The organism is Mycobacterium sp. E1386 (genome assembly GCF_001672745.1).
Classification (GTDB): Bacteria; Actinomycetota; Actinomycetes; order Mycobacteriales; family Mycobacteriaceae; genus Mycobacterium.
Genome location: NZ_LZKH01000216.1, coordinates 1 through 47,685, shown reverse-complemented (window position 1 = coordinate 47,685; position 47,685 = coordinate 1). Strand labels below are relative to the sequence as shown.

Here is a 47,685-nt window from a genome sequence, read left to right as displayed (position 1 = left end):
CCAGCCGTTCGGCGACGACGGTGATGGCGCCGCTCGCGTTTTGGACCTGGCCGCGCACCAGCATCGCCGGCGCGGTGTTGGCCAGCTTGCGATGCCGCGCCCACACCGCGGGTGTGCAGAGCACGTTGACCATCCCAGTCTCGTCCTCGAGGTTGAGAAACGTCACTCCCTGGGCGGTGCCGGGCCGCTGCCGGTGGGTCACCGCGCCGGCGATCAGCACGCGGTCGCCGTCGGGCACGTCGAGCAGCTTCCCGGCGGGCACCACGCCCATCGCGTCCAGGTCCGCCCGCAGGAACTGCGTTGGGTAGCTGTCCGGGGAAACGCCGGTGGCCCATACGTCCGCGGCGGCCAGTTCCAGCTCGCTCATCCCAGGCAACGCCGGGACGTGCGACGACGAGCCCACCCCGGGCAGGCGGTCCGGGCGCTGGGTGGCGGCCGCCCCGGCCGCCCACAGCGCCTCGCGCCGGGACATGCCGAAGCAGGCAAAAGCCCCGGCCGTCGCCAGCGCCTCGGTCTGCGGCACGGACAGCTGCAGGCGGGTGGTCAGATCCAGTAGAGAAGCGAACGCGCCGTTGGCTTTTCGCTCCTCTACCAGCCGCTCGGCGAGGTCGTCACCGATGTGGCGCACCGCGCCCAGCCCCAGCCGGACCTGGGTCCCGGCGTTCTCGAGCGTGGCGTGGGCCAGGCTGGCATTGACGTCGGGGCCGTGCACCGTCACGCCGTGCCTGCGCGCGTCGGCCACCAGTGACTGCGGCGAGTAGAAACCCATCGGCTGCGCGCGCAGCAGCGCCGCGCAGAACGCCGCCGGGTGGTGCAGCTTGAACCACGACGAGTAGAACACCAGAGACGCGAAGGACAGCGCGTGGCTTTCCGGGAAACCGAAATTTGCGAAGGCCTCCAGCTTTTCGTAGGTCCGGTCGATGACGTCGTCTGGGGCGCCGTGCAACGCGCGCATGCCGTCGTAGAATCGGCCGCGCAGCCGCCGCATGCGTTCGGTCGAACGCTTGGACCCCATCGCGCGCCGCAGCTGGTCGGCCTCGGCGGCGGAGAAGCTGGCGCAGTCGACCGCCAGCTGCATCAACTGCTCCTGAAACAGCGGTACCCCCAGCGTCTTTCGCAGCGCCGGCTCCATGGACGGGTGGTCGTAGGTGACCGGGTCGAGGCCGTTGCGCCGCCGGATGTAGGGGTGCACCGACCCGCCCTGGATGGGTCCGGGACGGATCAGCGCCACCTCCACCACCAGGTCGTAGAAGATCCGTGGCCGCAGCCGCGGCAGCGTGGCCATCTGCGCCCGGGACTCCACCTGAAACACGCCGACGGAATCGGCGCGGGCCAGCATCTCGTACACCGCCGGCTCGGAGAGGTCGAGTTTGGCCAGGTCTACCTCGATCCCCTTGTGCTCGGCCACCAGGTCGATAGCGTAGTGCAGCGCCGAGAGCATGCCCAGCCCTAGCAGGTCGAACTTCACCAAACCGATTGCCGCACAATCATCTTTGTCCCATTGCAGGACGCTGCGGTTTTCCATGCGCGCCCACTCCACCGGACACACGTCGGCGATCGGGCGGTCGCAGATCACCATGCCGCCGGAATGAATGCCCATGTGCCGCGGCAGGTTCCGGATCTGGTTCGCCAGATCGACCACCTGTTCGGGGATGCCTTCTATATCGGGCGAGTCCGCCAGCCCGTTCCAGTGGCTGATCTGCTTGCTCCACGCGTCCTGCTGCCCCTGCGAGAAGCCCAGGGCGCGGGCCATGTCGCGCACGGCGATTCGGCCCCGGTAGGTGATGACGTTGGCGACCTGGGCGGCGTAGTCGCGGCCGTACTTGCCGTAGACGTACTGGATAACCTTTTCACGCTCGTCCGACTCGATGTCCATGTCGATGTCGGGCGGCCCGTCCCGGGCGGGCGACAGAAACCGCTCGAACAACAGCTCGTTGGCCACCGGATCCACCGCGGTGACTCCCAGGGCATAACAGACCGCGGAATTGGCCGCCGATCCCCTGCCCTGACACAGGATGTTGTTCTCCCGGCAGAACCGGGCGATGTCGTGCACCACCAGGAAATAACCCGGAAATGTCAGCTGCGCAATGACTTTCAGTTCGTGCTCGATCTGGGAGTAGGCGCGCGGCGCGGCATCGGCCGGCCCGTAGCGGTCCCGCGCCCCGGCCATGGTCAGCTGCCGCAGCCAGCTGTCCTCGGTGTGCCCGGCGGGCACGCCGAACGGCGGCAGCTGCGGCGCGATCAACGCCAGCCCGAACGCGCACTGTTCGCCCAGCTCGGCGGCGGCGGTCACCACGTCAGGGCCCCCCAGGGGCACGTGCCCGAACAGCCGGGCCATCTCCTCGCCGGACCTCAGGTGCGAGCCGCCCAGTGGGGCCAGCCACCCGGCGGCGGCGTCCAGGGACTGCCGCGCCCGGATCGCGCCCATCGCCATGGCCAACCGGCGCCGCGACGGCCCCGCGAAATGCGCCCCGGTGGTGGCGACCACGCCGACGCCGAACCGCGGTGCCAACGCGGCCAGCGCCGCGTTGCGTTCGTCGTCGAGCGGGTGGCCGTGGTGGGTCAACTCGATGCTGACCCGGTCCGCGCCGAACCGGTCCACCAGGTCGGCCAGCGCCCGCCCCGCCGCGTCCGGACCTTGCGACAGGGCTTGGCGCACATGGCCTTTGCGGCAGCCGGTCAGGATGTGCCAGTGCCCGCCGGCGGCCTCGGTCAGCGCGTCGAGGTCGTAGCGCGGCTTGCCCTTCTCCCCGCCGGCCAGGTGCGCCGCGGCCAGTTGACGCGACAGCCGCCGGTAGCCTTCCGGGCCGCGGGCCAGCACCAGCAGGTGCGGGCCGGGCGGGTCCGGCGTCTCGGTGCGGGCCCCAGGCCCCAAGGACAGCTCGGCGCCGAACACGGTGCGCAGCTCGAGTTCGGCGGCCGCTTCGGCGAACCGCACCGCCCCGTACAGGCCGTCGTGGTCGGTCAGCGCCAGGGCGCGCAACCCCAGCCGGGCGGCCTCCTCGACCAGCTCCTCCGGCGTGCTGGCCCCGTCGAGGAAGCTGAACGCCGAATGCGCGTGCAGCTCGGCATAGGGGATGGACGAGCGGGCCGCCCGGGCGTCGTCCGGCGGCCGGTACGTTCCGCGCTTGGGCGACAGGGGGGCGTCCTCCCCGGGTACCACCGGAACGCCGGCATGGCGCGGCTTGCCGTCGAGCACCCGCTCCATTTCCGCCCAGCTCGGCGGACCGTTGAACCAGCCCACAACCGCAAGTCTATCGAAAGTTTGTTCGATACAGAACGGCGTGGTTACCGCCCCGTACTCCCCCGCTGACCACCGTGAGAAGGTTGGGTCATGCCAGAGTCCGGGTCGGTCGTCATCGACCCGCGCCGCCATGACGCGGTGCTGTTCGGCGCGCTCGACCCCACCCTGGACGGACAGCTGCGCGGGATCGGGGTCGGCACCGCGGTCTTCACCGAGGACCCGGTGGAAGCGGCCCGCCGGCTGCGGGTGCTGCCCGGCCGGTGCGTGGTCGTCACCGCCGCCGAAGCGGGCGTCGAGGCGGCGCGCGCCGGCGGATTCGCGTTGGTCATCGGTGTCGACCGAGGGCGTGGCGGCGCGCTGCGGGACGCCGGCGCCGACGCGGTCGTCGCCGACCTTCGCGAGGTGACCGTGCGCACCGGTGACCGCCGGATGTCGCAGCTGCCCGACGCCCTGACGGCCGTCGACGACCTGGCCGCACGGCGACCGGCGGTGTTCTTCGACTTCGACGGCACGCTGTCCGAGATCGTCAACGATCCGGATGCCGCCATCCCGGTCCCCGGCGCCACCGAGGCGCTGCGCCGGCTGGCCGAACGGTGCCCGGTCGCGGTGCTGTCCGGCCGCGATCTGGCAGATGTGACGAAACGAGTTGGCGTGCAGGGTATTTGGTATGCCGGCAGCCACGGTTTCGAGCTGACCGCACCCGACGGCACGCACCACCAGAACGACGCCGCCGCGGCGGCCATACCGGTGCTGGAGCATGCGGCCGGCGAGCTGCGGGAGCGACTGGGCTCCATCCCCGGAGTGATGGTGGAGCACAAGCGCTTTGGGGTCGCGGTGCACTACCGCAACGCCGGGCGCGACCGCGTCGGCGAGGTGGCTGCCGCGGTGCGCGCGGCGGGCCGCCGCGACGAGCTGCGGGTGACCACCGGCCGCGAGGTCATCGAGCTGCGGCCGGACCTGGACTGGGACAAGGGGAAAACGCTGCGCTGGGTGCTCGACCACCTGACCGGCGCGGACGCGGGCCCGCTGACGCCGATCTATCTCGGCGACGACATCACCGACGAGGACGCGTTCGACGCGATCCACGACGGTGGGGTGCCCATCCTGGTGCGGCACTACGACGACGGCGACCGCGCCACCGCGGCGGAGTTCGCGCTGGACAGCCCCGCTCGCGCCAGCGAGTTCACCGCCCGCCTGGCGCGCGAGCTGTCCGGCTAGGCCTGCACGTACTCCACCGCGCCGTCGTCGAGCACCACCCGCGTCGCCTCATCCTCGCCGCCCTTGGCGGCAGAAGACGCCTCGGTGCGGAACACCGCCTTGCCCGGCTCGGTGCGCCAGATCAGCGTGGTCAGCGTCTCGCCCGGAAACACCGGCGAGGTGAATCGCGCCGCGATCGAGGTGATGTTGGCCGCGACCCCGCCGCCCAGCTCCGCGAGCAGCGCGCGACCCGTCACCCCGTAACTGCACAGCCCGTGCAGGATCGGCTTGGGGAAGCCGGCCATCTCGCGGGCGAACCACGGGTCGCTGTGCAGCGGGTTGCGGTCACCGGAGAGCCGGTAGATCAGCGCCTGGTCCTCCCGGGTGGGCAGCGCGACCCGGGCGTCGGGCTCGCGGTCCGGGATCTCCGGGGCCACCGGCCGCTGCCCCGGCATGCCACCGAACCCGCCCTCGCCCCGGATCACCAGGGTGGTGAGCGTCTCGGCGATCAGCTTCTCCGAGTCGGGGTCCGTGCCCCGGCCGCGCAACACCAGGATCGCGTTCTTGCCCTCGCCCTTGTCCTGGATGTCGGCGACCTCGGTGACCACCGACAGCTTCCCCGCGGGCGGCAACGGCGCGTGCAGCCGGATTTCCTGCGAGCCGTGTAACAGCATGGCCCAGTTGAACGTTCCGACCTTGCCGGCCGCCCCGAACGCCGGGCAGCAGATCACCGCGTACGTGGGCAGCACCTGCTGGTCGATGCCGTGGCTGTTCTCGGTGGTGAACGACAGGTCGTCGAGACCGGCGCCGACACCGAGCGCGTAGAGCAGGGTGTCCCGGTCGGTCCATTCGAACAGCATCGGTTCGGTCACCGCGCCGACGGCACTCGGGTCAATCGCCATCTGAGTCTCCTTCGCCAGTAATTTCTCCACCTAACCATCGCAAACCCTTCCCACCGATGCGGTCGGCAGGGCAGGCTATCGACATGCCGAAGCGCAGCTTGGTCCGGAACGTCTCGAAGGCGGTCGCGGCGCTCACCGCGGTCCTCATTGTCGGTGCCTGCGGCGGATCGCCCCAGGCGCGCAGCATCACGGTGACGTTCATCCGGCACGCCCAGTCGGAATCCAACGCCAGCGGGATCATCGACACCTCGGTGCCCGGCCCCGGCCTGACGCCCGAGGGTCAGGGGCAGGCCCAACAGATCGCGCACCAAGCGGGCCGCAAGGACTACGACGGCATCTACGCCTCCACCATGGTCAGAACCCAGCAGACCGCCGCGCCGCTGGCCTCCGAGTTGGGCAAGCAAGTCGAGGTGCTGCAGGGCATCCAGGAGATCAACGCCGGCTGGTTCGATGGCAAGCCGATCGCCCAAGAGAACGCGACGTACCTGTTGGCACCGGCCGACTGGCTCAGGGGCGACATGCAAGACAGCATCCCGGGGTCCGTCAGCGGCAAGCAGTTCAACGAGCAGTTCACCGCGGCCATCCAGAAGGTCTACAACAGCGGCCAGCACAATCCGGTGGTGTTCTCGCACAAATTCGCCATCGAGTACTGGACGCTGATGAACACCAAGAACGCCAAGGACACCCTGCTGACCAGCCACCCGCTGCCCAACGTCGGACGCGTGGTGATCACCGGGAACCCGATGACCGGCTGGACCCTGGTCGACTGGGACGGCATCCGGGACTTCCACAGCTGACACCGCATTGATCGTGGCGACCCGCCGCGCCCGGCTAACGCCGCGCTTGCGATCGCCACTGGGTTGATGGTGGCGGTCGCCGCGCCCGGCTAACGCCGCGCTTGCGATCGCCACTGGGTTGACGGGGGCGGTCGCCAGCCGCCACGATGACTCCATGCGTTATGTCGTTACCGGCGGTACCGGGTTTATTGGTCGCCGCGTCGTCGACCGTCTGCTGCAGACCCGGCCCGATGCGCAGGTGTGGGTGGTGGTCCGGCGGCAGTCGCTGGGCCGCTTCGAGCGGCTCGCAGCCGAGTGGGGCGAGCGGGCGAAACCACTGGTGGCGGGGCTGCCGGAGCTGGAGCTGACCGAGGCGATCCTCGCCGAGCTGGGCCGCGTCGATCGCCTGGTGCACTGCGCGGCCATCTACGACATCACCGCGGGCGAGGCCGAGCAGCGGGCCACCAACGTCGAAGGCACCCGCGCCGTCATCCAGCTGGCGCAGCGGCTGGGCGCAACGCTGCACCACGTGTCCTCGATCGCCGTGGCGGGCGACTTTGCCGGCGAATACACCGAGGACGATTTCGACGTCGGCCAGCAACTCCCGACCCCCTACCACCAGACCAAGTTCGAAGCCGAGCGGCTGGTGCGCTCGGCGCCAGGGCTGCGCTACCGGATCTACCGCCCCGCGGTGGTGGTGGGCGACTCGCGGACCGGCGAGATGGACAAGATCGACGGGCCGTACTACTTCTTCGGCGTCCTGGCCAAGCTGGCGCTGTTGCCGTCGTTGACGCCCATCCTGCTGCCCGACACCGGCCGCACCAACATCGTGCCGGTCGACTACGTCGCCGACGCGCTCGTCGCGCTGATGCACGCCGAGGGTTGCGACGGCCGCACATTCCACCTGACCGCCCCGAAAACCGTTGGGCTGCGCGGCATCTACCGGGGCGTCGCCAAGGAGGCCGGGCTCCCGCCGGCACGCGGATCGCTGCCCGGCTCGGTGGCCGCCCCGGTGCTCAAGGTGCGCGGGCGGGCCCGGGTGCTACGCAATATGGCGGCCACCCAGCTGGGGATCCCGGCCGAGGTCTTCGACCTCGTCGACCTGAAGCCCACGTTCGTCAGCGACCAGACCCGGAAAGCATTGCGCGGCAGCGGCATCGACGTGCCCGAGTTCTCCAGTTACGCGCCCAGGCTGTGGCGGTACTGGGCCGAGCACCTCGACCCGGACCGGGCGCGCCGCGACGATCCGAAGGGACCGCTGCGCGGCCGGCACGTCATCATCACCGGCGCCTCCAGCGGCATCGGCCGGGCGGCGGCCATCGCGGTCGCCGAAAAGGGCGCGACGGTGTTCGCCCTGGCCCGCAACGCCGAAGCGCTGGACGAGCTCGTTGCCGAGATCCGTGCGGGCGGCGGTGACGCCCACGCTTTCACTTGTGACGTCACCGATTCCACCTCGGTCGAGCACACCGTCAAGGACATCCTGGGGCGCTTCGACCACGTCGACTACCTGGTCAACAACGCCGGGCGGTCGATCCGCCGCTCGGTGGTCAACTCCACCGACCGGCTCCACGACTACGAGCGGGTGATGGCGGTGAACTACTTCGGCGCGGTGCGGATGGTGCTGGCCCTGCTGCCGCACTGGCGCGAGCGCCGCTTCGGCCACGTGGTCAACGTCTCCAGCGCGGGCGTGCAGGCGCGCAACCCCAAGTACAGCTCGTACCTGCCCACCAAGGCCGCGCTCGATGCCTTCGCCGACGTGGTCGGCTCGGAGACGCTGTCCGACCACATCACCTTCACCAATATCCATATGCCACTGGTTCGTACGCCGATGATCGCGCCGTCGCACCGGCTCAACCCGGTGCCCGCGATCAGCCCGGAGCGCGCGGCCGCCATGGTGGTGCGCGGGCTGGTGGAAAAGCCGGCGCGCATCGACACCCCGCTGGGCACGCTCGCCGAAGTCGGCAATTACTTCGCGCCGCGGACGTCGCGGCGCATCCTGCACCAGCTCTACCTCGGTTACCCCGACTCGGCCGCAGCCCGCGGCCTGACCACCGAACCGCCCGCGGCTCCCCCACGCCGACCGAGGCGCCCGGCGCGAGGCGTCACGCGCGGCATCCGGACACCGCGACCGGTCAAGCGCTTGGTGCGACTGGTCCCCGGGGTTCACTGGTAGGTCGGCGCGTTTCAGGCGCATCCGATTGCGGTATTCCGGCGCGATGACGCGGACTCTGTCCGAGAAGCGGGCCGACGCCGACCCGGTGGCCGCCGCGGCCCGGCAGGTCGCCACGACGGGTGCTGCGGTGTTGTCCTCGTTCGACGTGACCCGAAGCCTGGGCGCGGCCCGCGAAGAGTGGACCCGGTTCGCCCGGCATTGGCAACATCTGGCCCCCGACCCGTACGCGGCGGAGTTGGGCGTGCAGCGGATGCGCCGCTACGGCCAGTACTCGTTTCGCGATGGCGTGCTGCGCCCGATGCCCAGGAGCACGTTCGTGCAGCCGGAGGAATCCAATCCCCTCTACGTCGGCAAGGACCGCGAGTTTGAGCCGCTGACCGACGCGTTCGCCCGGGACCCCTTGCTGCACAAGGTGATCGGCCTGCTGGCCCGGGTGGCTGCGGCCCTGGACGACGTGGATGACTGGAACGTCAAGGTGCATCCGTTCCGCACCCGGTCGTCGACGGATGAGGGCGCGCATCCGACGCCGGAGGGTATGCACCGCGACGGCGTCACGCTGGTCAGCTCGCTGCTGGTCGGGCGGCGCAACGCCATCGGGGGCGAGAGCACGGTGTGCGACCTGGACGGCAGGCAGCTGCTGGCGACGACGCTGGCCGAGCCCGGCACCCTGATGCTGGGCGACGACCGCCGCACCCTGCACGGCGTCTCCCCGATCCGGCCGATCGACGGCTCCGGCCCGGCGCAGCGCGACGTCCTGGTGGTCACGTTCGCCTCGGCGTGGCCGTAAGGGTCGGGTGCTCTGGCAGTCACTTCTGCAGCGTGAACTGGTTGACGTCGATGTATCCGACCCGGAACGCGTCTGCGCAACCGGTCAGGTATTTCATGTACCGCTCGTAGACTTCCTCGGACTGCACCGCGATGGCCTCGTCCTTGTGGGCCTGCAGCGCGGCGGCCCAGATGTCGAGGGTCTTCGCGTAGTGCGGTTGCAGCGACTGCACGCGGGTCACCGTGAACCCGTTGGCGGTGGCGTGCTCTTCCACCATCGGTATCGACGGCAGCCGCCCACCCGGAAAGATCTCGGTGACAATGAATTTGATGAACCGGGCGAAGGTGAACGAAAGCGGCATGCCACGCTCGGCCATCTCCAGCGGGTGCAGCCCGGTGATGGTGTGCAGCAGCATGACCCCGTCGTCGGGCAACAGGTCATGCATCAGGGCGAAGAACGCGTCGTAGCGCTCGTGCCCGAAGTGCTCGAACGCGCCGATGCTGACGACCCGGTCGACCGGCTCGTCGAACTTCTCCCAGCCCTCCAGCAGGATCCGCGCCGACCGGGTGCTCTGCGACTTCGCGATCAGCCCCTCGACGTGATCGGCCTGGTTGCGGCTCAGGGTGAGGCCGACGACGTTGACGTCGTACTTTTCCATCGCGCGCATCATGGTCGCGCCCCAACCGCAACCGACGTCGAGCAACGTCATGCCCGGTTGCAGCCCGAGCTTGCCGAGGGCCAGGTCGATCTTGGCGATCTGCGCTTCTTCCAGCGTCATGTCGTCGCGTTCGAAGTAGGCGCAGCTGTAGGTCTGGGTGGGGTCGAGAAACAGCCGGAAGAACTCGTCCGACAAGTCGTAGTGGGCCTGCACATCGTCGAAGTGCGGCGTTAACTCAGCACCCTCGGGGGGCTCCGACGTCGTTGGCATCGTGCCAGCCTAGTCGCTGGCCTGAGTATCTTGGACACAATGAAGTCGCCCGTATTTGTCGACGTCGACACCGGCGTCGACGACGCGCTGGCGTTGATGTACCTGTTCGCCAGCCCGGACGCCGAGGTGGTCGCAATCGCCTCCACCGGGGGAAACGTTGCGGTGCAGCAGGTTTGCGAGAACAACCTGGGCCTGCTCGAGCTGTGCGGTGTTACCGGCGTGCCGGTCTCCAAGGGCTCCGGCGAGACCCTGACCGGGCCGATGCGCCTGCCGTCAAAAGTCCACGGCCCCAGGGGATTAGGCTATGCCGACCTGCCGCCCACCGATCGCCGCCTCACCGACCACGACTCGGCGACCGCATGGGTGCGCGCCGCGCGCGCCTTTCCCGGTCAACTCATCGGCGTGGCGACCGGCCCGCTGACCAATCTGGCGCTGGCGCTGCGGGCCGAACCGGCGCTGCCGACGCTGCTGCGCCGCCTGGTCACCATGGGCGGTTCCTACGATCACCGGGGCAACACCACCGCGGTGGCCGAATGGAACATCAGCGTGGACCCCGAGGCCGCGGCCGAGGTGCTTGCGGCATGGGACCCCGAAACCGTTGGCCAAGATCGCCTTCCGATCCTTTGCGGCCTGGACCTGACCCGCAAGGTGGCGATGACGCCAGATCACCTCGCCAGGTTGGCGGACGCTGCGGGATCGACGGCGACGCCGATGAGCGCGGACGACGAACCCGGTACCCGGTCGACGGCGTCCAACCCCCTGATCCGGGTGATCGAGGACGCGATGCGGTTTTACCTGGAGGCCTACCACGACATCGGCCACGGATACCAGGCACATCTGCACGATCCGCTGGCCGCCGCCGTGGCGCTGGACCCCGAGCTGGTCACCACGCGGCCCGCGACGGTCGACATCGAGCTGACGGGGACCCTGACCCGCGCCATGACGGTGACCGACTGGTCGGGGCGCCGGGAACCCAACGCGCTGATCGGGGTCGACGTGGACGCGGCGGCCTTCTTCGACCGGTTCATCGAACGGGTTGGGTCGTTTGCGCGCGGGTAAGCCTATAGGCCATGAAGATTCGTGTCATCGAAGTCCTGCGCGCGGGATGGGGCGCCGTGCTGCTGACCGCCCCGTCGCAGGTGCTGGACCACATCCACGGGGTGCAGGTCGACCGCAAGGCGCTCATCGTCACCCGGATCCTGGGCGCGCGTCACGTCGCCCAGTCGCTGCTGTCGGGCATCGACCCCGGCCCGGAGGTGCTGGCCGCCGGAGTCTGGGTCGACACGGTGCACTCGATCACCGCGCTCGGCCTGGCGCTGGTCGATCGGCGCCGGGCGCGCGGCGGGTTGACCGACGCCGCCGTCGCGGCGTCGTGGGCGGGCCTGGGCTGGCGCCACTTGCGGGCCGGCAAGGCCAGGACGGACGGCGTCCGCGGGCGCGATCGGTTGGCCCGCACGGTCGTGGGTGCGCTGCCAGGAGGCGGCGGGCTGATGGCGCGGGCGCAGGCGGTCCGCGCCGGACGGACGTAGGCCGCGGGTCGTCGTTTGACCCCCTGAGCGTGGGGTACTGCCACGGTCATGGCTTTCGCCGACTACCAAACCGAGCTGTACGACCAATCGCTGCACGGAAATCAGCCCCAGTACCCGATCAGATTCGATGAGCTGGAGGAGAAGGCGTCGGCGGCGATGCCGCCGAAAGTCCTCGGGTATGTCGCCGGCGGCGCCGGCGACGAGCACACGCAGCGCGCCAACTGCGAGGCCTTCAAGCGGTGGGGCTTGTATCCGCGGATGGGGATTGCCCCCGAGCAGCGCGACATGTCCATCGAATTGTTCGGGATCAGGTTTCCGTCCCCGATCTTCATGGCACCCATCGGCGTCATCGGGGTATGTGACCCGGACGGCCACGGGGACATGGCCTGCGCACGGGCCTCGGTCCGCACGGGGGTCCCGTTCTTCGTGGGAACGCTCACGTCCGACCCGATGGAAGACATCGCCGCCGAGCTGGGCGATACCCCGGCGTTTTTCCAGCTGTATACGCCGCCGAATCGAAAGATGGCCGCCAGCCTGGTGCACCGCGCCGAGGCGGCCGGCTTCAAGGGCATCGCCGTCACCCTCGACACCTGGGTCACCGGCTGGCGCCCGCGTGATCTGAGCGGCGGGAACTACCCGCAGGTGCCCAGCGGCTGCCTGGCCAACTACACCAGCGATCCGGTTTTTCGCGCCGGCCTGAGCCGGGGCGAGGACGCCACCGAGGCGGCGGTGCGCAAGCTGCCGATCTTCGGGGGGCCGTTCCGATGGGACGACCTGGAGTGGCTGCGGTCGGAGACCAGCCTGCCGCTGATGGTCAAGGGCCTCTGCCACCCAGACGACGTGCGCCACGCCAAAGACATTGGTGTCGAAGGCATTTACTGTTCCAACCACGGCGGGCGGCAGGCCAACGGTGGACTGCCGACGCTGGATTGCCTTCCCGGGGTGCTCGAGGCCGCCGACGGTCTTCCGGTGCTGTTCGACTCGGGCATCCGCAGCGGCGCCGACATCATCAAGGCCCTGGCGATGGGGGCGACCGCGGTGGGCATCGGCCGCCCCTACGCCTACGGCCTGGCGCTCGGCGGCGTGGACGGCGTCGTGCACGTGCTGCGCTCCTTGTTGGCCGAGGCGGACCTGATCATGGCCGTCGACGGGTATCCGTCGCTCAAGGACCTGACGCCGGACGCGTTGCGGCCCACCGGATAAAGCACCGTTACTCGTAGCCGCCCTCGAGGTACCAGCGCCGCTGGCGGTAGCACAGTAGAAACGCCCGCTCGCCCTCCAGCAGGACCTGCGCGCGGGCGGTGCGACCCTTTCCCACGTCGGGATCCCACCACCGCTCGTCGACCGGCCACGGTCCCGCCCACCAGTCCAGCCGCTCGTCCCGGCCGTGCATCCTCAGCCCCGCCGGGTCGGCGGAGAACAGCCCCCGGCTCGTCACCCGAACCGGATTCCCTTGGGCGTCAAGCATTTCCACCGGGTCATCGAGCAGCACCGCCGGTGCCGGCTCGGGCAGCCGACCGGGCCACGGCAGTCCCGGGTCGGCCCGCGGAACCGGTTCGTCACCCAGCGGGGTCAACGTGATGCGTTCGGCCGGCCCGCGCCCGCCGGACAGCACCGGCACCCGCACCGCCTCCGGGCCGAGCAGGCCCTGCACCCGCACCAGTGCCCGGCGGGCCCGCAGCCGGTCCTCCTCGCCCAGGCCGCCCCACAGCGGCAACTGCAGCGCCCCCGCCGACACCACCTCGACGGCCTGCAGCCGCAACAGTGTCACCGCGGCCGTCGGGCGAGGGTTGCGCGCGGTCCGGCTGCTCAACCAGCCGTCCAGTTGCCAGCGCACGCGGTCGGCGGTGGCGTCCTCGGTCAACGGCTCGGCGCACCGCCACACCCGGTGCAGTTCTTCGCCGTTGGCGGTGACGGCGTGAATGGCCAGCCGGGTGCAGCCCACCCCGGCGGCCATCAGCGTCCGGTGCAGAGCGGCGGCCAGCGAGCGCCCAGCGAAGGCCGCGGCATCCACCCGGTCGATCGGCGGGTCGCAGTCCAGCACGGCCTCCAGCTCCTCCGGCGGCTCCCGACCGGACGGCCCCCGCTCGGGTTCGCCGCGGGCCAACCGGTGCGCGGTCACCCCGTCGGCGCCGAACCGGGACGCCACGTCGGTGGCCGACAGCGCGGCGAACTGCCCGACGGTGCGAATTCCCATCCGCCACAACAGGTCCGTCAACTCTTCCCGCCCCGGGCCGCACAGGCTGGGCTCGGTGGCGAGCTGGCGGATCGACAGCACCGACAGAAACTTCGCGTCGCCACCCGGCGGGACGACCCGGCCCGCCCGCGCGGCGAAGACAGCGGTGGACAACTGGTCGGCGATCCCGACCTGGCACTCGGCACCGGTCACGGCCACCGCGTCGATCAGCCGTTCGGCGGCGTCGGCCTCGGAGCCGAAATAGCGGGCCGCCCCGCGCACCGGCAACACCAAGAGCCCGGGCCGCAGCACCTCGGCGCGCGGCACCAGGTCGTCCACCGCCGCGATGACCGACTCGAAGAAGCGGGCGTCGCGGTCCGCGTCGGCCGTGGTGACATGCAACTGCGGGCAGCGGGCCGCCGCCTCCCGGCGCCGCAGCCCCCGCCGCACCCCCGCCGCGCGGGCAGCCGCCGAGCAGGCGATCACCCGATTGGCCAACGTGACCGCCGCCGGGGCGGTCGCGGGCAGACCAGCGGCCGCGGCCGCCGCGACCGCGGGCCAATCCATGCACCAGATGGCCAGCACCCGGGAAGCCACCGGAATTCACCCGGCTCGCGCTCGGGCGGTCACCCGTCGTCCCGCACACACCCCGCTGACCTGCAGCCGCACCCGGCTGATCCGCCCGAATCCCGGGCGGCTTCCCGAAGTGAGCTCGTAGCCGCAGACCCGGGCCTCCAGCCGCGTGGGCGCGCCCTGCCAGTCGCCGTCGGTGACCAACACGGTGCACCCCTTGCTGCGGGCCCGCGCCACCACCGCCCGCGCCCGGGTGTGCGGCACCCGGCGCCCGCCCAGACCGAGAACCACCAGATCCATACCGTCGACGAGCACCGCGGCCACCTCCACCGGATCGGTTCCGGGATCCGGTATCACCGCGACCCGGCTCAGATCCGCCCCCATCTCCGCGGCGGCCAGCAGTCCGATGTCCGGCTGGCCGACGATTGCCACGTTGCCGCCTGCCGCCGTTACCGCGGCCACCATGCCCAGCAGCAGCGACCGGGCGCCCGAGAGTACCGCCACCGTCCCGCGCGGCAGGGGCGCCGGCAGCGACTCCGCCAGCCACGGCGGCAACGCCAGCTGGGACTCCGATTCAGGCAGCAGGTCGTCGGCGCGGGCGGGCGCGGGCCCCGGCGCCTTCCCGGCTATCACGGCCATCCGACGGCGCAACGATTCGAGCTGTTCAGCCCGGTTTTCTTGCCGGCGATCGGGGGCGAAAGCCGCAGTCATGACCGCCTCCTACCACCACTCTCGGACGACTATTTTCGAAAGTATGTTCGACTGATTGAGAGTAAACACCCGCCCTCCGACAACCGTCAAGAAACGGGAGGGGCGGCTTTATGCGATCGATACCGGTGGGGCGGATGGGCGTGATGTGGCGACGCTTAGGCGCCCACCGGTCACTCCCACTCGATGGTGCCGGGGGGTTTGCTGGTGATGTCCAGCACCACGCGGTTGACCTCGCGAACCTCATTGGTGATGCGGGTCGAGATGCGCTCGAGCACCTCGTAGGGCACCCGGGTCCAGTCGGCGGTCATGGCGTCCTCGCTGGACACCGGCCGCAGCACGATGGGGTGCCCGTAGGTCCGGCCGTCGCCCTGCACACCGACCGAGCGAACCTCGCCCAGCAGCACCACCGGGCACTGCCAGATCAGGTTGTCCAGGCCGGCGGCGGTGAGTTCCTCGCGCGCAATGGAGTCGGCGCGGCGCAGCGTATCCAACCGCTGCGCGGTGACCTCGCCGACGATTCGGATGCCCAGGCCGGGCCCCGGAAAGGGCTGGCGCGCAACGATTTCCTCCGGCAGGCCCAGCTCCCGCCCGACGGCGCGCACCTCGTCCTTGAACAGCAGCCGCAGCGGCTCGACGAGCTTGAACTTCAGGTCGTCGGGCAGGCCGCCGACGTTGTGGTGGCTCTTGATGTTGGCGGTCCCGCTGCCCCCGCCCGATTCCACCACGTCCGGGTACAGCGTGCCCTGCACCAGGAAATCAACCTCAGACCCGGTGTCGCTCAAGATATCCCGTACCGCGCCCTCGAAGGCGCGGATGAACTGGCGACCGATGATCTTGCGCTTGCCCTCGGGGTTGGTCACCCCCGACAGCGCCTGCAGGAAGGTGTCGGCCGCGTCGACGGTGACCAGGTTGGCGCCGGTGGCGGCGACGAAATCACGCTGCACCTGTGCGCGTTCGCCGGCGCGCAACAGCCCGTGGTCCACGAAGACGCACGTCAGCCGGTCGCCGATGGCGCGTTGCACCAGTGCGGCGGCCACCGCCGAGTCCACGCCGCCGGAGAGTCCGCAGATCGCGTGGCCGTCACCGATCTGTTCGCGCACCTGCTCCACCAGCGCGGTGGCGATGTTGGCCGGTGTCCACTCCGCGCCGAGCCCGGCGAAGTCGTGCAGGAAGCGGCTGAGCACCTGCTGGCCGTGCGGGGTGTGCATGACCTCGGGGTGATATTGCACCCCGGCCAGGCGGCGCGCCCGGTTCTCGAACGCCGCCACCGCCGCGCCCGCGCTGCTGGCGACCACGTCGAATCCGTCCGGTGCGGCGGTGACCGCGTCACCGTGGCTCATCCAGACCGGCTGGGAATTCGGCAAGCCCGAATGAAGTTCGCCGCCAACCACTTTCAGCTCGGTGCGGCCGTACTCGCTGGTGCCGGTGTGGGCGACTGTCCCGCCCAGGGCCTGCGCCATGGCCTGGAATCCGTAGCAGATGCCGAACACGGGCACGCCGAGGTCGAACACCGCGGGGTCGAGCTGCGGGGCGCCCGGCTCGTAAACGCTGGACGGTCCCCCGGAGAGCACCAGCGCCGCGGGCTGGCGGGCCTTGATCTCGTCGATCGATGCGGTGTGCGGGATGACCTCGGAGAAGACCCGCGCCTCCCGGACGCGCCGGGCGATCAGCTGCGCATATTGTGCGCCGAAATCGACGACCAGCACGGGCCGCGGCGAGGGTGTTTCCACGGCAGCCAGCTTAGTCACATCAGGTGGGTCGGCTGCATGATGCCGAACCGGGTGCCCGCGTAGCGCTTCAGGGCCGCCGGGCTGAAGTACACGTGCTGACCGGCGGTGTGCAGATCCCGGAAGCAGCGTTGCAGCGGATGACTCGCATGCACCGCGCCCGCACCGGTCAAGCCGAACGTCGTGTCGACCGCCAGACGCGCCGCACGCATCGCCTGCTGGGCGGCGAGCTGGAAGCCTGCGCGCTGCTGCACCGACGGCGGATCACCGGCGCACGCGGTGTCCCACAGGGCGCCGGCCTCGTCGAGCACAAAGGCGCGCGCGGACCTCAAACCGGCTTCGGCGCGGGCGAACTCGACTTGGGCGGCGGGGTCCTGCGCGAGCGGCTCGAACGTGCCGGCGCGCGTCTTCGCCGGCGCGAGGTCGGCGAATTCGTCGAGTGCGCGCCGCGCGATCCCGAGTGGGACACCGACGAGGCCTACTCCGACGAGCGTGAAGAACGGTAGCCGCCACAGCGGTCCGTCGTGGCGGGCCAACTGGAAGAAGGGGCTGATCGTGTGCTCTTCGGCGATGTGAAGATCTCGGCCGACCACGTCGTTGCTGCCGGTGGCGCGCAGCCCCAGGACGTCCCAGTTTTCGACGATCTCCGCCTGAGCGCGCGGGAAGAACGCGAGGCGCCAGTCCGGGCCCTGCTCGGCGATCATGCGCGGGGTGTCACCGTCGAAGACGAACATTCCGCCCAGCATCCATTCGACGTGGCGACAACCGCTGGCGAACGGCCATCGGCCGTCGACGCCGAACCTCCCATCGCCCTGCGGGACGGCGCGCCCGGTGGGTGCGAACACCGTCGCCGCGAGGAAGTCGGCGTCCGGACCGAACAGAGCTGCGGCGACGGCGGGTTCGAGCCACGCGGTGAACGCGGGCGCGCCGGCACCGATGGCCGCGACCCAGCCCGTCGAACCGTCGGCGTGCGCCAGTCCCTCGATCATCTCGATGAAATCGGTTGGGGTCACTTCGAATCCGCCGAGCGAACGCGGTTGCAGGGCACGGAAGACACCGGCGGCGCGCATCCGCTCGACCAGATCGATCGGCAAGGTGCCGAGCGCCTCGGCCTCGTCGGCGCGCAGTCTGATCTCGGGTGCCAGCGCACCCGCGACATCCGTGGGATGGGCACCTGCCGACAGGGCGGGGCGTGTCGCGGTCGTCATGCCGCGCTCCCTTCTTCTGATACAGTTCACTGTAATAGATACAGGAGAATGTATTCAACTAATGGGATCTGTCAAGGCTCAACCTCCGCGCCGCTACGACTCGACCCGTCGCCGCGAGCAGGCTCGGCGCAACCGGCACGCGGTGCTGGCGGCCGCGCGGCAGCGGTTCCTGGCCCAGGGGTACGCGACGACGACCATCGGCGAGATCGCCCGTGACGCGGGCGTGTCAGTCGAGACGGTGTACAAGGCCTTCTCGACGAAAGCGGGTGTGTTGAAAGCGCTTTTCGATGTGTCCGTGGCCGGCGACGACGAACCGGTCCCGATGGTCGAGCGGGACGTCATCCAGACCGTTGCCAACGCGACCGATGCCGTCGACAAGCTGGAGCTCTACGCCAAGCACCTGGCCGCCAGCATGCCGCGCAGTGCACCGGTCCAGCTGCTCGCGCGCGACGGCGCCGCGTCCTCTCCGGATGCCGCGGAAGTCTGGAAACAGATCAGGGACGAAACCCTGACCGGTATGGCGATGTTCGCCTCCGACCTCGCCCGCACCGGGCAGCTGCGCGTCAGCGCCAGGCAGGCGCGTGACATTTTGTGGACGTATCACGCCCCGGAGCTGTACGAGCTGCTCGTCCTCGAACGCGGTTGGTCCGCGACCCGCTACGGCAAGTTCGTCGCGCGGGCGTGGATCGACGCCCTGCTCGATAAGTGAGCTCTACAGCGCGAAGGCCTGACGCACGGCGCTGACGGTTTGCGGGTCGCCTTGGAAGTCGATGCGCCGCAGCGCCGCCTTGCGCTTGGCTTCGGTCGAACCCAGGCGGGCGTCCACCAGGTCCGCCGCGCCGGCGGTCAGAGTCACCGAAGGTTCACCGTGACCACCGGCTAGGTGGCCCTGGGTCACCGCGAAGTCGAAACGCCGGCCGTCGATCTCGGCCCGGCACGTCGCCTCCAGCCCGGCCGCCTTGCCGGAGTCGAAGCCGAGCAGGATCCCGGCCAAAAACCCGTTGAGCGGTGAAACCACGCCGCCCTCGGCCGGGTCCAACCGGTCCAGGCCGAACAGCGCGACGCTCCTCAAGACGGGCAATGCCCGCTGCCAACCCACGTCACTGAGGGTGTAGACGGTCCGACCGATCGGGGCGGGCAGGTCGGCGCGGTCGACGAGCCCGGCGTCCTGCAGCTCCTTGAGGCGCTCGGCCAACAGATTCGTTGCGATGCCGGGCAGCTCGGCGCGCAGGTCGCCGTAGCGGCGGGGGCCGCCGACCAGCTCGCGCAGGATCAGCAGCGTCCACCGCTCGCCCAGGACGTCGAGCCCCAGCGCAATGGGGCAGTTCTGGTTGTAGGTCCTACGGGTCGCCACCAGGCCATTCTACCAACGACAGACATGATTCTCCACCATTTACTTGATTTATTTGTCTAGTAGCTTTAGCGTCTTGTCCATGAGCGCCGCAGCCCTCTTACGGAACCGCCCCATCCCCGCGCTGGGCGTCATCTGCCTCGGGGTCTTCGTCATCAGCGTCGACGCCACCATCGTCAACGTCGCGCTGCCGACCCTGTCTCGGGAGCTCGACGCCGACACCGCCCAGCTGCAATGGATCGTCGACGCCTACACCCTGGTGATGTCCGGACTGCTGCTCTCCGCCGGCAGCCTCAGTGACCGCTTCGGCAGACGGGGTTGGCTGAACTCCGGACTGGCGCTCTTCGCCGTAACCTCCGCCGTTGCGGCGCATACCGATTCGGCCGCACAGCTGATAGCGGCCCGCGCCGCGATGGGGGTGGGCGCGGCGGTCATCTTCCCGACCACCCTGGGCCTGATCACCAACATCTTCACGGACGCGGCGGCCCGGGCCAAGGCGATCGGCCTGTGGGCGGCGATGGTGGGCGTCGGGGTGGCCGTGGGGCCGATCAGCGGCGGCTGGCTGCTCGAACACTTCTGGTGGGGCTCGATCTTCATGGTCAACATCCCGATCGCGGCGGTGGCCATCGTCGGCGGCATCCTGTTCGTGCCGACCTCGCGCGACCCGGCCGCACCGCGGGTCGACGCCGGTGGCCTGCTCTTGTCGGCGGCCGGGATCACCACGCTGGTCTACACGGTCATCGAGGCACCCACCTGGGGGTGGACCAACGGCCGGACCGCGATCGGGTTCGCCTCGGCCGCAGCGGTTCTGGCCGGGTTCGCGCTTTGGGAGCGGCGCAGCGACCACCCCATGCTGGACGTGTCGGTGTTCGTCGACCGCAGGTTCTCCGGCGGTAGTCTCGCCGTGACCGCCGGCTTCCTGACGTTGTTCGGCTTCATCTTCGTCATCACCCAGTATTTCCAATTCATCAAGGACTACACCGCGTTTCAGAGCGGGGTGCGCCTGTTACCGGTCGCCGCCTCCATTGCGCTGGCCAGCATCGCGGGACCCCGGCTGGTGGAACGGGCGGGCACCACCGCCGTCGTCGCCGCCGGCCTCACCGTCTTCGCGACCGGGCTGGCGTGGGCGTCCACCGCCGACGCCGCCACGCCGTACACCCAGATCGCCACGCAGATGCTGCTGCTCGGCGGCGGCCTCGGCCTGACCGTTTCGCCGTCCACCGAGGCGATCATGGGGTCGTTGTCCGCCGACAAGGCCGGGGTGGGCTCGGCCGTCAACGACACCACGCGCGAACTCGGGGGCACGCTCGGCGTCGCCATCGCCGGCAGCATCTTCGCGTCGGTGTACTCGGGACATCTCGGGGCGGCAGCATTGACCGGGCTGCCCGCCGATGCCATGCGGCGCTCAATGGCGCTCGCGCACAGGGTGATCGAGCAGCTGCCGGCGCAGCGGGCCAGCGGCGTGCGAGCCGCGGTCGACCGTGCGTTCCTGGACGGCCTGCAGGTGAGCTCGTTGGTGTGCGCGGGCATCGCGCTCGGCGCCGCGATCGTCGTCGGCTGGTTGTTGCCGGCACGTCAAACCGAAAGGACAATCCCATGAACACCCGAGTATTGGTGACCGCCGCCACGGGCAGGATCGGCAGCGCGGTCGCCGCCCAACTGTTGGAGAACGACGTCGCCACCAGGGCCGTGGTGCACCGTGAAGATGTGCGCAGCGCACGCCTGCGGGAGCTGGGCGCCGAGGTCGTCGTGGCCGATATGTTTGATATTCAAGCGGTTACGGCCGCGATGGACGGAATCGATAGGTTGTACTTCAACCCGCCGTACCACCCCCACGCGCTCGACAGCGCGGTTGCCTTCGCGGTGGCCGCACGGCGCGCCGGCGTGGAAGCGGTGGTGGCGCTCGGGCAGTGGACGGCCAGCCCGGACCACCCTTCGCTGATGACCCGGCAGGCATGGCTGACCGGCAAGCTGTTCGACCTGCTGCCGGACACCGCCCACGTAGCGGTCGATCCCGGCTACTTCGCCGACAACTATCTGCAGGTTCTGCCCCTCGCCGCGGCGCTGGGAATCCTGCCGGTGCCCACCGGAAAGGGCCGAAATGCACCTCCCTCCAACGAAGACATCGCCCGCGTCGCCGTTGGCGCCCTGCTCGACCCGCACCGTCACAACGGCCGCGGCTATCGCCCGACCGGACCGACCCTGCTATCGGGCAACGAGATCGCCGACGCGGTCGGTGAGGCGCTGGGCCGCCGGGTGCGCCACATCGACATCCCGCCATGGATGTTCATGCGCGCCGTGCGCGTCAACGCCAAACGGCTCGGCGCCGACATGTTCTTCCAGTCCAGCCTGCGGCACTACCTGCCCGAATCCGCCCTCGGCACCTGGGAAGTGGGTGGTCCCACCACACATGTTCGTGACGTCGCCGGCGTCGAACCCGAAGACTTCCTGACGATCGCACGCCGCTACGTCACCGGCCCCGAAACACGGCGCACGGCAGGTAATTTCATCCGGCAACTCGGGGACTTTCTGTTGACGGGCCTCGTACCGATGCACCGCCTGGACAAGTTCGACCGGCTTCAACAACATCCGCAACCCGCACGTCCCCGGCTTTCCGGTCAGTCGGAGCTGTGGCGGGCCGAGCACACCGCACCGGAAAGGATAGGAACGCGATGAACACGAGCACCTATGTCCTCGGCCACGCCGACGTGGAGGTGCGGCGGCTCCTTCTGCAGGGGCGGCTGTACAACGACTACACCGAGCACGCGCTGCGCCTCGCCGGACTGCGCCCGGGCATGCGGGTGCTCGACATCGGTTGCGGCCCCGGCGACGTGTCGTTCGTCGCCGCAGGCCTGGTCGGTCCGTCGGGAAGTGTCCTCGGCGTGGACGCCGCACCCGCGATGGTCGAGCTCGCTCAGCAGCGCGCCACCGAAAAAGGGCTGCGCACAGTGCAATTCACACAGGCCGCCGTCGACGCGATCGAGCTGGACGAACCGGTGGACGCGGTGATCGGCCGGCTGATCCTGATGCACCTGCCCGACCCGGCCGGCACGCTGCGGCACCTGAGCTCCTTTGTCCGCCCAGGCGGCGTCATCGCGTTCTCCGAGAACGACATCACCGCGACGCGCAGCATCCCGGACGTGCCGCTGTTCGGACGGGTGACGGCGGGCATCGTCCGTGCCTTCGAGGCACTGGGCCTGTCCGCGCGGTTCGGCACCACGCTGCACACCGTCTTCGCCGAGGCCGGCCTGGGCACCCCGCGGCTGAGCCAGGGGACGCCCGTCGGCACCGCCGCCGACGCCGACATCCTGGCCTACGCTGCCGAAGTCTGGCGGTTGGTCGCCCCCATCGCGGAGCAAGGCGGCTTCGCCATCGACGAGCTCGCCGACATCGAGGATTTCGTGCCGCTATTCCGCCGGGAGGTGCTGGCGGCCGGAGCCCTCGTCACGATGCCCCCGCTGATCACGGCCTGGGCGGAGGTCCACAGATGAGCGCCACAATCCAGAGCCAGTACTCGACCGGCCTGACCCGGCCCAACATCGAGCGCGCCCTGATGTCCGCCGGCAAAGACCTCGACCGGCTGGCACCCGCCGACCTGGGCACGCTCGAGGACTTCCACACCATGGGCCGCTTCGCCACCAGCCGACTGGTGGATCTGGCGGGCATCACCGGCGAAAGTCGGGTGCTCGACGCGGGCAGCGGGATCGGCGGGACCGCGCGCTACGTCGCCGACCGGTGCGGCTGCACGGTGGCGGCCGTGGACCTCACCGACGAGTACTGCGAAACGAGCCGCTGGCTCAATCGCCTGGTCGGTCTCGACGAAATATCGGTCCGGCAGGCGGACGTCACCAACCTCCCGTTTGCTGACGGCACTTTTGACGTCGTCATCAGCCAGCACGTTCAGATGAACGTCGCCGACAAGGCGCGCCTCTACTCCGAAGCGCACCGGGTCCTGGCTATCGGAGGCCGGATTGCGTTGTGGGACATTACGATTGGAGACGGGGGCACGCTGGATTATCCGCTGCCGTGGGCCGATGAACCCGAGCGCAGCCATCTGGTCAGCCCGGACGGGTTACGCGCAGTCGTCGAGTCCGCCGGATTCGCCGTCGAGCACTGGAACGACCTGACCGGGCAGGCGACCGAATTCATGCAAGCGCTGCTGGCCCAGCCCTCCACCCCGCTGGGTTTGCACACCTTCGTCGACGACTTCGGCCGGAAGGTCGAGAACCTGACCGCCGCGCTGGCGGACGGGCGCCTTCGAGCCGTTCAGGGGGTCGCCGCGGCCGGGCACGGCTGAACGTTTGGCGACAGACATGTCTGCATGGTGGAGTGGGTATCGCTTAACTAGTCTCCAAGGCCAGGAAGCGAGGTCCGCCCGTGCTCGGTCTGCCCGAGAAGGTGCATGCCTGTCTGTTCGACCTCGACGGTGTGCTCACCGATACCGCGAGCGTGCACACCAAGGCCTGGAAGGCCATGTTCGACGACTACCTGTCCGAGCGGGCCAAACGCACCGGCGAGGAATTCGTCCCGTTCGACGCGGCCGACGACTACCGGAAATACGTGGACGGCAAGAAGCGCGAGGACGGCGTCCGGTCGTTTCTGCAGAGCCGCGGGATCGAGCTTCCCGACGGCAGCCCCGACGACGCGGGAGACGCCGAGACGGTCTACGGCCTGGGCAACCGCAAGAACGACATGTTCCAGCGGGTGCTGCGCGAGGACGGCGTCGAGGTCTTCGAGGGTTCGCGGCGATATCTGGAGGCGGTCTCGGCGGCCGGCCTGGCAATTGCCGTGGTGTCCTCGAGCGCCAACACCCGTGACGTCCTGGAGATCACCGGCCTGGACCAGTTCATCCAGAAGCGGGTGGACGGCGTCACGCTGCGCGACGAGCACATCGCCGGTAAGCCGGCGCCGGACTCCTACCTGCGCGGGGCGGAGTTGCTGGGAGTCGAGGCCGGGGCCGCGGCCGTGTTCGAGGACGCGATCTCGGGCGTGCAGGCCGGCCATGCCGGTAACTTCGGCTACGTGGTGGGAGTCGACCGCGTGGGACAGGCCGACGATCTGCGCAGCAACGGCGCCGATGTGGTGGTCACCGACCTCGCCGAGCTGCTGCAGTCATGATCGACGACGAAGCATTCCCCGTTGATCCATGGCACGTCTGCGAAACGAAGCTCGACCTGAACCTGCTGGCCCAGTCCGAATCCCTGTTCACCCTGTCCAACGGGCACATCGGGCTGCGCGGCAACCTCGACGAGGGTGAGCCCTACGGTCTGCCCGGCACCTACCTGAACTCCTTCTACGAAATCCGGCCGCTGCCGTACGCCGAGGCGGGCTACGGCTACCCGGAGGCCGGCCAGACCGTCGTCGACGTCACCAACGGCAAGATCATCCGCCTGCTGGTCGAGGACGAGCCGTTCGACGTCCGCTACGGCGAATTGCTCTCGCACGAGCGGGTTCTCGACATGCGGGCCGGGACGATGACCCGCGGCGCGCATTGGCGCTCCCCCGCGGGCAAGGAGATCAAGCTGGTGTCCACCCGGCTGGTTTCGCTGGCCCAGCGCGGTGTCGCCGCCATCGAATACGTCGTGGAAGCGGTCGGCGATTTCGTTCGCGTGACGGTGCAGTCCGAACTGGTCACCAACGAGGACCAACCCCAGACCTCGGGTGACCCGCGGGTATCGGCCATTCTGGAGAGCCCGCTGGTGGCCGTCGACCACGAACACACCGAGACCGGGGCGCTTCTCATGCACCGCACCCGCAGCAGCGCCCTGATGATGTCGGCCGCGATGGACCACGAGATCGACGTTCCCGGCCGCGTCGAGTTCAGCACCGACGCCCGCGAAGATCTGGCGCGAACCACGGTGATCTGCGGGCTGCGCGCCGGGCAGAAGCTGCGCATCGTCAAGTACCTGGCGTATGGCTGGTCGAGCATGCGCTCGCGCCCGGCCCTGCGCGACCAGGCGGCCGCCGCCATCCACAGCGCCCGCTACACCGGGTGGCAGGGGCTGCTGGATTCGCAGCGGGCCTACCTGGACGACTTCTGGGACAGCGCGGACGTCGAGGTTGAGGGCGACCCGGAATCCCAGCAAGCGGTGCGGTTCGGGCTTTTCCACCTGCTGCAGGCCAGCGTGCGCGCCGAGCGCCGCGCGATCCCGGCCAAGGGGCTCACCGGAACCGGCTACGACGGCCACGCCTTCTGGGACACCGAAAGTTACGTGTTGCCCGTGCTCACCTACACCGCACCGCATGCGGTGGCCGACGCGCTGCGGTGGCGGGCGTCGACCCTGGACCTCGCCAAGGAGCGCGCGGCCGAGCTGGGTCTGCAGGGCGCCGCCTTCCCGTGGCGGACCATTCGCGGGCAGGAGTGCTCGGCCTACTGGCCGGCCGGCACGGCAGCCTGGCACATCAACGCCGACATCGCCATGGCCTTCGAGCGGTACCGCATCGTCACCGGCGACGAGGAACTGGAGAAGAATTGCGGCCTCGCGGTGCTCGTCGAGACGGCCCGGCTCTGGCTCTCCCTCGGCCATCACGACCGGCACGGCGTCTGGCACCTCGACGGAGTCACCGGCCCCGACGAGTACACGGCGATCGTGCGCGACAACGTGTTCACCAACCTGATGGCCGCGCACAACCTGCGCACCGCCGCCGACGCCTGCAACCGCCACCCCGAGGTGGCGGAGTCGATGGGCGTCACCACCGAGGAGACGGCCTGCTGGCGCGACGCGGCCGACGCCGCGAACATTCCCTACGACGACGGCCTGGGGGTCCACCAGCAGTGCGAGGGGTTCACCACCCTCGCGGAATGGGACTTCCAAGAGAACCACGACTATCCCCTGCTGCTGCACGACCCGTACGTACGGCTCTACCCGGCGCAGGTGATCAAGCAGGCGGACCTGGTGCTGGCGATGCAGTGGCAGAGCCACGCCTTCACGCCGGAACAAAAGGCGCGCAACGTCGATTACTACGAGCGGCGCATGGTTCGCGACTCGTCGCTGTCCGCCTGCACCCAGGCGGTGATGTGCGCCGAGGTCGGGCACCTGGAATTGGCGCACGACTACGCCTACGAGGCCGGCCTGATCGACCTGCGCGACCTGCACCACAACACCCGCGACGGCTTGCACATGGCGTCGCTCGCCGGCGCCTGGACGGCGCTGGTGGGCGGCTTCGGCGGCCTGCGCGACGACGAGGGCATCCTGTCGCTGAATCCCGCGCTGCCCGACGGTATTTCGCGGTTGAGGTTCCGGCTCCGTTGGCGCGATTTCCGGATTACCGTCGACGTGAACCATTCCGACGTCACCTACACGGTGCGCGACGGACCGGGCGGCCAACTCACCATCCGGCACGCGGGTGAGGAGATCACCCTTAGCACCGATGCGCCGAAAACCATTGCGGTACAACCCCGTAAGCCGCTGCTGGCGCCGCCGCAGCAGCCGCCGGGCCGCGAGCCACTACATCGCCGGTCGCTGTCCCGCAACAAGTGATCGTCAGCCGGATTTGAGGATCCGCCCCACCTCGGCGCCCACCGCCTGCCTTACCTCGTCGTCGGTCAGCTCGTCGATCCCGGTCGCCGAGCGCAGGATCGGCGCAAACAGCCGCCAACCGAATTGCAGCGCAAGGGCATTGGCGACGGCCAGGCGCGCGTCGATCTCGTTGTCGTGAAGCGGGCGCACCCAGCCGAGTAGCGTCGCGATGTTGGGGAAGCGCTTCTGCAACTGCCCCGCCGGATACCCGTCGAGCACCGTGCGGGCCATGACCCGCATCTGCCGGTCGAGGGCCCGGTCCAGGACGTCGGCCGGCGCCTCCTCACTCAGCAGGGCGCTCAGGTTGGCACCGAGGTGATCGAGCACCGCGCCGACCAGATTCTCCTTCGTGCCGAAGTGACGAAACACCAGCCCGTGGTTGACGTTGGATCGCGCGGCGATGTCGCGGATCGACGTCGCGGCCGGGCCGCGTTCGGCGAACAGGTCGGTGGCGGCCTCCAGGATCGCCGCAGCGACCTCGGCCCGCCCGGTGGGCATGTTGGCGCGGCCACTTGCGGAACGTGTAGTCATGTGACTACAGTACTCGATGTAGTCAGTTGACTACACCCCTTTCACACGAGGATTGATGAAAATGATCGGTCAGATAACCGTCACCAAGCTGGGCAGCCGCATCGGCGCGCGGGTGGACGGGGTGCGCCTCGGGGGCGACCTCGACCCGGATGCGATCGAGAAGATCCGCCTGGCGCTGCTGGCCCACAAGGTGATCTTCTTCCGTCACCAGCACCACCTCGATGACCAGCAGCAACTGGCGTTCGCCGGGCTGCTGGGCACGCCGGTCGGCCATCCGGCCGCCGAGGTGCTGGCCGCCAAGAACGCGCCGGTCATCACGCCGATCAACTCCGAATACGGCAAGGCGACCCGCTGGCACACCGACGTCACGTTCGTCGCGAACTATCCGGCGGCGTCGATCCTGCGGGCGGTCAACCTGCCCCGGTATGGCGGGTCGACGCTGTGGGCCAACACCGCGGCCGCCTACGAGCACCTGCCGGAGCCGCTCGCCTGGCTCGTCGACGACCTGTGGGCGGTCCACACGAACCGCTATGACTACATCACCGCTGAGGCGATGACCGACGCGCAGCGCGCGTTCCGCCAGGCCTTCGAGAAGCCGGATTTCCGCACGGAGCATCCCGTGGTGCGGGTGCACCCGGAGACCGGTGAGCGCACGCTGCTACTGGGAGATTTCGTGCGCGGGTTCGTTGGCTTGGACAACTACGAATCGACGGTGCTCTTCGATTTGCTGCAACGGCGAATCACCGTACCCGAGAACACCATTCGGTGGAACTGGGCGCCGGGCGACGTGGCCATCTGGGACAACCGGGCCACCCAGCATCGCGCCATCGACGACTACGACGACCAGCCTCGGCTGATGCACCGCGTCACCCTGATGGGCGACGTGCCGTTCAACGTGCACCGGCAACGCAGCCGGGTGGTCAGCGGCGCCCCGCTCGAGGCGATCGCAAGCTAGGCGGAGCCGAGCGCCGCGGGTCGCCGACCGACCAACCAACGAGGCGATCGCAAGCTAGGCGGAGCCGAGCGCCGCGGGTCGCCGACCGACCAACCAACGAGGCGATCGCGAGCTAGCCGGCCGAGGGCACCGGGGTGATCGGCAACCAGCGCAGCGCGCCGGGCGCGGTGGCCGGCACCACCGGGTGCTCCGGGGCGATCGGGTCCAGCCGGCGGTAGGGCTCGCCCTGCGCTGGGCGCCGATCGTTCTCGCCCTTGTTCGGCCACAGCGAGGCGGCCCGTTCGGCCTGCGCGGTGATGGACAGCGACGGGTTGACGCCAAGGTTCGCCGAGATCGCGGCGCCGTCCACCACGAACATCGTGGGGTAGCCGTAGACGCGGTGATAGGGGTCGATCACGCCGTGTTCGGCGTTGTCGCCGATCGCCGCGCCGCCGAGGAAGTGGGCGGTCAGCGGGATGTTGAACAGCTCACCCCAGGTGCCGCCGGCCACCCCGTCGATCTTTTCGGCGATGCGCCGGGTGACCTTGTTCCCGACGGGATTCCAGGCCGGGTTGGGGTCGCCGTGCCCCTGCTTGCTGGTGTACCAGCGGATGCCGAGCTTCCCGCGTTTGGTGTAGGTGGTGATCGAGTTGTCCAGGTGCTGCATGACCAGGGCGATCAGGGTGCGCTCGCTCCACTGATGGACGTTGAGCATCCGCATCATGCGGCGCGGATCCTCGCGGGCCTGGTCGAGCAACTGCTTCCAGCGCGGCGTGTCGGTGCCCTCCGGACCGGTGCCGTCGGTCATCAGCGTCTGCAGCAGCCCCATCGCGTTGGACCCCTTGCCGTAGCGGCAGGGTTCGACGTGGGTGTCGGCGGTGGGGTGAATCGACGACGTGATGGCCACCCCGTGCGTCAGGTCCAGTTTCGGGTCGACCTCGAGCTTCCCGGCGCCGACGATGGACTCGGAGTTGGTGCGGGTCAGCACGCCGAGCCGCTCGGAGAGCCGCGGCAGCTTGCCCTTGTCGCGCATCTTGAACAGCAGATGCTGCGTTCCCCAGGTGCCCGCGGCCAGGATCAGGTGCGTCGCGGTGTACGTGCGCCGGTCCCTGCGCAGCCAGCTTCCCGTGCGCACCGTGCGGACCTCCCACACCCCGTCGGAGCGCTGCTGGAAGCCCTTGACCGTCGTCATCGGAATGACTTGCGCCCCAGCCGATTCGGCGAGGCCGAGGTAGTTCTTCAGCAGCGTGTTCTTGGCGCCGTAGCGACAGCCCGTCATGCAGCAGCCGCATTCCAGGCAGCCGGTGCGCTCCGGTCCCGCGCCGCCGAAATAGGGGTCCGGCACGGTTTTGCCGGGGGTCTTGGTGCCGCCGGGGCCGAAGAACACCCCGACCGGGGTGGACACGAAGGTGTCGCCGCAGCCCATCTCGTCGGCGACTTCCTTGAGGACCCGGTCGGCGTCGGTGAAGGTCGGGTTCTTGACCACCCCGAGCATCCGTTTCGCCTGCTCGTAGTGCGGCATCAGCTCGTCGCGCCAGTCGGTGATGTGCGACCACTGCCGGTCTTTGAAGAACGGCTCCGGCGGCACGTAGAGCGTGTTGGCGTAGTTCAGGGAGCCGCCGCCCACCCCGGCGCCGGCCAAAATCAACACGTTCTTCAAGGGGTGGATCCGCTGAATGCCGTAGCAACCCAGCCTCGGCGCCCACAAGAACTTGCGCAGGTCCCAGGACGTCTCGGCGAAGTCCTCGTCGGCGAAGCGCCGCCCGGCCTCCAATACGCCTACGCGGTAGCCCTTTTCGGTCAGCCGCAGCGCGCTCACGCTGCCCCCGAAACCCGAACCGATGATCAGAACGTCGTAATCCGGCCTCATCGCACCAGTATGGCCTTACTCACGGGTAACGAGCCAGTGCCCCCGGCCTCAGCTTCCGACGGTCAGCCCGACCTTCTGGAACTCCTTGAGGTCGCAATAGCCGGCCTTGGCCATCGACCGGCGCAGGCCACCGACCAGGTTCAGCGAACCGAACGGGTCGTCGGAGGGCCCGTTGAGCACCCGCTCCAGCGGCGGGCGCTCGCCCAGCGCGATCTGCAGCAACGCCCCGCGCGGCAACGACGGGTGCGCCGCCGCGGCCGGCCAGAACCAGCCCTCGCCGAGCGCCTCGGCGGACTCGGCGAGCGGGGTGCCGAGCACCACCGCGTCGGCGCCGCAGGCGATCGCCTTGGCCAGCTCGCCGGAGGTGTGGATGTCGCCGTCGGCCAGCACGTGCACGTAACGACCGCCGGTCTCGTCGAGGTATTCGCGCCGCGCGGCGGCGGCGTCGGCGATGGCGGTCGCCATCGGCACGCTGATGCCCAGCACCTCGTCGCTGGTGGTGACGCCGCGGGTGGAGCCGTAGCCGACGATGACGCCGGCGGCGCCGGTGCGCATCAGGTGCAGCGCGGTGCGGTGGTCAAGCACCCCGCCGGCCACCACCGGGACGTCGAGCTCGGAGATGAAGGTCTTCAGGTTCAGCGGTTCCCCATCGCTGGCCACTCTTTCCGCGGAGACGATGGTGCCCTGGATGACCAGCAGGTCGATGCCGGCCTGCAGCAGCACCGGGGTGAGCGCCTGCGCGTTCTGCGGGCTGACCCGCACCGCCGTGGTCACCCCGGCCTCCCGGATGCGCGCCACCGCGGCCCCCAGCAGGTCGGGGTTCAGCGGGGCGGCGTGCAGTTCCTGCAGCAGCCGGATCGAGGCGGACGGTTCGGGCTCCTTGCTGGCGGCCTCGACGAGCTGGGCGATCTTGCCCTCTACGTCGGCGTGCCTGCCGATCAGGCCCTCGCCGTTGAGCACACCCAGCCCGCCCAGCCGGCCGAGCTCGATGGCGAACTCCGGCGACACCAGCGCGTCGGTCGGGTGGGCCACCACCGGGATCTCGAAGCGGTAGGCGTCCAGCTGCCAGGTTGTCGACACGTCCTGCGACGACCGGGTGCGCCGCGACGGCACGATGCTGACTTCGCTCAGTTCATAGGTGCGACGGGCGTTGCGGCCCATCCCGATTTCGACCATCCCAGCCTCAGCGCGCAAAGTAGTTAGGCGCTTCGACGGTCATGGCGACGTCGTGCGGATGGCTTTCGCGCAGCCCGGCCGAGGTGATCCGGACGAACTGCGCCTGCTGCAGCGCCTCGATCGTGGGCGATCCGGTGTAGCCCATCGCGGCGCGCAGACCGCCGGTGAGCTGATGGATCACCGAGGACAGCGGTCCGCGGAACGGCACCCGGCCCTCGATTCCCTCGGGCACCAGCTTGTCCTCGCTCAACGCGTCGTCGGCGAAGTAGCGGTCCTTGGAGTACGACTTCGCCCCTCCCCTGCCCTGCATGGCGCCCAGTGACCCCATGCCGCGGTAGCTCTTGAACTGCTTGCCGTTGACGAAGATGAGCTCGCCGGGGGCCTCGGCGGTGCCGGCCAGCAGCGAACCCAGCATGGCGGTCGAGGCGCCGGCGGCCAGGGCCTTGGCGATGTCGCCGGAATACTGCAGTCCGCCGTCGGCGATCACCGGCACGCCCGCCGGTCCGCAGGCCGCCACGGCCTCCAGGATCGCCGTGATTTGTGGCGCGCCGACCCCGGCCACCACCCGGGTGGTGCAGATCGAGCCCGGTCCCACGCCGACCTTGACCGCGTCGGCGCCGGCGTCGACGAGCGCCAGGGCCGCCGACCGGGTGGCGACGTTCCCGCCGATCACCTCGACCTTTTCGCCCACCTCGGCCTTGAGCTTGCCGACCATGTCGAGCACCAGCCGGTTGTGCGCGTGCGCGGTGTCCACGATCAGGACGTCGGCCCCGGCGTCGACCAGCATCATCGCGCGCACCCAGGCGTCGCCGCCGACGCCCACGGCGGCGCCCACCAGCAGCCGGCCGTCGCTGTCCTTGGTGGCCAGCGGGTGCTGTTCGGTCTTGACGAAGTCCTTGACGGTGATCAGCCCGGTGAGCCGGCCGTGGCCGTCGACGACGGGCAGCTTCTCGATCTTGTTGCGGCGCAACAGGCCCAGCGCCGCGTCGGCGCTGACCCCTTCCTGGGCGGTGATCAGCGGGGCCTTGGTCATCACCTCGGCGACCTTGCGGGTCTGGTCCACCTCGAAGCGCATGTCGCGGTTGGTGATGATGCCGACCAGCGCGCCGACGTCGTCGACCACCGGCAGGCCCGAGATCCGGAACCGGGCGCACAGCGCGTCGACCTGCGCCAGGGTGTTGTCCGGCCGGCAGGTGACCGGGTCGGTGACCATGCCGGCCTCCGAGCGCTTGACCATCTCGACCTGTCCGGCCTGCTCGGCGACGGGCAGATTGCGGTGCAGCACACCCATGCCGCCCGCCCGGGCCATGGCGATGGCCATCCGCGACTCGGTGACCGTGTCCATCGCCGAACTGACCAGCGGCACTTTGAGCCTGATCTTCTTGGTGAGCTGGCTGGACGTGTCGGCGGTGGCGGGAACCACGTCGGAGGCGGCGGGCAGCAGCAGGACGTCGTCGAAGGTGAGGCCGAGCATCGCGATCTTGTGCGGGTTGTCACCCCCGGTCGGCACGGGGTCGTCGATCAGTCCCCGAATTTGGGGGTCGCGCACGTAGGGGCTACCGACGAGGTCGGAACTGTCTTCCAGGTGGGACATGCCACGGGTCATCGGTGGGGCCCTCCATACGATGCGGCGCGAGACCCCCATCCTATCGGCTCGCCCGCCGCCCGGACCCCTGCCGGGGGGCGCGCCGCGGACGGCAAACGCCCCGGAAACGACGGGCGGCTTGCCTGCTGGCGTTATCCCGGCCCGGCTGCGTAGGCTAGTGTGCGTGCGCGATCACCTCCCACCGGGTTTGCCGCCCGACCCCTTCGCCGACGACCCCTGCGATCCGTCGGCTGCGCTGGAAGCCGTAGAGCCGGGGCAACCCCTGGACGCCCAAGAGCGGATGGCGGTCGAGGCGGACCTCGCCGACCTGGCTGTTTACGAGGCACTGTTGGCGCACAAGGGGATTCGCGGACTCGTGGTGTGCTGCGACGAATGTCAGCAGGATCACTACCACGACTGGGACATGCTCCGCGCGAACTTGTTGCAGCTGCTGATCGACGGCACCGTCCGCCCGCACGAGCCCGCCTACGACCCCGAGCCGGACGCCTATGTCACGTGGGATTACTGCCGGGGATACGCCGACGCGTCGCTCAACGAGGCCACCTCGGACGCGGACGGGTACCGCCGCTAGACCGCTAGGGATTGTTCGGCGTCACCGCCGGCGGCGTCGACGTCTGCCCGTGGTGCCGGTGCTTGCTCCACGACTGACTCGGCGACGGCGTGACTGACGGGATCGGCGAAGCTTCGGAGGGCGTGGTGGCCGCCGTCGGAGCCGCGGTGGTCGGGGTCGACCACGCCGAAGGCGTGCTCGCCGGGAGCGGCAGCGTCGCATTCGGGTTGCGCGATTGAACCCTGACATTCAACAGCTTCAGCTGATTCGTCAGCTCCTGTTTGCTGGCCGGGTCCTCGATCGACTGGACCAAGCTACTCACCTCGGTGAGCTGATTCTGCGCCTGGTCCCATTGGCCCCGGTCGATCGACTCCTGCACCTTGGCCAGGTCGGCCCGGGCGGACAGCAAGGCCTGATGCTTTTCGTTGACGCGCGGCTGATCGAAGAACATCGCGTGCAGCCCGTGCAGCGGGGTCCCCGGACGCGCCTCGACCACCATCGCGCCGAAGCCGCTCATCACCAGCAGCGCCGCGGCGACCGATCCGATCGTCGCCAGGCCGCGCCGGCCGCGGCGACGGTCGGCCAGGCCGGTGCGCAGGGCGTCGACGGCCTCCTCGGCCGACACCAGCGCGCTGGCCGGTGGCCACCGCAGGTTGTCGCGCCAGTCCTCCAGCAGCGTGGCCATCGCGTCGATGTCGGGGTCGCCGACGTGCACCGGCCGCCGCTCGGCGAGCGCGTCGAGAAGCAGGTCGGTGCGGGCGAATTCGTCCAGGGGTTCAGGCACAGTCACCTGCCGCGATCATTTCGGACTTCAGCCGGGACAGCGCACGGTGCTGGGCCACCCGGACCGCTCCCGTGGTGCTGCCGACGGCGGACGCGGTCTCCTCGGCGGACAAGCCGACGACGACACGCAGGATCAGGATCTCGCGCTGCTTGGCGGGCAGGATTTCGAGCAGTTCGCTCATCCGGCTGACCGAATCGGCTTCGATGGCCCGCTGTTCGGGACCCGCGTCGGACGACCAACGCTCGGGGATGACCTCGGTCGGATAGGACAGATCACGGCCGGCGGCCCGATGGGCGTCCGCGACCTTGTGCGCCGCGATGCCGTACAGGAAGGCGAGAAAGGGACGCCCTCGGTCCCGGTAGCGCGGCAGCGCCGTGATAGTCGCCAAGCACACCTCCTGTGCCACGTCATCCGCTGACAGCCCACCCCGCTCGACTGTCCCGACTCGCGCGCGGCAATAGCGCACGACAATCGGACGGATGGTCTCCAGCACCTCCCGTAGTGCGTTACTGTCCCCCGCCACGGCCTTGGCAACCACAGCGTCGAGACGATCCCCTTGAATTGTCATCGACGGCGGTATCTCCAACGTTACGAACCGGACACATCGCGAACTAGCCGGGCTAACTTACGAAATGACAATAACGGCCCGGAGGCCATTTCAAGCGGAACGCCACGTCGCACCGGCGCGCCGGACTTGGCCTGCGCAGACATCGCGAATTTCGTGCAGCTGTTGTGTCGAAACGGTGACGCTACCGAGATCAATCAGCAAGCACGCCAACGCCCAACGAAGCGGGACCAGCCCGAGCCGGCCGGTGGCGTCCAGCGCCGCCTCCGCCACCGCCCGCGCGCGCTCGACGTCCCCGGCGCTGCACAGGGCCGCCGCCAGCACCACCTCGCTCTTGACCGCGTGCCGCGCTGACGGGACGGCCATGGCACCCGCAAGCTCCACCGCTTCGTTCGCATGGCGGACGGCGGTTTCGCCGTCGCCGCGGGCCATCGCCAGCTCGGCGGCGACCCACCCGCGGCGCACCGGCTGCCGCTCGGGCACCGGCCCGGCATCCAGCTCGGAGTCCGCGCGGCCCAACAACGCCGCCGCCGCCGCGAAGCGACCGACACCCAGCGCGTCGGCGGCCAGCCCGATCAGAGCGTCGACCCGCGCCTCGGCGGTCCCGTCGTCCCTGCCGGCCAGCGCGAGTGCACGCCCATCCCACCCGCGTGCCAGCGTGTGCCAACCGAGTTGGCGCAGGAAGGATCCCTGCGTGCTGTGGGCCAGCGACGCCAGCCGGCCGGCGGGGGCTTCGCGCCGCAGCGCCGCCAGATCCCGGTACGCGCTGCCGTAACGGCCCTGCCCGCCCGCCGCGACGGCGCGCAGCCATAACTCCTCCGGCGTGACCGCGGTCGGCAGCGGCCAAGTACCGGGCCGGCCGCCGAAGGCGGCGGCGTGCAACTCTCCGCCAATCACGGAAGTGTGACGAGTTTCAATCACGACGATAGGAGTAAACAGTTTGTGCTGTTCGCGTTACCGAACTGTTAATCACAATAGGTCCTGTACTAATCGTGGCCGGCCCCGCACAGGCCCGTGAGCTGGGAAATTTGGTTTCGGTCAACTGCCTGGTAGCACGGTGCGTGTTTCGACAATGGGTGGCAGATGAACGCGGCGTTAATTCTTTTATAACCATTACATACTTTGTCGGGCTAAGTGGCTATTGACGCAAATTCACCGCCCGCCCTAACGTCTACGCATGACGGGTAGTCATCGGTGACGCCACTTCAATTCAGTTGCACAATCGCTTCGCGAACCTGACCTTACTGGGCGTGCCGTGCAGAGAGGGAAACACCAATGCCACAGCCGGAGCAGCTACCTGGACCCAACGCCGACATCTGGAACTGGCAATTGCAGGGCTTGTGCCGCGGCGTTGACTCGTCGATGTTCTTTCATCCCGACGGTGAGCGCGGCCGGGCCCGCATGCAGCGCGAGCAGCGCGCCAAAGAAATGTGCCGCCAGTGCCCGGTAATTCAGGAGTGCCGTTCCCACGCGCTCGAAGTCGGTGAGCCCTACGGGGTTTGGGGCGGCTTGTCCGAATCGGAGCGCGACATGTTGCTGAAGGGCGACATCGGCCGCACGCGCGGCATCCGCCGCTCGGCCTAGCGGTTCATCAATCGTCACAAGGGGCAGCACACCTTTCGCACGACGCGGTTGAACGATTCGCCGTCTCGGTCCGTGTATCAGTCATGGGCTTGGCCGCGGCTGGCTGAATCCAATTTCGGGCGTTCCGTCGTGCAGAGGAGCCCGCGTCGGTTCGCTCACGCGCACAGGAGGTGCCGTGAAGCAACGATTACTCGCAGCAGTGACCGCCCTGGGACGACAGGAATGGCTGGACCGGCCGAGCTACCGCCTCGAGCACGCCCTGACGCTTCTCTTCGCGGCCATGGGCCGACATCGTGACCGGGTCAGCAATGCGCTGCACGGCACCTGGCTCGGCCATCCGCTGCATCCCGCGCTGACGTCGGTGCCGACGGGAGCGGTCACGACGACGGTCGCGATGGATGCGGCTTCCATGCTCTCGGGAAGTGGCGCGCAATGGCGCGACGCGTCGAGGTTCGCGTTGGGTGTCGGCCTCGCCGGGAGCGTCGGGGCGGCCGCGACCGGTTTGACGGACTGGCAACACACGCATGAGCAATCGCGACGGGTCGGCGTTGTCCATGGCTTGCTGAACGGGGTCGCGACGAGCCTGTACGCGTTGTCGTGGCGGGACCGCCGCAACGGTCGCCATCGGCGCGGGATGGCTTGCAGTGCGCTTGGCTACGGCATCACCCTGAGTAGCGGCTATCTGGGCGGAGCTCTGGTATACGGATCGGGAGCCGGGGTGGACCGCTCGGGCGCTCGGCTCAGTGGCGCCCGCTGGACGCCGGTGTTGCCGGCAACGGCCCTGGACGGCCAGCCGCAGCGGGTCGAGGTGGACGGCATCGGCGTGGTTCTCTACCGCACCGACGACCAAGTCCTGGCCGTCGGTGCGCGCTGCCCCCACCTCGGTGCGCCGATGGACGACGGCTGGATCGATCGCGGTCGCATCGTTTGTCCGTGGCATGGCTCCCGCTTCGCCTGCGAATCGGGGGAAGTGCTGCGCGGACCGGCGACGGCAACACTGCCGCGTTACCCGGTCCGGATCCGCGACGGATTTGTGGAGGTGCGGGGAGGGGTGCAATGAATGCCTACGAAGTGCTTTTCGAACACCACAGGGTCTTGCGGGGGCTGTGCGAGACGATCACCGCGCTACCCCCGGATTGCGACGAACGCCACGACGCCCTCGACGAGTTGTTGATCGAGCTCGACATCCACATGCGGATCGAGGACGACCTGTTCTATCCGGCGGTGTCGGAGGCCAGCACGCTGGTGGCCATCGCCCACGCGGAGCATCGCCAGGTCTGGGATCAGCTGGCGGTGCTACTTCGGACCTCGCCGACCGTGCCGCAATACGAGGGCGAGTGGCACTCGTTCGTCACGGTCCTGGACGCCCACGCCAGCGAAGAGGAACGCGATTTGTGCCCGCCCCCAATAGATTTGAGCGCCGAGATGCTCGATGCACTCGGAGATCGAATGGTCGAGCGCATCACCCGGTTGCGTCGATCCACCCTCAATAAGCTTCGCGTCCGAGGCCGCGCCGCCCTGTTGAGTTCGCTTTAGTCGTTTGGACCGCGACCAATCGGGGTACGACCGGCCCATGAATAAGGGCGTATCCTTCGCGGCCGTGGCGCTTGCCGCCACCATCGCACCGTTGGCAGCATGCTCAAACCAGCAAGGTGGCCAATCCGCCACGTCGACATCCTCCAGCGCGCCCCCCGGCACCGAGCGGATGACCACGCAGTTGAAGAGCGCCGACGGAAACCAGGTCGGCACCGCCACCATCGATTTCGCGAACGGGTACGCGACCGTGACCGTGGAAGCCGGGCCAAACCAAGTCCTGAGCCCGGGTTTTCACGCGCTCATGGTTCACGGGGTCGGCAAATGCGAGGGAGACTTCGAGTCCGCGGGATCGGTCTACCAGGCGCAGGGTCACACCGGCTTTCCGGCCAGCGGCGACCTGACCGCGTTGCAGGTGCGCAACGACGGCTCGGCGAAACTCGTCACCACCACCAGCCTGCTCACCGCCTCGGACCTGAGGAACAGCTCGGGCACCGCGCTGATCGTCCACCAGAACGCGGACAACCTGAGCGGGGCTTCGACCGGTGAGTCGGGCAAGCGGGTGGCCTGCGGTGTGCTCGCCGCGGCGTCCGCGACGACGACGTCGTCGACCTCGACGACGACCAGCGTCACGACGATCACGACGACGACCGAAGTGCCGCCGCCGTCCACCAGCACGAGCACCGTCACCGTCACCAGCAGCCCGGCGTACACGTCCACGCCGATTACAACTGTGACGACGACTCCGCCCAGCCTTCCGCCCGGAACCCGCTGACACATAAACCTCTGCGACGACTCGCCGAGACGCCCGCGGTGGTTTATGCCTTGAGAGCAGCCGAACGCTCCTAGTCTTCTGACATGCAGACGGTGCTCTTCACGCTCGGCTTGGTCCTTTTTCTCATCGGCCTGCTCACCGGATTCGCCATCCCGGCACTGAAGAACCCGCGGATGGCGCTGTCGAGCCACCTCGAGGCCGTCCTCAACGGGATGTTCCTCGTGCTACTCGGCCTGCTGTGGCCACACATCCACCTGCCCAACGCCTGGGGGATCACGGCGGTCGTACTGATCGTGTACTCCGCCTACACGAACTGGCTGGCGACCCTGCTCGCCTCGGCGTGGGGCGCCGGGCGCCGACTCGCGCCGATCGCGGCGGCCGATCACGAGACCTCGCCGGCAAAGGAACGGATCGTGAGCTTTCTGCTGGTGTCACTCGCGGTGGCAATCGTGGTGGGCGTGGGCATCGTCATCGCGGGGCTCTGACGCGGGGAAGCCCCCTTCGGCTTCGATTACCGCCCCTGCCCCGCGCCGTGTACGTCGGGAGTGCGGACATGCTCGGGGCGGAAGCCGCGCCCGACGAATATCGGTGGAATCGCCTGCAGCGGGCCCCAACCCACGATCTTCGGAACGCGGATCGGGGACAAATCCCCGCTCAAGTTGGGCGCTACCGCCCTGTCCTGAATCAACACCTGAAAAGCCTGAACAATCCGGGCGGGCAGCTCCCGTCTGCGCTGCACCTTCGCGAGGTCGGCGTCGGTTACCCGACCTTCGCGCAGCGGGGCGAACAGAATGTTGGCAGCGGCCACCGCGTCGGCGATCGCGAGGTTGATGCCGACCCCACCGGCCGGCGACATGGCATGTGCGGCGTCGCCAATGCAGAGCAGTCCCGTACGCCACCATGTCTCGAGACGGTCCACCCGCACATCGAGCTCGCTGGTGTCGTCCCACGAGCTCAAGTCGTTGACGCGGTCACGAAGCCGCGGCTGCGCGGTGACGATCCGTTCCTTGAACTCCTCCAATGATCCGCCGCGAGGGTTCGAACCCTTGGGCATCAGGTAGGCGACCTGCCAGTAATCACCCCGGTAGATCATGGCCATCATCAGGCCCTTACGGAGCACCGCGAACAACTCTTCGGGGTCGCCGGGGCGCCATTTCAGTCGGAACCACAGCACGTCCATCGGCGAGTGCGCCGCCGCGGTCCGCAGGCCCGCCGCGGCACGCACGGCGGACTTGCGCCCGTCGGCGGCCACCACCAGATCGGCCCGCACCTCCAATTCCGGCGTGCGCACCCCGACCACCCGATCTCCATCGAAGATCAGGTCGGTGACTTCGGCATTGCGGATCAAGTTGAATTCCGGGTAGGCAGAAGCCTTTTCAGCGATGAAGTCGAGGAAGTCCCACTGCGGCATCATTGCGATATAGGGCTGCTTGAAGCCGAGTCGTCTGAGCACGCTGAAGTTGCCGAAGGTGCGAATCGAGCCGTCGGTGTCGAAGGCGACACGGTCGATCTTGGTGTGCGGTAGGCGGAGGAACTCGTCGATGAACCCCAGCTCGTCCATGATCCGCAGGGTGGTCGGGTGCACGGTGTCACCGCGGAAGTCGCGCAGGAAGTCGTTGTGCTTTTCCAGGACAACGACCGGGATACCAGCGCGGGCGAGCAGGAGCGCGTGCACGAGGCCGGCCGGCCCGCCGCCGGCGACGCAGACCCGGGTCTGAAGAACTCGCGTCATGTACGGACACTCCTAACGGAGTATGAAATACAATTGCAGCATACATAAGGTAACGTATCACAGCGGCGGAGGAGGCGGAATGGTCCGACCGGTGTCGACACCACAAGTGGTGGACGCCGCACTCCGCGCCGCGGAAAAGCTGGGCAAGGACGTCGCCGACGTTCCCGTCGCGACGATTGCCACGGAGGCCGGGATCTCGCGCAGCACCCTGCTGCGGCGCTTCGGCGGCTCACGCACCGCCCTGGATGAAGCCGTTCGTGCTGCGGGGGTGGACCCCGGCGGCCTGCCGCCCGTCCGCACCCGGGCGGTCGCCGCCGCAGCGGCATTGATCAGCGAATCCGGGCTTGCCGCAGCGACATTAGAGGCCGTTGCCGGCCGCGCAGGTTGCTCCGTCTACAGCCTCCATGCCGCCTTCGGTGGGCGCGACGAATTGGTGCGGGCGGTTTTCGAGCGCCACAGCCCCATCGGGGACATCGAGGAATACCTCGCGCGCGCCAGCGGTGACCTGCCCGACATGGTGCGCGGTTTCTACCGCACCCTGGCGGACGCGCTGAGCCGCGAACCCCGGGTTGCCCCAGCCATATTCGCCGAAGCCTTCGCACGGCCGACCAGCCCCGCCGTGCAATCCCTTGCGGCCTACGGCCCGCCGCGCATGCTCGGGATACTCGGTCTTTGGTTCGAAGCCGAGATCCGCGCCGGACACATGCGTGACCTGCCCGTGCCACTGCTGGCCCAACAACTGTTGGGACCCATCGCGATCCATCTGCTCACGCGGCCGGCCCTACCGAATGTGCCCGCCTGGACGCTGCCCGACATCGACACCGTCTGCGACATGTTCGCCGACGCGTTCGTGCGTGCCGTCGGGACCTACGACCGCTGACCGCTGATTAGCGCCATCCCCGATGCCGACCGTGGGGGCCATGCGCGGAAACCGGTTAGCTGTGCGCGAATTCAGCGAGCTTGGCATTGACCGCCGCAGAATCTGGTCCCGCGTACAACTTCGGATCGCGTTTCTTGACCCATACGAAGAACGGGCAGCTGGCCGCCGGACCGTCCACCGATCCCAGTTGTGCGATGCGCTTGCCGGTCTTCGCCTCGCGGAGTTCCAAGTCGTACTGCACGGTGTACAAGTCGACGGCGATATGTTCGCCCGCGTCCGTCTTGAGGTCGCAGGTGCGTGACTTCGCCTCGGTTCCGGGTTTGCGGGTAAGGCAGGCAACAACATTCGTCGACTGGAAGTTGTTGTCAGTCGGCCCGTAGTCGGCACGGGAATCCAGTGTGACTTGTCGCCAGTGCATCGATGTCAGTTCGCGCATCGGGTCCGGCTCGTCATACGGGGCGAACGCGACGATCTTGTACGGCTTCTGGTACGTGGCGGCGTTACTGATCGATCCGCGATCGCACACCACATCGAAGTCCGAGAGCGAGGTGGCCTTCTTGCTTTCGCCGCGGCCGTCGCGCGCCATGTCCTGGATCAGGAAGAACCCGACCAACGCCACCGGTACCAGAACGACGATCGCGGCGATCGCAAGCACGACGATCAGCAGGACATTGGTCTTGCGCGGCGCAGGCGCCGGGGGCGGGTACGACGGCGGCGGGTACGGCGGCGGCCACTGCTGGGGGTACTGCGGTGGTTGCGGCGGCCACTGCTGCGGATAGCTCACGCTGGTGCCCCCCACGTCATGGTGGGCCAGCTTAGCAATCGACGCGGGCCACCCGTCAGCGCGCGTCGACCAGCGGCCTGAGCGCCTCGCCCACCGCTGTGATGACACCGGGCGTGTAGCGGTGGGTCGGCAGGTTGATGATCACGCCGTCGATTCCCACGCCGATGACCCGACGTTTGATCTCGTCGGCGACCTGATCGACGGTCCCGGTGACCGCCCGGCCGCCGCGGGCCTCGCCGATGTCGCTGGACGCGCCGAAGCCGTCGACCACGACGGTCAGCAACGAACTGGTCTCCAAAGTCGCTGGATCACGGTCGATTTCGGCGCAGCGCTGGCGCAGCACGTCGAGCTTGGCGGGCAGCTGATCGATGTCGGCGATGATGTTGAGGTGGTCGGCGTACCGGGCGGCCAACCGGAACGTCTTCTTCTCGCCGCTGCCACCGAGCATGACCGGGATGTGGTCGCGGTAGCGGGGTTCGTTGATCGCGCTTTCGGTGCGATACCACTTGCCGGAGAAGGTGGGGCGCTCACCGTGCAGCATTCCGGCGATGATCTGCAGCGCCTCCTCGAGCTTTTCGAACCGCTCGGTGAAGGTGCCGAACTCGAAGCCCAGCTGCCGATGCTCCAGTTCAAACCAGCCCGCGCCGATGCCGAGGATCGCCCGCCCTGCGCTGACGACGTCCAGCGTGGTGATCGCCTTCGCGAGCAGGGTCGGGTTGCGATAGGTATTGCCGGTCACCAGGGTCGACAACTGCACCCGCTCGACAGACGTGGCCAAGGCGCCCAGCGCGGTATAGGCCTCCAGCATGGGCTCGTCGGGTTCACCCAGCCCCGGCAACTGGTAGAAGTGGTCCATTAAGAGCACGGTGTCGAATCCAGCGCTCTCGGCCTCGCGGGCCTGGGCCTGAACGGCGGGAAACAATTCGGCGACTGGTGTGCCGTAGGAGAAGTTCGGGATCTGCAGTCCGAGACGAATAGTCATGCTCATGTGCAACGCGGTCGGTTGTCCGTTGCATTCCGCGCCCGAAGCCGCAGACCTCAAACATGCAAACACCCCCGGCCGCAGGGCCGAGGGTGTTTACGTCTCGCCTACTCAGTGGTGGTGGTGATGCCCGTGGCCGTGGCCATGGCCGTGGTCATCGTGGTCGTCGGCGGGCTTGTCGACCACCGCGGTCTCGGTGGTCAGCACCATGCGTGCCACCGACGCCGCGTTGAGCACCGCGGACCGGGTGACCTTGACCGGGTCGATGACGCCGTCGGCAATCAGGTCGCCGTACTCCAGCGTCGCGGCGTTCAGGCCGTGCCCGGCCGGCAACTCGCCGACCTTGTTGACCGCGACCGCACCGTCCAGGCCGGCGTTGGTGGCGATCCAATACAGCGGGGCCGCAAGCGCCTCGGCGAACACGTCGACGCCCGTCGCTTGGTCGCCGGACAGCGACCCGCGCAACTCCTTCAGCGCGCTGCGCGCCCCGATGAGCGCCGACCCGCCGCCCGCGACGATGCCCTCCTCGACGGCGGCCTTGGCCGCCGCGACGGCGTCCTCGACGCTTTCCTTGCGTTCCTTGAGCGCGGTCTCGGTGGCGGCACCGACCTTGAGCACCGCAACGCCGCCGGCCAGCTTGGCCAGCCGCTCCTGCAGCTTCTCGCGGTCCCAGTCGGAATCGCTCTTCTCAATCTCGGCGCGCAGCTGCTTGATCCGGTCGGCAACCGCATCCTTCGAGCCGCCCCCGTCGACGATGATGGTGTCGTCCTTGCTGACCACCACGCGGCGGGCCGAGCCCAGCACATCGGTGCCGACCTCGCGCAGCAGCAGGCCCGCGTCGGGGTTGATCACCTGGCCGCCGGTAACCACCGCCAGGTCCTCGAGGAACGCCTTGCGCCGGTCGCCGAAGAACGGCGCCTTCACCGCAACCGCCCTGAGCGTCTTGCGAATCGAGTTGACCACCAGGGTCGCCAGTGCCTCGCCTTCAACGTCCTCGGCGATGATCAGCAGCGGCTTCCCCGACTCGGCGACCTTCTCCAGCATGGGCAGCAGGTCGGGCAGCGAGCTGATCTTCTCCTGGTGCAGCAGGATGACCGGGTCGTCGAGCACGGCTTCCTGCGAATCGAAGTCGGTGACGAAATACGCCGACAGGAAACCCTTGTCGAAACCGACGCCCTCGGTGAACTCCAGCTCGGTGCTCAGCGTGGAGGATTCTTCGACGCTGACCACGCCGTCGGTGCCGACCTTGGTCATCGCCTCGCCGACCAGCTCGCCGAGCTGTTGGTCACGCGACGACACCGTCGCCACCTGAGCGATCGCTTCCTTGCCGGACACCGGGGTGGCCGCCGCCAGCAGCGCCTCGGACGCCGCGTCGGCCGCCTTGGAGATTCCCACGCCGAGCTCAATGGGGTTGGCGCCGGCCGCAACCAGGCGCAGGCCACCCTTGACCAGCGCCTGCGCCAGCACGGTCGCGGTCGTGGTGCCGTCACCCGCCACGTCGTTGGTCTTGGTGGCCACCGACTTCACCAGTTGCGCACCCAAGTTCTCGAATGGGTCTTCCAGGTCGATCTCGCGCGCGACGGTCACGCCGTCGTTGGTGACCGCTGGCCCGCCGAATGCCTTGGCCAGCACCACATGCCGGCCGCGCGGCCCCAGCGTCACGCGGACCGCGTCGGCCAGCGCGTTGACACCGGCCTCGATCGCGCGGCGCGCGGTCTCGTCGTACTCAATAACCTTGCTCATCAGGCTCCTCACTAACGCATGCCGCCCCGGAAATCACCCGCGGCCATGCGCGGGGATCGCCGGGGCGGGACACGATGCTTACTTCGATACGACGGCCAGCACGTCACGCGCCGACAGGATCAGGTACTCCTCGCCGTTGTACTTGATCTCGGTGCCGCCGTACTTGCTGTAGATGACGGTGTCGCCTTCCGAGACGTCGAGCGGGATCCGCTTTTCGCCGTCCTCGTCCCAGCGGCCGGGACCGACTGCGACGACGGTGCCTTCCTGCGGCTTCTCCTTGGCGGTGTCAGGAATGACCAGACCGGACGCGGTCGTGGTCTCGGCCTCGTTGGCCTGCACGAGAATCTTGTCCTCGAGTGGCTTGATGTTCACCTTCGCCACGATGGGAGCCCTCCACTAGTTAGATCGGGTCCGGGGCGGGTGCCCCGGAATTATCAAGGGATTCGGCAGTCGTCCGAGCCCGGGCGCCGTCGTCGCGGGTGCCGGCACAGGGTTTGGCCGATTGCCACCTAGCACTCTATACACGAGAGTGCTAGCACTCAAGGGCGCCCCGGTGCGTCCGCGATGTTCGCTACGGGCGATCAGCTGACCTGGGCTTTTATCACCGGCAGCCCCGGGTCGGTGGGCGCGTCCAGCGGGGACGGCGCCGCACCGGCGGCCACCAGGTGCGCGGTGAAGGAAGCGATCATCGCCCCGTTGTCGGTGCAGAGCCGGGGCATGGGGATCCGCAGCGTCAGCCCGGCCGACGCGCACCGCTGTTCCGCCAGCTCCCGCAGCCGCGAATTGGCGGCCACTCCCCCGGCGATCAGCAGCGTCGAGACGCCGAGCCCGGTCGCCGCGCGCACCGCCTTCATGGTCAGTACGTCGCCGACGGCCTCCTGAAAACCTGCGGCGACATCGGCGTTCACCGCGTCCGGGTGGCTCTCCAGGTAGCGGGCGACGGCCGTCTTGAGCCCCGAGAAGCTGAAGGCGTACGGGTCGTCACGCGGTCCTGTCATGCCGCGCGGGAAGGTGATGGCGTCGCGGTCACCGGTGCGGGCCAGGTCGTCGAGCACCTTGCCGCCGGGATAGCCCAGCCCGAGCAGCCGCGCCACCTTGTCGTAGGCCTCGCCGGCGGCGTCGTCGACGGTGCTGCCCAGCTCGACGATCGGTTCGCCCAGGGAGCGCACATGCAGGAGGTGGGTGTGGCCGCCCGACACCAGCAGCGCCACGCACTCGGGGAGCGGCCCATGTTCGTAGACGTCGGCCGCCAGGTGCCCGCCGAGGTGGTTGACCGCGTAGAAGGGGACCCCCCACGCCGCCGAATACGCCTTGGCCGCAGCCACTCCCACCAGCAGGGCGCCGGCCAGACCCGGCCCGATCGTGGCCGCGACGATGTCGGGCTTCTCCAGCCCGGCCGTGGCGAGCGCGCGGCGCATGGTGGGGCGGAGCGCCTCCAGGTGCGCCCGCGACGCGATCTCGGGGACCACGCCGCCGAAGCGGACGTGTTCGTCGACGCTGGACGCCACCTCGTCCGCCAACAGCGTCACGGTGGCCTCGGAACCGGTGCCGTCGAGCCGCGCGATGCCGACTCCCGTTTCGTCGCAGGAGGTTTCGATGGCCAGGATGGTCTTCACGGGCGGGCCCCCCGGCGCATCGTGTACGCATCGGCCCCGCTCGCGCGGTAGTAGCGCCGGCGCAGGCCGATCTGCTCGAATCCCACGCTGCGGTACAGCGCGATGGCCGCCTCGTTGTCGGTGCGCACCTCGAGGAAGACCACGCCGCCGTGGGCGAAGACCAGCAGCTCGTCGAGCAACCGGCGGCCGGTCCCCTGCCCCTGATAGGCGGGGTCCACGCCGATGGTGTGGACCTCGTACTCGAACGGCGGGGTGCGTCCCAGCCGCGAGATGCCGGCGTACCCGACGAGCTTGCCACCGGCCCGGGCACCGACGTAATGGTTGTGCGGGCTCGCCAACTCCCGATTGAACGCCGCCGCGGGCCAGGGGTCGTCACCGTCGAACAGCTGACGTTCGAGCTCGGCGCAGCGCGCCGCGTCGGCGGGGACCAGGGCGCCGAGCGTCACGGGCTCGCCCAGGGCGGTCATCCGCGCGCCGCCATCGGTTTGGCGTCGGGGCGGCGCAGATACAGCGCCACCAAGGGCAGCGGGCGCTGCGACCAATCGGGCACCGCGGCGACGAGCCCGGCCGGTGTGGGATAGATCGGCCCGCGGTGGGGTAGGTCGAACAGCGCCGCGTGCTCCTTCGAGCCGGCCACCGCCCGCGCTGCGCCCGGGTCGACGTCGGCGGGGGCGTTGACCCCCGGGCCCTCCATCCGAAACCCGTCACGGTAACGGGCCCAATAGATTTCGCGCCGACGGGCGTCGGTGACCACCAACGTCTCACCGGTGGTGCGCACGCCGATGGCGTCCAGGCTGCACACCCCGCGCACCGGGATGCCCAGGGCATGCCCGTAGGCGGCCGCGGTCGCCATCCCGGCCCGCAGTCCGGTGAACGGGCCGGGGCCGCAGCCCACCACGACGGCATCGAGGTCGGCCATCGTCAGCCCGGCGTCGGCGAGGGCGTCCAGCACGTTCGGGGTGAGCCGTTCGGCGTGCGCGCGGGCGTCGACGGTGACCCGCTCGGCCAGCACGGTCAGGTCGTCGCGGCGGACGATCCCGGCGGTGACCGCCGGCGTGGAGGTGTCGAGGGCAAGCAGGAGGCTCATGAACGCACCCACTGCCACGAAGCGATCCGCACGTCGGATCCGCTGAGGCGTTCCAGCCGAATGTCGAGGTGCCGCTCGGCGAGGCGTTCGACGAGGCCCTCGCCCCACTCCACGACCACGACCGCATCGTCGAGATCGGTGTCCAGGTCCAGCGAGTCGAGCTCGCCCATCA

At 69.1% G+C, this 47,685-nt stretch carries 45 protein-coding genes and 1 pseudogene; 22 read left to right on the top strand and 24 right to left on the bottom strand.

Going from position 1 to position 47,685, the window contains the following annotated elements:
- A partial coding sequence (locus A5709_RS22290) for an error-prone DNA polymerase (RefSeq protein ID WP_068122552.1) occupies nt 1-3,244 on the bottom strand: 3,244 nt, incomplete at its 3' end.
- A 90-nt stretch (nt 3,245-3,334) separates the two neighbouring features.
- Here A5709_RS22290 and otsB point away from each other — a divergent pair.
- Nucleotides 3,335-4,462 carry a trehalose-phosphatase gene (gene otsB / locus A5709_RS22285; protein ID WP_068007005.1) on the top strand — a complete coding sequence of 376 codons (1,128 nt, stop codon included), beginning with the start codon at nt 3,335-3,337 and terminating at the stop codon, nt 4,460-4,462.
- Here otsB and A5709_RS22280 read toward each other — a convergent pair.
- Nucleotides 4,459-5,343 (bottom strand): MaoC family dehydratase, encoded by an 885-nt coding sequence (locus A5709_RS22280; protein ID WP_067946634.1) that lies wholly within the window; start codon nt 5,341-5,343, stop codon nt 4,459-4,461. The two genes, otsB and A5709_RS22280, sit on opposite strands and share 4 nt — an antisense overlap.
- An 83-nt stretch (nt 5,344-5,426) precedes the next feature.
- Here A5709_RS22280 and A5709_RS22275 point away from each other — a divergent pair, with 83 nt between their 5' ends.
- From A5709_RS22275 to A5709_RS22265, 3 genes are all read left to right on the top strand, one after another.
- Complete coding sequence (locus A5709_RS22275) at nt 5,427-6,140, top strand: histidine phosphatase family protein (protein WP_068007003.1); 714 nt, start codon at nt 5,427-5,429, stop codon at nt 6,138-6,140.
- A 154-nt stretch (nt 6,141-6,294) separates the two neighbouring features.
- A complete protein-coding gene (locus tag A5709_RS22270; RefSeq protein ID WP_068122550.1) occupies nt 6,295-8,292 on the top strand; it encodes an SDR family oxidoreductase in 1,998 nt (665 codons plus the stop codon).
- A 43-nt stretch (nt 8,293-8,335) separates the two neighbouring features.
- Nucleotides 8,336-9,079, top strand: coding sequence for a 2OG-Fe dioxygenase family protein (locus tag A5709_RS22265; protein WP_068006999.1), 744 nt, complete (start codon nt 8,336-8,338; stop codon nt 9,077-9,079).
- Nucleotides 9,080-9,098: 19 nt separating this feature from the next.
- On the opposite strand, the gene cmaA1 is transcribed toward A5709_RS22265, so the two are convergent.
- Nucleotides 9,099-9,986, bottom strand: coding sequence for a cyclopropane mycolic acid synthase CmaA1 (cmaA1, locus tag A5709_RS22260; RefSeq protein ID WP_068122548.1), 888 nt, complete (start codon nt 9,984-9,986; stop codon nt 9,099-9,101).
- Between the two features lie 39 nt (nt 9,987-10,025).
- Here cmaA1 and A5709_RS22255 point away from each other — a divergent pair, with 39 nt between their 5' ends.
- From A5709_RS22255 to A5709_RS22245, 3 genes are read left to right on the top strand one after another with little or no spacing between them, the layout of a single operon-like run.
- Complete coding sequence (locus A5709_RS22255) at nt 10,026-11,045, top strand: nucleoside hydrolase (RefSeq protein ID WP_068122545.1); 1,020 nt, start codon at nt 10,026-10,028, stop codon at nt 11,043-11,045.
- Nucleotides 11,046-11,056: 11 nt separating this feature from the next.
- Entirely contained in the window at nt 11,057-11,515 is a 459-nt protein-coding gene (locus A5709_RS22250; RefSeq protein ID WP_067946617.1) for a hypothetical protein, read from the top strand.
- Between the two features lie 48 nt (nt 11,516-11,563).
- Nucleotides 11,564-12,718 carry an alpha-hydroxy-acid oxidizing protein gene (locus A5709_RS22245; RefSeq protein ID WP_068122541.1) on the top strand — a complete coding sequence of 385 codons (1,155 nt, stop codon included), beginning with the start codon at nt 11,564-11,566 and terminating at the stop codon, nt 12,716-12,718.
- Nucleotides 12,719-12,725: 7 nt separating this feature from the next.
- On the opposite strand, the gene A5709_RS22240 is transcribed toward A5709_RS22245, so the two are convergent.
- The 4 genes from A5709_RS22240 to A5709_RS22225 form a co-directional block, all read right to left on the bottom strand.
- The gene (locus A5709_RS22240) at nt 12,726-14,258 is read right to left on the bottom strand and encodes a DNA polymerase Y family protein (protein WP_068007025.1); all 1,533 of its coding nucleotides are present in this window, start codon (nt 14,256-14,258) and stop codon (nt 12,726-12,728) included.
- 36 nt (nt 14,259-14,294) lie between these two features.
- Nucleotides 14,295-14,975, bottom strand: coding sequence for a hypothetical protein (locus A5709_RS22235; protein WP_068122539.1), 681 nt, complete (start codon nt 14,973-14,975; stop codon nt 14,295-14,297).
- A gap of 170 nt (nt 14,976-15,145) precedes the next feature.
- Nucleotides 15,146-16,723, bottom strand: coding sequence for a glutamine-hydrolyzing GMP synthase (gene guaA, locus A5709_RS22230; RefSeq protein WP_197500970.1), 1,578 nt, complete (start codon nt 16,721-16,723; stop codon nt 15,146-15,148).
- Entirely contained in the window at nt 16,720-17,910 is a 1,191-nt protein-coding gene (locus A5709_RS22225) for an acyl-CoA dehydrogenase family protein (protein WP_082953332.1), read from the bottom strand. The genes guaA and A5709_RS22225 overlap by 4 nt, the downstream gene beginning before the upstream one ends.
- Nucleotides 17,911-17,971: 61 nt before the next feature.
- Here A5709_RS22225 and A5709_RS22220 point away from each other — a divergent pair, with 61 nt between their 5' ends.
- Nucleotides 17,972-18,619: a TetR/AcrR family transcriptional regulator gene (locus tag A5709_RS22220; protein ID WP_068122536.1), complete on the top strand. Its 648-nt coding sequence runs from the start codon at nt 17,972-17,974 to the stop codon at nt 18,617-18,619.
- 3 nt (nt 18,620-18,622) lie between these two features.
- Here the strand turns inward: A5709_RS22220 and A5709_RS22215 are convergent, their stop codons facing one another.
- Entirely contained in the window at nt 18,623-19,264 is a 642-nt protein-coding gene (locus A5709_RS22215; RefSeq protein ID WP_068010330.1) for a helix-turn-helix domain-containing protein, read from the bottom strand.
- A gap of 79 nt (nt 19,265-19,343) precedes the next feature.
- Here A5709_RS22215 and A5709_RS22210 point away from each other — a divergent pair, with 79 nt between their 5' ends.
- The 6 genes from A5709_RS22210 to A5709_RS22185 all read left to right on the top strand — a co-directional run bounded on the left by A5709_RS22210 (nt 19,344) and on the right by A5709_RS22185 (nt 26,742).
- The gene (locus A5709_RS22210) at nt 19,344-20,861 is read left to right on the top strand and encodes an MFS transporter (protein ID WP_068122533.1); all 1,518 of its coding nucleotides are present in this window, start codon (nt 19,344-19,346) and stop codon (nt 20,859-20,861) included.
- Nucleotides 20,858-21,937: an NmrA family NAD(P)-binding protein gene (locus A5709_RS22205; protein ID WP_068122528.1), complete on the top strand. Its 1,080-nt coding sequence runs from the start codon at nt 20,858-20,860 to the stop codon at nt 21,935-21,937. The genes A5709_RS22210 and A5709_RS22205 overlap by 4 nt, the downstream gene beginning before the upstream one ends.
- Complete coding sequence (locus A5709_RS22200; protein ID WP_068122524.1) at nt 21,934-22,752, top strand: class I SAM-dependent methyltransferase; 819 nt, start codon at nt 21,934-21,936, stop codon at nt 22,750-22,752. The genes A5709_RS22205 and A5709_RS22200 overlap by 4 nt, the downstream gene beginning before the upstream one ends.
- Nucleotides 22,749-23,558 (top strand): class I SAM-dependent methyltransferase, encoded by an 810-nt coding sequence (locus A5709_RS22195; RefSeq protein WP_068122520.1) that lies wholly within the window; start codon nt 22,749-22,751, stop codon nt 23,556-23,558. Before A5709_RS22200 ends, A5709_RS22195 begins: the two co-directional genes overlap by 4 nt.
- An 80-nt stretch (nt 23,559-23,638) precedes the next feature.
- A complete protein-coding gene (locus A5709_RS22190) occupies nt 23,639-24,379 on the top strand; it encodes a beta-phosphoglucomutase family hydrolase (protein ID WP_068122517.1) in 741 nt (246 codons plus the stop codon).
- Entirely contained in the window at nt 24,376-26,742 is a 2,367-nt protein-coding gene (locus A5709_RS22185) for a glycoside hydrolase family 65 protein (protein ID WP_068122512.1), read from the top strand. The genes A5709_RS22190 and A5709_RS22185 overlap by 4 nt, the downstream gene beginning before the upstream one ends.
- A gap of 3 nt (nt 26,743-26,745) precedes the next feature.
- Here A5709_RS22185 and A5709_RS22180 read toward each other — a convergent pair whose 3' ends face one another.
- Nucleotides 26,746-27,312, bottom strand: coding sequence for a TetR/AcrR family transcriptional regulator (locus A5709_RS22180; protein WP_067944793.1), 567 nt, complete (start codon nt 27,310-27,312; stop codon nt 26,746-26,748).
- Between the two features lie 61 nt (nt 27,313-27,373).
- Between A5709_RS22180 and A5709_RS22175 the strand changes: the two genes are divergently transcribed.
- A complete protein-coding gene (locus A5709_RS22175; protein WP_067944792.1) occupies nt 27,374-28,267 on the top strand; it encodes a TauD/TfdA family dioxygenase in 894 nt (297 codons plus the stop codon).
- Nucleotides 28,268-28,379: 112 nt separating this feature from the next.
- On the opposite strand, the gene A5709_RS22170 is transcribed toward A5709_RS22175, so the two are convergent.
- Genes A5709_RS22170 through guaB form a run of 3 tightly spaced genes read right to left on the bottom strand, consistent with a single transcriptional unit; the run spans nt 28,380 to nt 32,898 of the window.
- On the bottom strand, nt 28,380-30,116 hold the full coding sequence (locus A5709_RS22170) for a GMC oxidoreductase (RefSeq protein ID WP_068122511.1): 1,737 nt from the start codon (nt 30,114-30,116) through the stop codon (nt 28,380-28,382).
- 48 nt (nt 30,117-30,164) lie between these two features.
- On the bottom strand, nt 30,165-31,292 hold the full coding sequence (locus tag A5709_RS22165) for a GuaB3 family IMP dehydrogenase-related protein (protein ID WP_067944790.1): 1,128 nt from the start codon (nt 31,290-31,292) through the stop codon (nt 30,165-30,167).
- Between the two features lie 7 nt (nt 31,293-31,299).
- Complete coding sequence (guaB, locus tag A5709_RS22160) at nt 31,300-32,898, bottom strand: IMP dehydrogenase (protein ID WP_067944789.1); 1,599 nt, start codon at nt 32,896-32,898, stop codon at nt 31,300-31,302.
- A gap of 163 nt (nt 32,899-33,061) precedes the next feature.
- Between guaB and A5709_RS22155 the strand changes: the two genes are divergently transcribed.
- Nucleotides 33,062-33,469: a DUF5319 domain-containing protein gene (locus A5709_RS22155; RefSeq protein WP_046186907.1), complete on the top strand. Its 408-nt coding sequence runs from the start codon at nt 33,062-33,064 to the stop codon at nt 33,467-33,469.
- A gap of 4 nt (nt 33,470-33,473) precedes the next feature.
- Here A5709_RS22155 and A5709_RS22150 read toward each other — a convergent pair whose 3' ends face one another.
- The 3 genes from A5709_RS22150 to A5709_RS22140 form a co-directional block, all read right to left on the bottom strand.
- A complete protein-coding gene (locus A5709_RS22150) occupies nt 33,474-34,238 on the bottom strand; it encodes an anti-sigma-D factor RsdA (RefSeq protein ID WP_231987042.1) in 765 nt (254 codons plus the stop codon).
- Complete coding sequence (locus A5709_RS22145; protein WP_066945594.1) at nt 34,225-34,800, bottom strand: sigma-70 family RNA polymerase sigma factor; 576 nt, start codon at nt 34,798-34,800, stop codon at nt 34,225-34,227. Before A5709_RS22145 ends, A5709_RS22150 begins: the two co-directional genes overlap by 14 nt.
- Before the next feature lie 90 nt (nt 34,801-34,890).
- Nucleotides 34,891-35,718, bottom strand: coding sequence for a hypothetical protein (locus A5709_RS22140; protein ID WP_068122502.1), 828 nt, complete (start codon nt 35,716-35,718; stop codon nt 34,891-34,893).
- A gap of 354 nt (nt 35,719-36,072) precedes the next feature.
- Here A5709_RS22140 and A5709_RS22135 point away from each other — a divergent pair, with 354 nt between their 5' ends.
- From A5709_RS22135 to A5709_RS22115, 5 genes are all read left to right on the top strand, one after another.
- Nucleotides 36,073-36,381, top strand: a complete 309-nt coding sequence (locus A5709_RS22135) for a WhiB family transcriptional regulator (RefSeq protein ID WP_066907726.1) — start codon at nt 36,073-36,075, stop codon at nt 36,379-36,381.
- Between the two features lie 175 nt (nt 36,382-36,556).
- Nucleotides 36,557-37,441 (top strand): Rieske 2Fe-2S domain-containing protein, encoded by an 885-nt coding sequence (locus A5709_RS22130; RefSeq protein WP_068010323.1) that lies wholly within the window; start codon nt 36,557-36,559, stop codon nt 37,439-37,441.
- Nucleotides 37,438-37,917 (top strand): hemerythrin domain-containing protein, encoded by a 480-nt coding sequence (locus tag A5709_RS22125; protein WP_068010321.1) that lies wholly within the window; start codon nt 37,438-37,440, stop codon nt 37,915-37,917. Before A5709_RS22130 ends, A5709_RS22125 begins: the two co-directional genes overlap by 4 nt.
- A gap of 37 nt (nt 37,918-37,954) precedes the next feature.
- Complete coding sequence (locus A5709_RS22120) at nt 37,955-38,689, top strand: superoxide dismutase family protein (protein WP_068010320.1); 735 nt, start codon at nt 37,955-37,957, stop codon at nt 38,687-38,689.
- Nucleotides 38,690-38,772: 83 nt separating this feature from the next.
- Nucleotides 38,773-39,174: a hydrogenase gene (locus A5709_RS22115; protein WP_067944783.1), complete on the top strand. Its 402-nt coding sequence runs from the start codon at nt 38,773-38,775 to the stop codon at nt 39,172-39,174.
- Between the two features lie 26 nt (nt 39,175-39,200).
- Here A5709_RS22115 and A5709_RS22110 read toward each other — a convergent pair whose 3' ends face one another.
- Nucleotides 39,201-40,421 carry an FAD-dependent oxidoreductase gene (locus tag A5709_RS22110; RefSeq protein WP_068122499.1) on the bottom strand — a complete coding sequence of 407 codons (1,221 nt, stop codon included), beginning with the start codon at nt 40,419-40,421 and terminating at the stop codon, nt 39,201-39,203.
- Between the two features lie 79 nt (nt 40,422-40,500).
- Here A5709_RS22110 and A5709_RS22105 point away from each other — a divergent pair, with 79 nt between their 5' ends.
- On the top strand, nt 40,501-41,301 hold the full coding sequence (locus A5709_RS22105) for a TetR/AcrR family transcriptional regulator (RefSeq protein WP_068122497.1): 801 nt from the start codon (nt 40,501-40,503) through the stop codon (nt 41,299-41,301).
- A gap of 55 nt (nt 41,302-41,356) precedes the next feature.
- On the opposite strand, the gene A5709_RS22100 is transcribed toward A5709_RS22105, so the two are convergent.
- The 8 genes and pseudogenes from A5709_RS22100 to A5709_RS22065 form a co-directional block, all read right to left on the bottom strand.
- A complete protein-coding gene (locus A5709_RS22100; RefSeq protein ID WP_231987041.1) occupies nt 41,357-42,100 on the bottom strand; it encodes a hypothetical protein in 744 nt (247 codons plus the stop codon).
- A 40-nt stretch (nt 42,101-42,140) separates the two neighbouring features.
- Nucleotides 42,141-43,067 carry an LLM class F420-dependent oxidoreductase gene (locus A5709_RS22095; RefSeq protein ID WP_068122556.1) on the bottom strand — a complete coding sequence of 309 codons (927 nt, stop codon included), beginning with the start codon at nt 43,065-43,067 and terminating at the stop codon, nt 42,141-42,143.
- 111 nt (nt 43,068-43,178) lie between these two features.
- Nucleotides 43,179-44,810 (bottom strand): chaperonin GroEL, encoded by a 1,632-nt coding sequence (groL, locus tag A5709_RS22090; RefSeq protein WP_067944780.1) that lies wholly within the window; start codon nt 44,808-44,810, stop codon nt 43,179-43,181.
- A gap of 78 nt (nt 44,811-44,888) precedes the next feature.
- Entirely contained in the window at nt 44,889-45,191 is a 303-nt protein-coding gene (gene groES / locus A5709_RS22085; protein WP_007167930.1) for a co-chaperone GroES, read from the bottom strand.
- A 200-nt stretch (nt 45,192-45,391) separates the two neighbouring features.
- Nucleotides 45,392-46,426 carry a tRNA (adenosine(37)-N6)-threonylcarbamoyltransferase complex transferase subunit TsaD gene (gene tsaD / locus A5709_RS22080; protein ID WP_068122494.1) on the bottom strand — a complete coding sequence of 345 codons (1,035 nt, stop codon included), beginning with the start codon at nt 46,424-46,426 and terminating at the stop codon, nt 45,392-45,394.
- Entirely contained in the window at nt 46,423-46,893 is a 471-nt protein-coding gene (gene rimI / locus A5709_RS22075) for a ribosomal protein S18-alanine N-acetyltransferase (RefSeq protein ID WP_068122490.1), read from the bottom strand. Before rimI ends, tsaD begins: the two co-directional genes overlap by 4 nt.
- Nucleotides 46,890-47,513, bottom strand: a complete 624-nt coding sequence (tsaB, locus tag A5709_RS22070; protein WP_068122487.1) for a tRNA (adenosine(37)-N6)-threonylcarbamoyltransferase complex dimerization subunit type 1 TsaB — start codon at nt 47,511-47,513, stop codon at nt 46,890-46,892. The genes rimI and tsaB overlap by 4 nt, the downstream gene beginning before the upstream one ends.
- A pseudogene (locus A5709_RS22065) lies at nt 47,510-47,685 on the bottom strand (tRNA (adenosine(37)-N6)-threonylcarbamoyltransferase complex ATPase subunit type 1 TsaE); the annotation flags it as partial. The gene tsaB and the pseudogene A5709_RS22065, both read right to left, overlap by 4 nt.

Coding starts and splice junctions, on each gene's coding strand:
- tsaB (WP_068122487.1), bottom strand. CDS start 47,513: ATGAGCCTCCTGCTTGCCCTCGACACCTCCACGCCGGCGGTCACCGCC.
- A5709_RS22235 (WP_068122539.1), bottom strand. CDS start 14,975: ATGACTGCGGCTTTCGCCCCCGATCGCCGGCAAGAAAACCGGGCTGAA.
- A5709_RS22145 (WP_066945594.1), bottom strand. CDS start 34,800: ATGACAATTCAAGGGGATCGTCTCGACGCTGTGGTTGCCAAGGCCGTG.
- groL (WP_067944780.1), bottom strand. CDS start 44,810: ATGAGCAAGGTTATTGAGTACGACGAGACCGCGCGCCGCGCGATCGAG.
- A5709_RS22170 (WP_068122511.1), bottom strand. CDS start 30,116: ATGAGGCCGGATTACGACGTTCTGATCATCGGTTCGGGTTTCGGGGGC.
- A5709_RS22175 (WP_067944792.1), top strand. CDS start 27,374: ATGATCGGTCAGATAACCGTCACCAAGCTGGGCAGCCGCATCGGCGCG.
- A5709_RS22105 (WP_068122497.1), top strand. CDS start 40,501: ATGGTCCGACCGGTGTCGACACCACAAGTGGTGGACGCCGCACTCCGC.
- A5709_RS22200 (WP_068122524.1), top strand. CDS start 21,934: ATGAACACGAGCACCTATGTCCTCGGCCACGCCGACGTGGAGGTGCGG.
- cmaA1 (WP_068122548.1), bottom strand. CDS start 9,986: ATGCCAACGACGTCGGAGCCCCCCGAGGGTGCTGAGTTAACGCCGCAC.
- A5709_RS22120 (WP_068010320.1), top strand. CDS start 37,955: ATGAATAAGGGCGTATCCTTCGCGGCCGTGGCGCTTGCCGCCACCATC.
- A5709_RS22280 (WP_067946634.1), bottom strand. CDS start 5,343: ATGGCGATTGACCCGAGTGCCGTCGGCGCGGTGACCGAACCGATGCTG.
- A5709_RS22095 (WP_068122556.1), bottom strand. CDS start 43,067: ATGACTATTCGTCTCGGACTGCAGATCCCGAACTTCTCCTACGGCACA.
- A5709_RS22265 (WP_068006999.1), top strand. CDS start 8,336: ATGACGCGGACTCTGTCCGAGAAGCGGGCCGACGCCGACCCGGTGGCC.
- A5709_RS22275 (WP_068007003.1), top strand. CDS start 5,427: ATGCCGAAGCGCAGCTTGGTCCGGAACGTCTCGAAGGCGGTCGCGGCG.
- A5709_RS22180 (WP_067944793.1), bottom strand. CDS start 27,312: ATGACTACACGTTCCGCAAGTGGCCGCGCCAACATGCCCACCGGGCGG.
- A5709_RS22185 (WP_068122512.1), top strand. CDS start 24,376: ATGATCGACGACGAAGCATTCCCCGTTGATCCATGGCACGTCTGCGAA.
- A5709_RS22210 (WP_068122533.1), top strand. CDS start 19,344: ATGAGCGCCGCAGCCCTCTTACGGAACCGCCCCATCCCCGCGCTGGGC.
- A5709_RS22220 (WP_068122536.1), top strand. CDS start 17,972: ATGGGATCTGTCAAGGCTCAACCTCCGCGCCGCTACGACTCGACCCGT.
- A5709_RS22195 (WP_068122520.1), top strand. CDS start 22,749: ATGAGCGCCACAATCCAGAGCCAGTACTCGACCGGCCTGACCCGGCCC.
- A5709_RS22240 (WP_068007025.1), bottom strand. CDS start 14,258: ATGGATTGGCCCGCGGTCGCGGCGGCCGCGGCCGCTGGTCTGCCCGCG.
- A5709_RS22270 (WP_068122550.1), top strand. CDS start 6,295: ATGCGTTATGTCGTTACCGGCGGTACCGGGTTTATTGGTCGCCGCGTC.
- A5709_RS22255 (WP_068122545.1), top strand. CDS start 10,026: ATGAAGTCGCCCGTATTTGTCGACGTCGACACCGGCGTCGACGACGCG.
- A5709_RS22125 (WP_068010321.1), top strand. CDS start 37,438: ATGAATGCCTACGAAGTGCTTTTCGAACACCACAGGGTCTTGCGGGGG.
- A5709_RS22205 (WP_068122528.1), top strand. CDS start 20,858: ATGAACACCCGAGTATTGGTGACCGCCGCCACGGGCAGGATCGGCAGC.
- A5709_RS22115 (WP_067944783.1), top strand. CDS start 38,773: ATGCAGACGGTGCTCTTCACGCTCGGCTTGGTCCTTTTTCTCATCGGC.
- rimI (WP_068122490.1), bottom strand. CDS start 46,893: ATGACCGCCCTGGGCGAGCCCGTGACGCTCGGCGCCCTGGTCCCCGCC.
- A5709_RS22135 (WP_066907726.1), top strand. CDS start 36,073: ATGCCACAGCCGGAGCAGCTACCTGGACCCAACGCCGACATCTGGAAC.
- A5709_RS22250 (WP_067946617.1), top strand. CDS start 11,057: ATGAAGATTCGTGTCATCGAAGTCCTGCGCGCGGGATGGGGCGCCGTG.
- A5709_RS22245 (WP_068122541.1), top strand. CDS start 11,564: ATGGCTTTCGCCGACTACCAAACCGAGCTGTACGACCAATCGCTGCAC.
- A5709_RS22110 (WP_068122499.1), bottom strand. CDS start 40,421: ATGACGCGAGTTCTTCAGACCCGGGTCTGCGTCGCCGGCGGCGGGCCG.
- guaB (WP_067944789.1), bottom strand. CDS start 32,898: ATGACCCGTGGCATGTCCCACCTGGAAGACAGTTCCGACCTCGTCGGT.
- A5709_RS22225 (WP_082953332.1), bottom strand. CDS start 17,910: ATGACGACCGCGACACGCCCCGCCCTGTCGGCAGGTGCCCATCCCACG.
- A5709_RS22165 (WP_067944790.1), bottom strand. CDS start 31,292: ATGGTCGAAATCGGGATGGGCCGCAACGCCCGTCGCACCTATGAACTG.
- otsB (WP_068007005.1), top strand. CDS start 3,335: ATGCCAGAGTCCGGGTCGGTCGTCATCGACCCGCGCCGCCATGACGCG.